Source organism: Metabacillus mesotrionivorans (assembly GCF_052171315.1).
GTDB lineage: Bacteria > Bacillota > Bacilli > Bacillales > Bacillaceae > Bacillus_P.
In genome coordinates, this window is record NZ_JBQMFF010000011.1 from 1 (window position 1) to 55643 (window position 55643).

Consider the following 55643-nt stretch of genomic DNA (forward strand, 5'->3'; position numbering starts at 1 on the left):
TGTATTAGGCACGCCGCCAGCGTTCGTCCTGAGCCAGGATCAAACTCTCCGAAGAAAATTTGTGACTCATAAATGTTGCTGACTTAAAAATTTAAAACGTTTGGTACGCTTTTGGTTTTGTTTAGTTTTCAAAGATCATTTTAAAGATTGGAGCGGGTGATGGGAATCGAACCCACGACATTAGCTTGGAAGGCTAGAGTTTTACCATTAAACTACACCCGCATATAAAGTTATAAAATTACCTGGTCGGGAAGACAGGATTCGAACCTGCGACCCCTTGGTCCCAAACCAAGTGCTCTACCAAGCTGAGCTACTTCCCGTAATATGGCGCGCCCGACAGGAGTCGAACCCATAACCTTTTGATCCGTAGTCAAACGCTCTATCCAATTGAGCTACGGGCGCACATGATAATTTGTGAAGCGACTTAAATATAATACCAAGTTGTGATCTTTATGTCAACAACTTTTTTTAAGTTTTTCAAAGCTCTTTTGGTGCGGCCGAGAAGAGTCGAACTTCCACGGGGTTACCCCCACTAGGCCCTCAACCTAGCGCGTCTGCCATTCCGCCACGACCGCGAAAAGAATAATGTATGGTGCGGGTGAAGGGACTCGAACCCCCACGTCAAAGACACTAGATCCTAAGTCTAGCGCGTCTGCCAATTCCGCCACACCCGCATATTAAGGAAAAATGGTGTGCCATGAAGGACTCGAACCTTCGACCCTCTGATTAAAAGTCAGATGCTCTACCGACTGAGCTAATGGCACATAGATATTCATTTTTCAAAATGAAAATGGCTGGGCTAGCTGGATTCGAACCAGCGCATGACGGAGTCAAAGTCCGTTGCCTTACCGCTTGGCTATAGCCCAATAAAAATGGCGGTCCCGACCGGGATCGAACCGGCGATCTCCTGCGTGACAGGCAGGCATGTTAACCGCTACACCACGGGACCAGATGGTGGAGGATGACGGGCTCGAACCGCCGACCCTCTGCTTGTAAGGCAGATGCTCTCCCAGCTGAGCTAATCCTCCGTATTCATTTGTGAAAATGATGACCCGTACGGGATTCGAACCCGTGTTACCGCCGTGAAAGGGCGGTGTCTTAACCGCTTGACCAACGGGCCAGAGACAATAAAAAATAATGGCGGAGAAGGAGGGATTTGAACCCTCGCGCCGCTTACGCGACCTACACCCTTAGCAGGGGCGCCTCTTCAGCCACTTGAGTACTTCCCCAGAATAAATGGCTCCGCAGGTAGGACTCGAACCTACGACCGATCGGTTAACAGCCGATAGCTCTACCACTGAGCTACTGCGGAATAAAATTGCTGACAGACTTTCTTAATTATATGAAGGTTTGGACAAACTGTCAAGCCTTCTTTTCAGTCTTGTTTTGCGTCTCTTACGACGGCTTTTATAATTTAACACAGCTCGACACAGAGCGTCAACCCTTTTTATGAAATTCTATGAAACAAGTTTGATTTTCCCTCCGCATTTGCCGCACACGTATTTTGATGTATCCATCTTCCTGCGGCGATTGTAGATATACCGGCACTCTGTGCATTGATACTGAACGATTTTCCTTGTTCTTGACGGAGGCTCGATCGGCGTGCAGAACCTTGGTGCCCCCACTTGTGAAAGCAGCGCCCTGAATTCAGGATCACGGTGCTTATATCCTCTTCCTTCTATATGAAGGTGATAATGGCACAGCTCATGCTTGATAATGCCGATCACTTCATCGATTCCCTGAGAAAGATATTTCGGGTTCACTTCGATATTGTGGCTTGAAAGGAGATACCTTCCTCCCGTTGTCCGCAGCCTGCCGTTGAAAACCGCTTTATGTTTGAATGGTTTTCTGAAGTATTCTGCAGAAAGCGATTCTGTCAGTTCCTGAAGTTTGCGTTCATTCATTCCAAAGCACCCCGCATAGTTTGTTTCTCCGAACAGGACATCCTGAGCCCGCATAAAGTAAGTCATACACATACTCCATTATAAACAATAAGGAGGAACGAGCAATGCCATCATGGTTAAAAAACCAAATGCAGCGTGCGTTTTATGAAAAGGACCGTTATCAAATCAAAATGCTGAACCAGTGCTGGTATTTTTATAGAAAAAAACACTGCTCGTAAGCAGTGTTTTTCATCAGCTGTTAACCATTGTAAGTGCAACCCGGCCTTTTTGCCTGTCTACTGAGTCTACCCATACAGTTACAACATCTCCTACTGAGACAACATCAAGCGGATGCTTTACGTAAGAGTTTTTCAGCTTGGAGATGTGGACAAGCCCATCCTGCTTCACGCCAATATCAACGAAGGCTCCGAAGTCCACTACGTTTCGGACCGTCCCCTGAAGCTCCATGCCTGTTTCAAGGTCTTCCAGTTTCAGAACGCCTTTTTTTAGAAGAGGTTTAGCCACTTCATCCCGCGGATCGCGCCCCGGGCGCACGAGAGAATCGCAAATATCTTTTAAGGTCAGTTCTCCCATGCCGATTTTCTCTGCAGCTTCTTTCATGTTCAGACTGCTTATTCCTTCTCTAAGCTTATCTGAGCCAAGGTCTTTCAGGCTCAAGCCAAGCATACGGAGCAGCTCTTCTGTTTCTTTGTAGCTTTCAGGGTGGATTCCGGTAGAATCCAGAGGGTGTTTGCCCCCGGAAATTCTCAAAAACCCTACGCACTGTTCATAGGTTTTAGCTCCAAGGCGAGGGATCTTTTTCAATTGCTTCCGGTCATCAAACTTCCCGATTTCATCACGCTGTTTCACAATGTTCTGAGCCACAGACTTGCTTAGCCCCGCCACATACTGAAGCAAAGAAGATGAAGCTGTATTCACGTTAACTCCAACTTGGTTTACAACGGTTTCAACCACAAACGTAAGAGAGTCATTCAATTTTTTCTGTGCAACGTCATGCTGATATTGTCCGACTCCAACCGACTTAGGATCGATTTTAACCAGTTCGGCGAGCGGATCCTGCAGTCTTCTCGCAATGGAGACAGCACTGCGTTCTTCAACCTGAAAGTCAGGGAACTCTTCGCGGGCCAGGTCAGATGCAGAGTAAACACTTGCACCCGCTTCATTTACAATGATGTACGAGAGATCTGCTTTCAGTTCTTCAATCAGATCTGCCACAAATTGTTCAGTTTCCCTTGATGCTGTCCCGTTTCCAATTGCAATCAGTTCAACCTTAAAACGCTTGATGATATCCGCAAGCTTCTGTTTCGCTTCTCTGGTTTTATTAACAGGCGGATGGGGATAGATAACCCCAATTTCAAGAACCTTCCCTGTTTCATCTACTGCAGCAAGCTTACAGCCTGTCCGGTAGGCAGGGTCGACTCCAAGGACGATTCTCCCCTTAAGAGGCGGCTGAAGCAGAAGATTTCTCAGATTTTCAGAGAAAATGTGGATTGCCCGGTCATCCGCCTTTTCAGACAGTTCTTTCCGGATTTCTCTCTCAATGGAAGGCTCAATCAATCTTTTATAAGCATCTTCTATCGCTTCTATATACGTATCTTTTACAACTGTTCTCGGATTTTTTAGTTCGCGTTTTTGAAGCTGCATAAGGATTTCTTCCGCCGGCGCTTCAACCGTTACTCTCAAAATGCCTTCCTTTTCCCCGCGGTTTAGAGCAAGAACCCGGTGGGGCACAATTTTCAGGATAGGCTCCTCGTACGTGTAATACATTTCATACACGTTCTTTTCGTCTTTCTCTTCATCCTTGGCTGATGCAGCGATTTTTCCTTTTCTAAAAGTAAGATCGCGAATCCACTGGCGGTAGGACGGCTCGTCTGAAATCCACTCAGCAAGAATGTCTTTCGCTCCGTCAATGGCATCCTGGGCTGTCAGCACTTCTTTTTCTTCATTGATAAACGCGGCAGCTTTTTCTTCAAGCGAGCCATTTGATGGCTGTTCTTTCATCCAGGCTGCAAGAGGTTCAAGACCTTTTTCCTTCGCGACTGTCGCTTTTGTTCTGCGTTTTTGCTTGTAAGGTCGGTAGAGATCCTCCACTTTCTGCAGTTTAAGAGCATCATTAATGTCTTTTTTCAGTTCAGGGGTGAGTTTACCCTGTTCCTCAATCAGGCGGATAACCTCTTCTTTTCTGGCCTCAAGATTTTGGATGTACTGCCATTTTTCAGAGATATCGCGGATCTGCACTTCATCAAGGGCACCTGTCTGTTCTTTCCGGTACCTTGCTATGAAAGGAACGGTATTTCCGCCCTCGAGCAATTCAATCACGTTCTGTATTTGCTTATATGTAATAGACAGCTCTTTGCTGATTGTCTGCATGATGCGTTCTGTTTTGTCTGCCATTCTGTTGCCTCCCCTTACATCGACTTAGAAACAGTTTACCAAAAGCCGGGCTATTTCAAAAATGACGAATAGCCCTTATTGATAAAAATTGTTTTGTTTACCCGTTTTTTTAGCCCAATAAAAAAGCCCGCCAGCTAAAACAGCTGACCGACTACGTAGGTTAAATCATCCTGGCGCGATTTCGTATAAGGCTCCAGATGATTTGAAATATCTTCAATTGTCTGATGATCCTTCAAAAGAGATTTTACTGCTGGAATGTTGAGTCCGTCTGAATGCAGAATGAATTTTGCTCCTGCATCATATGAGTACGTATGAACGCTGAACTTCTGAGGCTTGCCTGACATATAGCCAAGAACAGGCAGGGGATAGACATACTTCCCTGACGGAGAATAAAGGACGAACCGGATATTCCCTACCGAACTGAATGTGAACATATTCTGTCCAAAGTACGCCTTGAAAATAGCAACGGTTGCTCCGCGCTTGTTTTTCAGTACCTCATTTGATTTGGCAATCAGCAGCTCAACATCCTCTGCATGATATTCCTCAATGACTTCCTTGATTGCAGATGAGGATTCATACGCACGCTCGCCGCTTCCGAGTCCGTCTGCAACGGCGCAGATGAAATAGTCCTCAGTCGCTTTAATTAAAAAACTGTCCCCGCATAATGTTTTTCCTTCCTTTTGAATCTGGTAGGCGTATGCGTAGACATGGCTGTTTTGTTCCGTTTGATACATTACTGCATCCCCAGTGACATATCAGCAGAAAGTGCTTCTTTGAGCTTCGTAATCGCTCTTCTCTGAAGCCTTGAAACGTGCATTTGAGAAATGCCAAGAATCTCTCCTGCTTCCTTCTGGCTTTTATTCAGAATATATGTGTGGTGGATAATCTCTTTTTCACGGTCAGACAAAACATGAAGAACACTTTCAAGCATGAGCTTCTGGTTAACCTGCTCATATCCTTCTTCTTTTGAACCGACAATATCTAAAATGGTCACTGTGCTGCCGTCGGAGTCAGCTTCAATGGAGTGATCAACAGAAAGAGCCTGATAGCTTTTCCCCATCTCCATCGTTTCAAGCACTTCCTCCTCTGAAACCTCCAGATAATCAGCGATTTCATGGACTTGAGGTGAACGCTGAAGGGAATTCGTCAGTTCATCAACGGCCATCTTGATTTTCGGGCCAAGTTCTTTAATTCTTCGCGGCACATGAACGCTCCATGTCTTGTCGCGGAGAAATCTCTTTATTTCACCAATGATGGTTGGTATGGCAAATGCCTCAAACGTTTTGCCGAATTCAGGGTCATAGCGGCGGATGGCACCGAGCAGGCCAATCATGCCTACCTGTTTAAGGTCTTCATGAAAGCTTTTTCCCCTTGAATATTTCTTGGCGAGCGTTTCAACAAGGCCGCTGTAGTACTCAACAAGAAAAAGCTGGGCATCTTCATTTTGATTGTGCTGAAAATCAAAAATCAGTTCGTTTATTTCCTCTTTAGTTCGCTTCGTAGTTTTGGATGGTTGTGTCATGTTCTACTCGCTCCCCGTTTAAATACTTTGTCATGAAGACGGTAACGCCGGAATCGATTTGCACACGAACTTCATCCATGAGCGTTTCCATCAAGTAGAGCCCCAACCCTCCCTCAGGAAGCTGGTCTACAGGGTTTGCGGCAGAATATGGCCCCAGCTCATTTTTCTTTTGTTCAAAGTTAAAGCTCTGGCCGCTGTCTGAAACCATCACCTCAAGGCGGTCATCATAAAGGCCAAACCCTAAGTTTACCTCTCCGCCTTCTGAGTTCTCATACGCATGCTGCACGGCATTCGTGCATGCTTCGCTGACAGCTATCTTCAAATCTTCAATTTCGTCGTACGAATAGCCCATTCTGCTTGCTATCCCGGAAAGAGTCAAACGGACGATTCCCACATATTCCGGCTTTGCAGGAATCTTCACTTCGATGTAATCCACTAACTGTCTCATCGAACCCCACCTTCTGATTTAGAAGAAATGTCAATAATTTCACTCAGTCCAGTGATATTAAAAAGTCTTTCAAGACGGGAAGATAAATTCACAAGCTTCATATCTCCGCCATTTTTTCTGACAGCTTTAAGCAGACCGACAAATGCACCGAGTCCGGTACTGTCCATGTAGGAAACATCCTTCAGGCTGACCGTCATCGATTTCCCTTCTTCAGCAAGCGGCATAAGCTGCTCTCTCAGTTTAGGTGCAGTATAGGCATCGATTTCTCCAGCCAAATCTATTTGAACAAGTTCATCTGTTTGATTTGCATTTATTGAAAGGTTCATGTGTAGTCCCCCTAATATTATTCCTTTTGTCCTAATGAGTTATTTACCCCGTGTAAAAAAGGATTAAACCTCACGCTTTAGAATGAGGAGAGTAAAATCATCATGCAGTTCAAAATCCTGCATCTGAAGAAAATCTCTGTAGATATGATCCACAATCTCCTGAGCCTTTAAATGACTGTATTTTTTTATAAGATCTGTTATAAAGCAGCGTTCTACAAATTCATCTCCTGATTTTGATTCAGTCACTCCGTCGGAAAGAAGCACAACCATGTCGCCCTTTTCGATCACTTTCCTGTACTCCTTATATTTAACGGATGAATCAATTCCCAGTACAAGCCCTTTAGTCTGCATGTCTGAAAAAGAATCTTCTGATGCACTGTAGTAAAATCCAGGCTCATGACCTGCAGAACCGTAGACAAATTCGTTCGTTTTTGTATCAAACATTCCGTAAAACATCGTGATGAACATGCTTGGGTCCACGTTATGCTCGACAACCCTGTTTAAATTTTCAAGCACTCTGCTTGGAGATTTCCGCGATTCAGGCAGACTGTCCATCGCATATTTGATCATCGACATGCAAAGCGCAGCCGGAATTCCTTTGCCAATAACATCTGCAATAGCGATGCTGACCGTTTCCTCGTCATAGACAAAGTGGTAGTAATCTCCGTTCATATGCTTTGCCGGAACGCTTATTGCGCCTATATCAAGACCCGGAACATTCGGCACAGATGTTTCGAGAAGCATCTGCTGCACGTTTACTGCTACCTGAATTTCCGACTTGATCTCCTGCTGCTTGTCCCTGAGGCTTTGATGCTCCTGATAGGCAAGACCATATCCCATCATGACCTCAAGCAAAAAATCAAGCGAGTTCAGCACCTCCAGGTCAACATCAGGAAAAAGATCCTGAAGAACCTTCCGGTGAAGACTGATGATTTCCTCAGGGGGGATTTGCTCAGCAATTGCTTTTCTGCTGAACTTCTGTCCCTGATACAAAGCCGTTTCAGTCAGTTCATTCAGGTAATGGCTGAGCAGTTCCTGATATTTTGACTCAATGACATCCTTAAAATCCATTCAGCTTCCTCCTAGCGAAGCCATTTAACAGCTTGGATATCCGTTCCCTCTCCTAAGACGGTATCGATACTAAACTCATCCATCAGGCGTTTAACTCCAGGCAAACCGGCTCCAAGTCCTCCGGAAGTTGAAAAGCCGTCTTCCATTACTTTTCGCACATCCGGTATACCAGGCCCGTTATCAATGGCTATTATTTTCAATCCTTTTTTGCTGAATTCGGAAATTTGCTCGATGCAAATCTGGCCTTGTCCAGCATATAAATATATATTACGCGCCAGTTCGGAGATAGCTGTCGTAATCCTCGCTTGGTCGACCGTACCAAACCCGAGCTCTTTAGCAACATTGCGGCCAAGCTGGCGGGCAGCCACAATGTCCCACTCCGTAATGATTTTTACACAGGATTGGTTATCCATGCTTATTCCCCCAGCTCCTGTTGTAGAGTTTCAAGCCCTTTTTCAAGATCCAGCGCGGTCTGTACATCTGCCAGATGGATTCCAAGTTCAATAAGTGTAATGGCAACAGCAGGCTGTATGCCTGTTAAAACCACCTTTGCTCCCATAAGCTTCGACATGCCGATCACATCACCAAGCACCTTGGCAATGAACGAATCGATTACATCCACAGAAGTCAGGTCTATAACAACGCCGCTTGCTCCTGTTTCATGAATCTTGTGAAGAAGATCTTCCTGAAACTGCAGGGCAGTCTGATCATCAAGCTCCCACTGAATGGATACAAGCAGGCAATTATGAAGCTTTAATATAGGTATTCGTGGAGTTCTCATTCCGGATCCCCCATTTCAACAATTTGTTTTTTGGTCATTTCAAGAGCGGCTTCCATACCCTTTTGAAGGCTGTTTTTCGTGATGACCTGGCTTAGATCGATGCCAAGGTTTACGATTGTCTGGGCAATTTCCGGTCTTAAGCCGACCAGAAGGCATTTAGCCCCTACAAGACGCACTGCTTCAGAAGCCTGGATGATGTGATGCGCCACCATTGTGTCGACCACCGGCACACCGGTAATGTCGATCAGCACAACCTGGGCGCGGTGCTTGACAACGCCTGTGAGCAGGTTTTCCATAATCTGTTTTGCACGTTCTGTATCAATTGTACCAACAAGCGGCATAATTGTAATGTTTTCAAAGACGGGAATCAGCGGAGCAGACAGTTCCTGCAGCGCAATCTTCTGCAGGGATACCGTTCTTTCCCATGAAGCGGCATATTGATGAATCAGTTCATTGTTAACTGGGGACAGCAGTCTGTCAAACTCCCATACAACCTGCATTTTTTCCTCTTCAGACAAGTCCTCTGTCACTCTAGTGAAAAGAATGAGAGACAGCTGTTTCAGGCCTTCTGAAATAAATCTCAGGCTCCAGCCGAGCTGTACTGCTTTATGCGCAAAGTCAGACACTCTCTCTGAAAAGTCTGTTCCCGGACTGTGTATATGGCTGATTAAGATCTGAAGGTATTCATTGCACGCATTATCATAAGCCTGGTCTGACAGAAGACTGGAGTACTTTTGGTCTCCTAGCTCTTTCAGACGGTCTTTCCATTCTTTTAGAATCTCATTCTGATGAGCCATTACATATTCAAATAATTGATTGGACTTTTCTGTCATGTGTCCGTGATCCCCCTCTTAGTAAATGGGCAAAAAAAGGTAACAAGTATTCCACCTTACATTATACCGATTTATGTCAATAAAATAAAAAAAAGTTGCTTTCTGGCAGCAACTTCCTTTAAAAGAACCTTTTTATCCGTTAAAAATCAATGAGTCCCAAGCTTATTTGCAAAGCTTCGTCCACTTTATCCATCATTTCATCATCTAAGTGTGTAATCTTATCAGTCAATCTCTGTTTATCAATCGTTCGGATCTGTTCCAGCAGGATAACAGAGTCACGTTCAAATCCATATCGCTTTGAATCAATTTCCACATGGGTTGGAAGCTTTGCTTTCTGAATTTGAGCAGTGATGGCTGCTATGATGACCGTAGGACTGAACCTGTTTCCGATATCATTCTGAATGATCAGTACCGGACGGACCCCGCCTTGCTCAGAGCCGACTACAGGTGATAAATCAGCAAAATAAACGTCGCCGCGTTTGACAATCAAAGGATTAACCCCCGCTTACTAAGCGTTCAACGGTGTGGTCAGCCTCTGATTCAGCCTGAAATGCTTCGGAAGCAATGTTTAAGTTAATCTTGGCCATTTCCATGTAACCGCGTCTCATAGACTCGCGAATCTGACGCTTTTTGCGTTCGCGGATATACATTTTCGTTGCTTGATAAATTAACTCGCTCCGATTCCCGTTTTCCTGTTTCACAAGACCGTCTAACTCCGAGACCAATGCTTGCGGCAGTCGAATTAAGATTTCTGTTGTTGCGCTGGATTCAGACACAAACATACACCTCCACCAAACTTACACACCTATTATTCCATTCCACATACAATAATAACACTATCAATGCAAGAAGCAAAGTTATTTTCTAATTATTCCGTCCTGCTGTCTTTAGCGCTTTGGCTCTTTTATACAATGAGACCCCTTTTAAAAACCGGTCTTACCCTTTTTTCTTCCGTCCAATAGAGAGTTTCTCATTTCAATTATACTCTTATTTCTCAAAAACATACGGGGAACGCGCGAAGTTATTGTACAAGTGACTTCATAGTTGATGGTCCCGAGTTTTTCCGCCACTTCATCCACCGGTATCATCTCATCATTCTGACTGCCGATAAGCGTAATTTTCGTTCCAATTTCTTTTTGCGAAGGCAGCTTGATCATGCATTGATCCATGCAGATCCTTCCAACAATTGGCACTCTTTCTCCGTCCACAAGCACGTCGGAATCCCCCAGGCGGCGGACCCAGCCGTCTGCATATCCGATGGGAATCGTGCCGATCCATTCATCTTCCTCTGCCGTATAGGTTGCTCCGTAGCTGATTTTGTCGCCTTTATTTATCTTTTTCACATGAACTAGCTTTGAATGAAGGGAAAACGCTTCTTTTAGTTGGAATGGAAGCAGAGGTTTCATTTCACTTGAAGGGCTTAGACCGTACATCGAGATCCCAAGTCTGACTGCATGGACAAGCTTATCCGGAAACCTCAGGCCCGTTGCGCTGTTGCCGCAGTGAATCATCACATCCCCATAGGATGCGGCTGCTTTTGCCAGCACCTCAAAAGTCTTGTATTGCTCATCAAAATAGGCAGTATCAAGTTCATCCGCAGTAGCAAAATGCGTAAAAACACCTTCTATGTTCAAGCACGGTTTTCCTTCTGAAAAAGAAAAAACCTTGTGAAGTTCCTCTTCTGTGCGGATCCCAAGGCGTCCCATACCGGTATCGAGCTTTAAATGAACGGCTAATGTCCCGGTTTGAACATTGCGGCCTGCTTCCTCCAGCCACTCGAAAGAAGGTGCTGTAAGGATGATGTTCATGTCGGCTGCAAGCTGCACATCTGAGGGACGGGATGCCCCCATCACAAGTATTTCCGTTTGGAATCCGGCATCGCGAAGCGCAATGGCTTCATCCAGAAATGCTACCGCAAGCATGTCCGCTCCTGCTTCAAGTGCAGCTTTCGCCACTTCTGCATCGCCGTGGCCGTATGCATTCGCTTTTACAACAGCAATCAGCTTCCTGCCCTCTCCTATATGTGCTTTCATGTTTCGGACATTGCTCATGACGGCATCCAGATCAATCTCCGCCCAGGTATCTCTGTAAAAAGCCATTTCCATGTCTACACTTCCTCGTGATTGTCTTTATCTATTGCTGATTATGAGAGGTTTTATGGCTCGTTGTCAAATCAAAAAAGGGATTCGTTTTCTCCATAAAAAAATCGGATGGCTCACACGCCATCCGATTTTTCACTTGATTGCCTGCCCCTGAACTGATTGTGCGACCCGGATCATTTCTTCCTGAGAGAGATCCTTTGAAGCAATCATGTATTCTACTCCGTCGTACGTCCAAGTCAGCGACTGTTCTGTGAGCGCTCCAACCGCAACTCCAAGGTCCACCGGCTCGCCGTTTACTGAGGAAGAAGTAGCGACAGTTGCCGCAACGGCTTTTTCCTGGATAAACGTGTACGATTTTTCTCCGTCATACGTTTGTACGACCCGCTTGCCGTTTTCTGTTGTCATTTCTTTTTCCTCAGTCAGCTTCGCGCCTTCAATTTCTTCAAGCGGATATTTCACCGAGAATGGTTTAGAGTCAACAGCTGCAGACGTTTCAACATCTACACTCGCAAATGACATATTCTTCTCCATGTCGAATGAATTTTTATCGAACTTCGCACCAAAATCAAAATCCGTAAATTCAACGACAACCAGAGGGTTTCTGTCTGTATCCATCACTTTTACAACCGACGGCTTCAGGTCCTTTTTGTTAAAGGTTATTTCCTGGAGAGGAAGCATCTGGCTGTTCTGGTAATTGGTTTTTGTTTCAAACACATACTCATTTTTCGTTGACTTGAAGATTGAATCTGCATCACTCTTGATGTCTTTTACAAGTGATTCAAACAAGTATGCCTGACTGCTGTTCTGCGGCCATTCGCTTTGGAAGCGGAAGCTTTTCTTCAGAGCGGGCGTTAACACAAACACGCCTTCATTGTTTCTTAAAATCATCTGGCTCTGGTCTTTTTCTGCGTTTTTCAGATTCACTCTGTAGAAGGACGGCTGTTTATGCCAGATTTCCACCTCGTAGATCTGAGGCTCGCTTCCTGTCTGCAGGGTCATCTGCGCCTTTGCTTTATACCCCGACAGCTCTTCTACCTTTTTGTCCAGATTCTCCACAACATCCGTTTTGGATTTCTCGCCGCACGCTGCAAGCATCAGGACGGCAATGATCCCCACCACCAGCAATAAAAAGTGCTTTTTCACCTATTCAGCCCCTTTGTCTCATATGACGTAAAAAGGAAGAAACGCTCCTTGAAAGCACCGTGCTCCGGCACGGTTCGATCAAACGACTTGTCTCTCCTACCGCTGTACAAATATATGAGGGTCAGGGCGTGAATATGCAGACTAGCTTGACGAGCTTTCAATTATTACTTGAGCTGCCGCATACTCCCTTGTGTGGGTAATGGACAGGTGCACGAAAAAACCTTTCATATCAGGCTTTACAATCATTGGTCTGCCAAGTTCATCTCTTATAATTTCAATATCCTGAAAGCTTAGTGCCCCGCCGATGCCGGTACCCATCGCTTTTGAAAATGCTTCTTTGGCAGCAAATCTTCCCGCTGCGTACTCTGTTTTTCTTGTGCCGGAGTAAGAATGATAGGCATCTTTTTCCCGGTCTGTCAGGATTCTGTCGATAAACTTCGGCTGCCTGAGAATCATTTTTCCGATCCGGTCTATTTCCGCAATATCAAGGCCGATTCCTTTGATCATTAAACCGCCTTCTTTCTTTCTAATGTGTTTGCCGCCGTGTACTAATATGCCGTCTGAGCTCATAACCGTGGTAATATAGAAGAAGCCTATAGAATAGGAGACATGTTCTATGTTTACAAGATCTGAAGATTTCAGGACGTTCATTCGTCTCTATCCTGTTGTAACAGCCATTGTCTGTATCCAGGTGCTGCTCTGGCTGCTGTTTTTAATACCGCTCCCTGATATTACGTTCTTCTTTGCCTCTATTGTAGGGTACAACGGAGGCGTTGCCAATGGCGAATGGTGGCGGCTGATTACGCCGATCTTCCTGCACGCTAACTTTGCCCACATTCTGTTTAACAGTGTGTCCATCATTCTCTTCGCGCCTGCTCTTGAGCGCATGCTTGGAAAAGCCAGGTTTCTTTCCGCGTATCTTGCAACTGGAATGATTGCAAACCTTGCAACCTATTTTGTCATTGAAGACTTAAGCTATACCCATATTGGTGCATCGGGCGCCATTTTCGGCCTTTTCGGCATCTATCTGTACATCGTTGTCTTCCGCAAAGACCTGATTGATTCGTCAAACTCACAGCTGATTATCACGATTTTAGCGATTGGCATTGTGATGACCTTCATCAATACGAACATTAACATTATTGCCCATATTTTCGGTGCAGTAGGCGGCGCCCTGATTGCCCCTCTTTTTTTGAAGAGGCCGGGGCGTTAGCTGCATCCTAAAGCAAGACGCCGTCCCATTATAGGACGGCGTCTTTTCTTGCGCTTTTTTCATAAGAATACCATTCAAACATTTCCCCGGCATCCTTCAGGTCCACGCCTTTCACGTGAAAATGAGTGCCGCCGAATCCAGACGTAGCGGACGCCTGAAGGGAAGCAAGCTCAAGCCGTTTTTGAAAATACGACTGTTTGCATTCCAGGACCTGGATTCTCTTTCTTTTGGCCAAATAAGTGGTTTTGACCACTGCCCGGGAGACAAGCGTGAGCTGATCTCCTCTTGTATTCCAGCCGCCGGCTCGAAACGCAGCAAGGCCTGCTGCCAATGCGGCAGGAATGGTTAAAAAGGCGAGATAGCCCCAGGGCTCGAAGAAATAGCCGATGATGCAGGAGAGAATGACGAAGGGGATGGTATAGATAAGAAGATAGCCCCTCTTCGCTCTTTTAGACAGAGGAGTCAGCTGTTCCTCCATTGTATAGTCAGGCGCAAACTCCTTTAACATCTCTGCAATTTTTGCTTTTTTGATCAGCGGGAATAAGACAGCTGACATGTTTTGATTGCTCAGGCTGCCCCCTGCACTCAAAAGATGGACAGTAGCGTAGCCAAGCGGCTCCCTGATTGGATTTTCGCTGATTTTCACAGCCTGTATCCGCTCAAGCGGGATTGTAAGCTGGTGCTTTTCAAATAAACCTCTGGATATGATCAGATCCTCATCTTTTTTAATGACTGTAAAGTTCGCAAACTTCAGGCACACCCCGATAATACTCAGGACCCAGGCGATAAAAAAAGCGAGAAATACGATAATGGCGTAAACCGTGATGCTGGCATCTGTTAAAAATGACACGCGGTTTATCAGCTTATCAAACGGAATCAGCTCGTCGAACTGGGAGATGAATGCAAAAGCGGCTGAGAGCACAACACCAATGCCGCTTGAGGTTGAAGCTGCCACAAGGAGCTCTTTCATCCCGATTTTATAGACAGAACCCGGCTCTTCAACCGGTTTTTCAGCCTCTTCTTCAGCTGGAACTTCTTTTTTCCGCTCTGCCAGAGCCTCATTTATGCGGCGTGCTTCTTTACGTGTCACGGCAGTCAGCACAGCCTCAGCCTCAATCCCTCCCCCTGCTGTCTCGAGCTGGAGTTTAACAAGGCCGAACAGCTGCTGGACAATGCCGGCACTTTCGTTGATGGACTGAATCCGTTCAACCGGTATGTATTTTTTCTTTTTCACAAAAAGACCGTATTCGATCCTAAGCTCATTCTCTTCAAATCTGTAGGTATATTTCGTCCAGCTGATGATGCTGAATATGACCATGACTGACAGAACGACGGCAAGGCCGATAAAGAAATAAAGCTTATAGTCATTCACAAAGAACAGAACAACAAACGGAAACAAACCGTCTTTCAGCTGTTTAAAGAATGTCAGAATGGCTGCTGCGGGATGCAGTCTTTTCGGTTCAGACATCATCTTCTGTCACCCTCGCAAGCTTTGAGATGAAGTCGCGGAGCTGGTCCGCCTCCGCCACATCAAGTGCAGGTATTTCATGAACGGTTGCCGCCGTGCTCACCGTCACAGTTGCAAGGTCATGCTTTCTGAGCAGAGGTCCCTGCTTTGTGTTCACGTGCTGCACTCTTACCATCGGTACAATCACGCGTGTAATTATAAACAGCCCGGACTGAATATCAATTTCATTCTCATGCACTTCATACCGCCATGTACGGTGCTGAATTTTCGGAGTGATAAAAATAAAAACAATCGAAAACACCAGCCAAAGTCCGAATGCAGCCATGGTGATCCAGATTGGAAAATCGAATGCGTAAACCGCATATGCAAGTCCCCCGGCCGCTGCCAGAAATATGATTGACTGAATAAGGGCAGAAAGCTTCCATACTTTTAAAGCCCGTTCGCTGATCCTGTGCTTAGGTGCGTCTCTCATCTGTGTTCCCCCTAAATAAATCTCTCTTTTTATACGTTTTTGAAATAGATATGTTTCACTTATTTCTAAATGATTCCATATTTATTATAGCGGGATGCGGGGAACTTGAACAGGACCAGCCCTAGCGGAGATAAAAAGAAGCTCCGTCTATTTTTTCCACATTCGGATATGCGCACATCTTTTCCATCAATGCAAAAAGGGCGTCATCCTTCTTCTTCGCTTCAATCATACAATCAATCTGCGGTACGCTCCCTTTGATTTCTGACAAGAACGCCATGAACAGTTCAGGGTCCACGTACTCTGCATGGGCATTGAACTCACTATCGCTGCGGGGGCTTGAAATATGCATTTTAACCGGGAGAGGCGAATGCTCCCAGCTCGCTGTCACCCTGTCCCAGTGACTCCTCCAGTCTGAATCCTTCTCATGATTTGCGAGGTGGTGGTGATAGTCGAACACCAGAGGAATGGCAAGCTTCTCGCATAAATACAATGCATCCTGCAGAGTAAAAACGGTATCATCGTTTTCAAGCATCAGCATTTCCTGGAGCTTTACAGGCACATACCCCCAGTTATGAATGAACTGCTCAAGCGCTTTTTCCTTGTTGCTGTATGCCCCTCCCACGTGGATGACACATCTGTGTTCATGCGGGACACCCATCCCTCTCAGAAGAACTTCATGCATACTCAGGGTTCTGAGTGAAGTATTCATAATTTCAGGTTTAGGAGAATTAAGAAGAACAAAATGATCAGGGTGAAAATCGACCCTCATCCCTGTTTTTCGAATCCAGTCACCAAGCTCCTGAAGCGGCTCTTTCAAGTCCCGCAAATAGTGAAAGTCCTTCACCTCAGGGTGATTGGCAAGCGGAATCAGCTTTGAGCTGAATCTGAAAAACCGAATGTCATTACCCGTATTATGCTTGAGGATTCTTAGGCAATTAGCAAGATTTGAGGCAGAAATTCTGGCCAGCTTTTCGATAGCCGCTTCTCTGTCCTGCAGTCGCTGAAATTGAGCGAACGTCATTGTTTGCGACGGGGAACAATTGGTTAAATTCACACTCATGGCTACATAGCCAAGCCGGACAATGGTCAAAAAGAACACCTTCTTTCCCTGTTTCACTTTAGGGTTCCCATTTCCGGATGCGATTACTTTTTTGAATGCAAAAAACGCACTGTGCAGGAAGCACAGTGCGTTTTAACTTGTATTAGTTAGAAGATGAAGAGTTTGAATAACGGCGTTTGCCGCTGTTATTGTTCGGCTTTCCGCCCTGCTGTCCGTAAGAACGTTTGTTGTTCTTGTTGTAAGGACGCTGGCCGTCTCTTCTGCCGCCGCCGCTGCGGTTGCTTGAAGAAGATGAGCGTTTGCCGCCTCCGCGCTTCATGTAAAGCGGAGATTCTTCAGTCAGGTTAACCGGAGTCTGGTTCGGCTCTTTCGTCATAAGCTTGATCGCTGCTGCAAGAACAGAAACTTGATCAAATTCTTCAAGCAAAGCTTCAGCTGTGCGCTTGTAGAATGATAAGTTGTTGTCAGCGATTGCCTGACGGATTTTATCAACAGATACAGATTGCTGGCCTTCAAGAGCCTCATCTAGAGTAGGAGCCTTCATGCGGTCCATTTTGCGCTTCGTTGTGCGCTCGATGATTTTCAGCATATCCTGTTCTCTTGGCGTTACGAATGTCATCGCAGCTCCTGTTTTACCTGCACGTCCAGTACGGCCGATACGGTGTACATAGCTTTCAGGATCTTGAGGAACGTCGAAGTTGTAAACGTGAGTGACACCAGAGATGTCAAGTCCGCGAGCAGCAACGTCTGTTGCTACAAGAACTTCAATCGCACCTTCTTTGAATTTGCGCAATGCAGACATACGCTTAGCTTGAGTAAGGTCGCCGTGAATTCCTTCAGCTGCATAGCCTCTTAGCATTAATGCTTCAGAAAGCTCATCTACTCTGCGTTTTGTGCGTCCGAAAACAATCGCAAGTTCAGGTGACTGGATGTCAAGAAGACGTGTAAGCACATCAAACTTTTTCTTCTCCTGTACTTCGATGAAGAATTGCTGAATGTTTGTAACAGTCATTTCTTTCGCTTTTACTTTTACGATCTCAGGATTCGTCATGAACTTTTCAGCAATGCGTCTGATCGGATCAGGCATTGTAGCTGAGAAAAGCAAAGTCTGGTGCTCTGATGGCACATTTGAAAGAATGTTCTCAATGTCTTCGATGAATCCCATGTTCAGCATTTCGTCCGCTTCGTCCATAACAACACTCTGAACATCAGATAATTTCAATGTTTTACGGTTAATATGGTCAATAAGACGGCCTGGAGTTCCAACGATGATGTGAGGGAATTTCTTCAATGAGCGGATCTGGCGGTTAATGTCCTGTCCACCGTAGATCGGAAGTACACGTACGCGTTTTGATGAACCGATTTTGTAAAGCTCTTCTGATACCTGGATAGCAAGTTCGCGGGTCGGTGCAATGATGATTCCCTGAATCTTATCTTGTTTAACGTCGATCTTTTCAATAAGAGGAATACCGAATGCAGCTGTTTTCCCTGTACCTGTTTGCGCCTGGCCGATTACATCTTTATTTTGAAGCCCAAGCGGAATCGTTTGTGCCTGAATTGGTGTAGCTTCTTCAAACCCCATGCGGTTAATGGCGTCCATTAATAATGGGCTGATACCTAGTTCTTGAAACGTAATTGTCAATTTGTTCTACTCCTTTTAATCCTTATAGCTTCACAGACTTTCATGTATGGTGAAACAAAAAACGCCCCATCGGGCAAAACGTTAGCTTATAAAAGCCCGTAAACACTTAAATTCAATCATATCACTTTTTATATACTTTTACAACAAGGCGTATTATTTCACACTTGTCTTAGTCTGTGCCGTTAAGAAATTTTCTATCACTTCTGCAAGCTCGGGAAACTCTTCCCCGTGGCAGATCAGATGCTTTGAACACGGCATAAAGCAAAGCTCCTTCTGCCTTGAACGGACTTTTTCATAAATATAAACAGCGCTTTTGACAGGCACAATTCCGTCACATTCTCCCTGAACAATCAGTACAGGTATAGTTATTTTCTCCAATAATGGTCTAATATACCTGACGAGCTTTCTGAATTGCAGAGCTGCAGCAATCGGCGTTTCCATCACTTTTTTTCTGTATCTGATAAAAAGGTCATTCTTTGCGCCTTCTCCCCGGATGGCATCTGCAATCAGCCCTTTTACATCAAGCAGCATCTGGCGCGGATTTAAGTAATGCGCAGCTGCGCTGAGAAGCACAAGCTTTTCAACCGGATACCTCGAGGCCAAATACGCTGCGATCAAGCCGCCCATTGAAAAGCCTATGATATAGACCTCGGAACATTCTTCAAGCAAATCCCTGAGCTCATTTTCAGCATGCGCAATCCATTCGCTGAATTCAATCCCCTTCAGGCTCGGCGTTTCACCGTGGCCCGGAAGCGTCGGCGACTTCAGCACCCAGTCCGTCCGTTGCTGCAGGTAGCTGACGAGAGGCTCCACTTCATAAGGAGCTCCAGTAAATCCATGTATACAAAGGCATCCTTTCATATCACTCTCTCCCGAATGAACATATTTTTATACCGGGTTTTAAAAATAAGAGGATTGAAAAAAAAGAACCCGGGTATATAAAAAGTACCCTGGGTTACTATATTTCAAAACAAAAAGGAGCGTTCATCATGACCGCATTAAAAAACAGTGCATATGAAGTTGTAAGTGAGCTTACGCCGTATTCCATCGGGGTCGGACTTGTCGTACTCGTTATCTCTCCATTTATTTTCTGAACGTAATGGACCAAGGTCCTTCCCTCTTTCTTTTCGTGTTTCTCTGACAGATCAAAAGAAGGACCGGCTGCTTTATTTCATTACTAGAGAAGAGCCTGAACAACCTCTTCAAGCTTCATTCCGCGCGAAGCTTTTACAAGAACAAGGTCTCCCGCTTTGGCCGTTTGCTTAAGGTCTTTAATAAGCTCCTGCTTATCCTGATAAACGTGAATCATTCCGCCATCGAGGTTCTTCCTTGCACCTTCGGCTATTTCTGCCCCGAGCTTTCCGTATGTGAAAAGATGATGCGTTTCGGCTGCATCGATTGTTTCGCCAACCTCACGGTGAAATTGAACCTGCATGTCATCCCCCAGCTCAAGAATATCTCCAAGAACAAGAATTTTCCGGCTGTATCCGTCCATATCGCCTGCAAGCCTAATGGCAGCTTTCATGGATGTCGGGCTTGCATTATAGGCATCATTGATGACAGCAAGACCGCCTTCTGTTTTCGTCAATTCCAGGCGCATGCCCGTCATTTGAATATCCTTCAGCCCTTTGCTGATCTTTTCTTCTGTCACACCCAGGAATTCAGCTGCTGCTATGGCAGCGAGCGCATTGCCGACATTATGCTTTCCAAGCACAGGCAGGAACAGTTCTTCCCCGCGGCCGCGAATGGTAAAAAACGTGCCTTTTTCTGTGTGTCTGATTCCCTCGGGAGAATACGTGTTTTCAGCAGATGCTCCGAATGAAATCTTCTTATATGAAGCGTCCCCAATACGCTCTTTAAGCAGAGGCTCTTCCCCGTCGTAAATCAGAACACCTTCAGGTTTAAGGCCGCTGACAATTTCAAGCTTGGCTTTTGCAATTCCCTCTCTTGACCCGAGATTCATCATGTGTGATTCACCGATGTTGGTAATGATCGCAGCATCCGGCTTGGCAAGATTCGAAAGAAGTTCAATTTCCCCGAAATTGCTCATGCCCATTTCAAGCACGGCTACCTCTGTATCTTCCGTCATGCTGAGAATTGTAAGCGGCATGCCGATATGATTGTTGAAATTCCCCTGCGTTTTGTGGACACGGAACGTTGTTGAAAGTAAAGCTGCCACCATATCTTTCGTGGTTGTCTTTCCATTGCTTCCTGTCACGCCTACAACTTTCAGGTTCAGCTGGTCAAGGTAGCTGCCTGCGAGGGTTTGAAGAGCTTCCAATGTGTCTTCAACCAGAATGACAGCACCTGAAGGAGGGTTCGGTTTTGAACGGTTCCAAAGAGTGGCCGCCGCTCCGTCAGCAAGAGCCTTTTCGGCGAAATGATGGCCGTCGAAGTTTTCGCCTGCTATCGGTACAAACAGTGTACCTGCCTCAATCTTTCTGGAATCCGTTGTAATGCCATGAATCATGGTGTTTTCATGCTGTGGCGCAAGGCCTGATCCGCCCGCCATTGTCTGAATGTCGCGCAATGAACGTTTAATCATGATCTATAATCTCCCTTCTTGTATGTAAGCTGCCTTCTGCATAATGAATAAGAAACACTATTCTTTAACGAATAGTGTTTCCAGGCTTTCCTTAAAACGTGTGCTTAATTTGCTGCTTGCCTTCGTGACGCTCAAGAGCAAGCTCGACAAGACGTCCGATAAGCTCAGGGTACTCAACGCCTGTATGCTTCCAAAGAAGCGGGAACATGCTGTATGGCGTGAAGCCCGGCATTGTGTTTACTTCGTTGATCAGCGCTCTTCCGTCTTCTGTCAGGAAAAAGTCTGCGCGTACAAGTCCTGATCCGTCGATTGCCTTAAAGGACTTAATAGCAAGCTCTTTAATCAGGTCATATTCCTCTTCCGTAACCTGTGCAGGAATCATCATGTCCGTGTCGCCGTCTTCGTATTTCGCTTTATAATCATAGAATTCTTTTTTAGGAGCAACTTCACCGACAACCGAACAGATCGGCTCATCATTTCCGATGACGCCGATTTCAATCTCGCGTCCGATAATGCCTTCTTCAATAATGATTTTGCGGTCATAATCAAATGCTTCCGCGAATGCTTTTTCAAGTGACGCGCGGTCTTTGCACTTGCTGATGCCGACACTTGAGCCAAGGTTGGCAGGCTTGACGAAACATGGATACCCAAGCTCCTGCTCCACTTTATCATAAGCTTCTTCAGGCGCCTTTTTCCACTCGCTCTTAATGTAGGAAACATAGTTTGCCTGCTCAAGTCCTGCCTGGGCAAACAAATTTTTCATAATGACTTTATCCATGCCTGCTGCAGACGCAAGCACACCGTTTCCGACATACGGAAGGTTCAGAAGCTCAAGCATGCCCTGAACAGTGCCGTCTTCGCCGTTCGGTCCGTGAAGAAGCGGGAACACCACATCAATTTGTTCGTTCGTTTCATCCGCTTTTGCAGGGAAAAGATCCCCATTCAGCGCAACCGGAGAAACCGCTGTGCCGTTTTGGCTGAACTGAAGGGCAGCAGGTGAAGCAGCCGGCTCTGTAAGCTGCGGGCCGCGGAACCATTCGCCCTTTTCGGAAATGTAGATTGGATGTATATCAAATTTATTCGTATCAAGTGCTTTTATAACAGCAAGTGCCGTCTGCAGGGAAACCTGATGCTCTGCGGACTTGCCTCCATATAATAATCCAACTTTAATTTTCATGCGGATATCCCCCTAAGAAAAGTTCATCTCTACTATATTATCACTTTCGGCCCAAATTGTTATAGCCCATCATGGATTTCTTTATAACATTCGGGCAAAGGCACGATTTGCGTCCTTTAAAGGCGTTTCCAATTTCAGTAAGGCAGGCGGATGTAAGAATGTTTGCCTTTATCCTGTTTTTCACCGGCAATTACTCCGCCCTTTTTTCAGGCATCAGGCATTTCCTGCATGCAAACCACCCGTTTTGTATTAAAATAAGGGCAAGGAGGTCTGATTCATGAAACCAATTACATCAGAAGAGCAGTTCCAAACATTAATTACCCAAGATCAAGAGGTGCTAATCAAATTTTTCGCAGACTGGTGCCCTGACTGTACAAGAATGAACATGTTTATCGGCGAAATTATGGAATCTTATTCCTCATATGAGTGGTATGAAATCAATAAAGATGAATTCCCTGAAATCGCAGAAAAATATCAGGTTATGGGGATTCCGAGTATCCTGATTTTTAAAAACGGGGAGAAGCTCGGGCATCTTCACAGCGCGAATGCAAAGACTCCTGACCAGGTGACGGAGTTCCTTCAGGAGAAGCTGGGCTGATTTTTTAGAATTGACATACTAATCAAATTATTTTATGATACAACTAATTTCATACGTTTCTTATCAAGAGAGGTGGAGGGATATGGCCCTTTGAAGCCTCGGCAACGGATCTGACAGCAGAAACCGTGCCAATTCCAGCAAACAGTTTGTTTGAGAGATGAGAGCTAGAACTTGCACAGCAGAACCAGCCTCTCTTGTCTAACAAGAGGGGCTTTTTTATGCAGAGAGAGGGGATTCCGCAATGAAATACGGTTTTTGGCTGCCGATCTTCGGAGGATGGCTCAGAAATGTTGAAGATGAAAACATGCCTCCTACTTACGCCTACGCACAGGAGGTAATCCAAAAAGCAGAGGAGTGGGGCTATGACACCACCCTTATCGCCGAGCTTTACTTAAATGACATAAAGGGACCTGAGCACGATTCGCTTGAAGCATGGACAACGGCTGCCGCTCTTGCCGCCGTCACGGAGAAAATTGAAATTATGACAGCTGTCAGACCCGGCTTCCACAATCCTGCCGTCACGGCAAAGATGGCAGCAAACATTGACCACATCAGCAATGGACGGTTTACGCTTAACGTTGTTTCCGCCTGGTGGGAGGAAGAGGCACGGCAGTACGGCGGCATTTTTACTGAGCACGACGCACGCTACGACCGGACGGAAGAATTTATTGAAGTCCTGAAGGGGCTTTGGGAAAAAGAAACGTTTACGTATCAGGGAAAATTTTATGACCTGATGAATGCCCGCCTTTCACCTAAGCCGGTGCAAACGCCTAATCCGATTCTCTATGCAGGAGGAGAAAGCCCGCGCGGAAAAGAAACGATTGCCGAGCATTGCGATGCCTATGTGATGCACGGGGGAACGGCTGGTGAAATCAAAACGAAGATTGACGGCATGAAACAGCTGCGGGCAGCACGCGAAAAAGAGCCATTCCAATCGTTCGGAATGGCTGCCTATATCATCTGCCGGGATACCGAAGAAGAAGTGCAGCAGGAGCTGAAGCGGATAACCAATGTAAAAGAATCATCCGCCTATGCAGGATACAAAGACTTCACAACAAAATCCCAGCTTGAACAAAAGCTTGAGCTCTATGACTACTCGGTTTCAAACCGCGGGCTGCGTCCAAATCTGATTGGCACTCCTGAGCAGATCGCTGACAAGATCCTTGAGTATGAAGAAGCTGGGCTTGATCTCCTGCTTCTTCAGTTCTCCCCTCAGCTCGAAGAAATGGAGCGTTTTTCAGCACAGGTCATGCCGCTTGTAGAAAAGAAACGGAAACAAGGTACGTTCTCGCTTTGAAAAGTCAGTAGATAAATAGGCGCACAAAAACGCTTGGATCTTATTTGCCAAGCGTTTTTTGCGTTATTTCTAATTTAGCACTTAAAGTACCTGTTCCCTTTCGCTCCAGTCACTTGCTTTCCGCGGGGAGTGCGGAGCCTCCTCGCTGCGCTTGCGGGGTCTCCAGTGCCCTCTTCATCACGCAGGAGTCAAGTGCCTTCCGCTTCAGTCCACTTAATTTTCTGGAGGTATTGGCTAAAAACTTTAATCAATCACCTGTCAGCAAAAACCACCAAATCACCAATTATCCGGAACTTTAACAAGTACATACTTTTTCGTCCACATTTGAGTGGAAGCGATTAATCTTTCACCATCTTTTTCGAAGAACAAACCGCTGCCGTCTTTTCGTTTGAATTTCCATCCATTGGCCGCAAGCATTTGTTTAACATATTTATCTGCAATGGAAACACCTTTATTTTCAGTGCGTGTGATGTACCAGACATGACCGTTTTCCGGAGCAATATCAACTATTTTACGATCCGTGTTTTTCAGTCTTTCAATAGCTTCTTTTGCCGTTATTCCGCTTATCGGAACAGGAGGGTAATACCATTTATTCACATACGCAGCAAGCGCAAGCAAAGCTAAAAAGACACCAGCAATGAGAACGGCTTTTTTCAATAGACCACATCCTTTAACAGATCGTTTAACGCCTGCATTTCTTCTTCAACAAGATAAATGGTCAATTCTTTTTCAGCACACACAAAGAAAGGGCCAAACCATCTCTGTTCAGCCCTCTTCCTTTTTCATTATTCCGGTTTTACAGCTTCAAAAGTTATCGTCTGCCGGTCATGCTCCGGTGCTTTTCCATATGTATAATCCGCCGAAATGACAATGTCCGTAAAGCCGAGGCGTTCGAGAATCAGCTTAAATTCCTTCACTCCGTACCATCTCATGGCAAACCTCTGCAGCTCGGTTTCTGAAAGCTTTCCGTCTTTCCACTTTTCATACTTCAGATAGGTGACGGAATACTGCTCAAGCACGCTGTACTCAACCTGCTTTGCCTCCATTGTGATGATGTGCTGATCGGGCGTTTCCCACGTACTTGTAAACACTTGATTCAGCTGTTTTTCCGGCTGCAGGTCAAGATCCAGAATAAGTCGGCCGCCCTCTGTTAAATGGTCATAAAAATTCTTCAGCGCATGGATAGATTCTCTTCTGTCCTCAATTAAAAGAAAAGTGCCCGCAGGCAAAATAATGGCCTCGAATTTGCCGGGAAGCTTAAATTCACTCATGCTTGCTTCTGTGAGCACTGGACGAAGTCCTCTTTCCTCACAGCGTTTTCTGCATGAGTCCAGCATATGTGCCGAGGTATCCAAGCCCTCAATTGCGAATCCGTCCTCAAGCAAAGGAATATACACCCTTCCAGAACCCGCACCCGGCTCAAGGATTCTTCCCTTCACTTCACGCAGACGTTCTCTGTAAAACTCCAGATCTCCAAAGGAATGGCCCACCGGCTTGTCTAAATCGTATACTTCCGTTGCTAGCTTGCTGTACTGGCTGAACATTCACATCCCCCTTGCCGCGCATTCTACTATTATTAATAGCCCTAAACGCATTGAACATACATTTAATCAAACGTTTGTTTAATTCGCTTAAATTCTTTTTTCTCCTGCTTCATTTTTTTTCATTAAATAATAGCCAATACCAACAAGTGTCATAATGAGAATCATCGGCAGCACAAACGGCTCTGCGGCTTCTTTAATTTGCGTCCAGTTCGTGCCAAGCTGAATGCCCATATATAAAAAGAAAATGGTCCAGGGAACCATGGCTGCAGCCGTGTACACGGTGAATCTCCAGAGCGGCATTCTCCCAATCCCCGCAGGGATGGAGATGGCGTGCCTGACAACAGGGATAAATCTTGCTGTGAAAATAACACCCGCTCCGTATTTTTCAAACCATTTTTCCGAAAGATCCAGATGATGGCTGCTGATGAAAAGATATTTTCCAAACCTCTCAAGAAAAGGCCTTCCTCCGTAATACCCCATCCAATAAAGAAACAGCTGGGCTAGTGTTCCGCCAACAACGCCGGCGACGACAGCACCTGTAAAGTCCACCCGCCCGAGCGAGATCAAATATCCTCCGTAGCCAAGCACAATTTCACTCGGAATGATTTCAATCATCAAACCGAGCGCAATCCCGTAATATCCAAGATCTGCAAGCATCTCAAGCAATGTGTAAAGTAGCTCCTTCATAATGGCTCCTTTTCTTTTCATATTTCAGCAGCCTGTGCGGCCAAGCCTTTCACACATATATATGCTTGTTCCTCTTCCTCTAATCTCTTAAAAACAGAAAAAAGCAAACCGGCAACGGTCTGCTTTCTGTTTATCTTGTCATCACCGACTTGGCGCCTGCTTTTATGAGAACGAACCACCCTAAGACTAAAAGAAGAGCGCCAATTCCCATTAGACCGCCGTAATACGCAAGTGCCTGTTCTCCCAATAACTTGAACACCGCTGCTATGAATTCATCACGAACCGATGGAATGAACAGCAGGACGGCAGCAAGACCGATGGCAGCATATCCTCCAAGGAGACCAAAGCGGTAAAAAATACTGCCGAGTATGAAAAACATAGCCTGCAGGAAAAAACAAACGGCTGTATCCACATAAAAATTCGTCAAGTACGGAAGATCGCTTTCAAGAACCATTGAAAGATAATACAATTTAAACTCACCTGGCCCAAAGCCTTCCAGAGCTTCAAGAACGATAATCATTACTGTATGGGAAGCAGCCATAAACAATGCGAGCATCAGCAGAAACAGACTTGTCGTCACATAATAATTCCGTCTTGTTGCACCCATTTTTATGCTGGTCGGGTACGTTTCTTTTACTGTCAGGAAACCTGCAATCGAGCTGAAAATGTAAACGGCCATTCCGCTTGAGACCGTTAAATTCCCTCCGGTTGAGAACTGAATTCCGAAGGATAAAGCCATACTCGCAACGAGGATACTCCAGAAAATAACCAGGGAATTCCGAATATCCAATACTTCAAACAGCAGTATGCCGCGGCACTGTCTGATCATGCTGAAACCCCGCCTTTCGTTTTTTCTGTCAAGTAAATCATCAATTCCTGCACAGGCACATGCTCTACTTTGAGTCCTGCTTTTTGGGCCTCAGATTTGCTTTCCCCATACAGCACCGCCTGTTCCATGCTGCCGAATGCTTTCCGGTGAATGACATTCTTTCCTGCTGTAAATGCGGATACATCTGATCTTGGGCCGTTTACGATAAACGATTCCTCACGCAGCTCATCGGCATTTTTCTGCATCAAAAGCTTTCCGTCCGAAACAATCAGCACTTCTTCAAGCAGCCTGCTGACTTCATCGATCAGGTGTGTGGAAAGGATGAACGTTCTTTCCTGGACCTCATATTCTTCCAGAAGAAGATCGTAAAATCTGCTTCTGGCTGCAGCATCAAGGCCAATATACGGTTCATCAAAGATGGTGATAGGCGAGCGGCTTGCGAGTCCTACTGTGATTCCGAGCGCAGATTCCATTCCTTTTGACAGTGATTTAACTTTCATTTTCTTATCCAGTGAAAATTCCTCAAGGAGTTTTTCAGCTGTTTCAGGGCTCCAGTTCGGGTAGAAAAAACCTGCAAACTTGAAAATGTCACCGATTTTCATTCCTTTTTTAAAATTTTCGCTTTCATTGATGAGGCAGATCGATTCTGTAATCGTCTGATTTTCAAATGGCTTCTGTCCGCCTATCAGGACCTCGCCGCCATCAGGCATGACCTGCCCCGCAAGGATCTGCATCAGCGTGGTTTTGCCTGCTCCATTTCTGCCGAGAAGGCCGTAGATTTTATTCCCTTCAAGTTGCATTGTAATAGCGTCCAATGCTTTCTTTTTCCCATATTCTTTTGTTAATCCCGTGATGCTAACGTTCATTTGCCCCGCCCCCTTTTTCAAGCATCTCTTTCAAATCGCTCACGCTGATGTTCAGCTTTTGCGCCTCGGATTTCAGCGGCAGAATATAGGCTTCAAAAAACTGCTCCTTGCGCTGATGAATCAGCTTGCTCTTTGCCCCGTCTGCTACAAACATCCCAATTCCCCTTTTCTTAAATAGAATGCCTTTTTCAACAAGCTGGTTAATTCCCTTGGCCGCTGTCGCAGGATTAATCTGATAGTGCGCTGCAAATTCATTCGTTGACGGTACCCTTTCTCCTTCCTGCACTAAGCCATTGATGATATCGTCTTCAACCTGTTCTGCAATCTGCTGAAATATCGGCCTGTCAGTGTCTAAAAATGGATTCATATGACTGACCCCTTTTCCTGTATGTTCATTGGTTAGTTACTTATGTAATTAACTATATATCCTTATGGCAATCAATGTCAATTCTATTTGTAAACTTTTTTAAAAAAAGGCAAAAAAAGAAACGGAGGCATTTGCCATCCGTTTCTTTTATGCATCTTTGAATGTAACCTTCGTTACCTTTTTCGTCTTTTCACTGTATTCCACAAACACAAAGATCTCAAACGTTTTGCCCCGCTCCTTTAACACAAGCTTGAACGTTTCTGTTGAGATGGCGCCTTTTGTCTTTTTTCCGACATGAAGATAATCGGTGATCTGTGCACCAGGGTATTTTTCCATCGTTTTCTTCATAGCTACTCTTCCGTACTCTTCGTAAGACTGAACGCGATCTTCAGCCGCGGCTTGAGTCTGTCCCTGAACAAGAACAGCCGAAAAACACATAAGCAGAAGAATCAGGATCCGGTTCATGTGCAGCACCCGCTTTCTTTTTCTCATAGGGTCTGCAGAGGACTGAACTTTATGCAGTCATCTCTTTTACCATAAAGACCTGCTCTGCTTTTACGATGAATCCCTCGTCTTCAAGAATGCCGCAGACAGAATGAGATCTCCTGAAATTCACAGCTGTCCTGCTGACGTCAGCTTTATTTGAAAACGCAAACGCTTCGTGCAGCAAGGATTTAAGGACGCCTTCTTTGTTTTCATGCTCAGGATGAGCTTCGCACTGAAACAGGAGAATCCCGGAAAGCTTTCCTTCTTCGTCGTATTTGCGTTTTGAAAGGGCATAGCCAATCGTTTTTCCGTTTTCAACCGCAAGCAGCGCTTCACCGTCACGAATGTTCTGCCACTGCACCTGCCATGGAATCAGTTTGCTGCAAAAAGAGTGCTCCGCTAAATCATGCGGCTTTTTCCAGTGAATATCATGCGGTCCATGGGGCAAATCGAGTGTCAGTGGAGCCGAATAACCAAGGTGAATAAGCTGATCTGCTGTCTGATATCCCATTTTCTCATACAGACTGATCGCCCGTTCATTATGCGAAAGTGCTTCAAGTGTGGCTGTGTGGACTCCTTCTTTTTCATAGATGGACAGGACTTCTTCCATCATCCTTTTCCCGACGCCTTTGCTTCGGTATGCAGGGGCAACTCCGGTGCCGCCGTTCCAGGAGACGGTTTTCCCGTCAATGGACCTGATGCCGTTTAAGATCAGCCCCACGGGTTCTGTGCCGTCAAAAGCCACAATTGACAGCGCAGGAGAAAGATTCTCAAATACAAGTCTGTTCAGAAATGCTTCAAGTGTGAGAGTCATATCAAAATCATAGCCTTCAAACCCCTTGTTCCACGCAATCAGTGCATCATGGAGTGTACATTCGGACAGCCGCTTACATGTGATCATTCTCTCTCCCCTTTTCTTACGTACATAAACACCATTTCTTCAAGTGTCTTCATCTGTTCCCGGAACGGATAATCGTTTCCGATGACAGAATAATGAAGGCAGGTGCCGTCAATTGTTCCCCATACCAATGACGAGATAATAGCGGGGTCCGCATTCGGCCGGAATTCCAACTGATCAATTCCTTCCTGCAAAATCTCTATCAGCAGCGTCCGGTAAACCTCTTCATACCGTGCGGTCATCACCCGTTTCAGCTCTTCATCCCGTCCTGAATGAATCCAAAATTCAAGGTGAACGCCAATCATCCGCTGCCAGTCCGGTGAAAGCTTGATCTCCAGATAGTTTTCGAAGAACTGTCTGAGCTTTTCTTCGGCCGTTTCCTTTTTACGGAAACGTTCTTTTAACCCTGCTATATTCTCTTCTGTCTTCCTTTGCATCAGCTGCAGATAAATGTCTTCCTTGCTTTTGAAATAGTTATAGATGGCTCCTTTGCTCAATCCGGATTCTGCTACAATGTCATCGATGGTGGCCAGCTGAAATCCTTTTTCTCCGAAAGCTTTCAGAGAGCTGTCCAGAATATGCCGCTTCTTTTTCTCCTTATATTCCTCTGATACAATTGGAGCCACATGTAGCCCGCCCTTCCTTTTTATAAAACCGACTATATAGTCCATATTATTCCATACACAGTGAAAAATTCAAACAATTTTGATTATAAATCGAGTAAAAACTGCCATTGGTCTCCATTGGTTGTGCATCACATAAATTCACTGGAAAGAAGAGGAAATAATGATATGATAAATTTATACGCCCTGCCGGAAGGAATGCATCAACAAACTGTTACTCCTTGAGGGAATAAATAGTAACTTTTTGAGGTGGAAAATGATCATAGAGACTTTGGAGTCTTTGAAAGCGAATCTAGATGGAGATGGTAGAATTCGAATTCATTTGAGAGATGGTACGGTAGCAGAAAAGAAATGTTTGTTCTTTAACCCCGCATCATTACAAGAAATGAATGAGTTTAACTTTGTTTTACCGGATGACTATAAGACGTTTTTAACCTTACATAATGGGGTAAGAATTTTCACTGATGATTGGGGGAGCGGCGTTTTTGTCCACAGTTTAAAGGAAACAATACAAGAAACTCTCTCTATTTCTCATCTAATTCCTCAAAAATATTATTGTGTAATGAGATACGCAGATGTTGGATATTTTTTAATAGACGAAGAAAAAGTTGAAATAGGGGAAAAAGATTATTTATTTTTTGAGGACATTGATAATAGCAATCCTCCACAAAACCTTAAAATGACCTTTGAAGAGTTTATAGAAAAACTAATTGAATTTGAAGGTGAATTATTCTGGTTAGTTAAATAAATAGATAAAGGGCCGATACGAAATTGTATTGGCCCTTTTTCTAATTCTGCTTCTGCTTTTAAACACTATATTTACTTTGGGAAATTAACAAAAAACTAAAATAATTTAGAATATAATTCGAGTAAAAACTGCCATTTGACTTTTGCACCGCAACCCCTTAATGTAGTAAAGGTATTTTTTAAAACACACATATTATCTTCTTATTAAGAGAGGCAGAGGGACTGGCCCTGTGATGCCTCGGCAGCGGACTCGCATCCATGAGTGCTGTGCCAATTCCAGCAAGCCATGCGCTTGAAAAATGAGAAGAGCTTATTTCCATTCCGGATATAGGATCTCTTCTTGTTATCAAGAAGAGATCTTTTTTTATGCAGTTTTTATCTGCAGAGAGCGGAACACTATGAATATGAAGAATTGAAAGGTGGTTATTATGGACACAAAAGCTAACGGCTGGGCACTTTTTCCCCTCGTTATTTTCATCGGACTGTTTGTGGGATCGGGCATCATCACAGGAGATTTCTATAAAATGCCGATCCTTGTGGCAATCCTTGTTGCCGCAGCGGCAGCCCTGATCATGAACCGAAAAGAAAGCTTTACATCAAAAGTGGAGAGTTTCTCAAAAGGAGCGGGACACCCTGACTTAATGATCATGGTCTTTATCTTTATTCTTGCGGGTGCTTTTTCGGAAGTGGCAAAAGGAATGGGAGCTGTTGAGTCGACAGTTAACCTGGCACTGTCCTTCCTGCCTCAGAGCCTGCTGATTGCAGGACTGTTCATCATCGGCGCGTTTATCTCGCTTGCGATGGGTACCTCTACAGGAACGATTGCGGCTCTTGCTCCGATTGGAGTCGGAATAAGTACAGAGGCAGACATTTCAGTTGCTCTTGCAATGGGTGCCATTATTGGCGGTGCCATGTTTGGGGATAACTTATCGTTTATCTCGGATACAACCATTGCAGCTGTAAGAACACAGCAAACAGAAATGCGGGACAAATTCAAAGCAAATTTCTTTATCGTGCTTCCCGCAGCCATTATTACGTGCATTGTGCTCGTCGTCATCACACTTGGCGGACAGGCACCCGTTACACCTGAAGCGTACAGCTGGGTAAAAATGCTTCCATACATCGGGGTTCTTGCAGCAGCCCTGCTTGGAGTAAATGTCATTGCTGTGTTAGCAGGAGGCATTATCCTCGGCGGAGTTATTGGAATGGCCGACGGAAGCTACACATTAACAGCATTCCTTCAGAAAATAACAGACGGCATCATGGGAATGGCTGAGCTTGTCATTCTTTCGCTCCTGATTGGCGGTATGGTGGAGCTGATCAAGCGCAATGGCGGCATTCACTTCATTCTTGAAACCATGACAAAGCGCATTTCTTCTAAAAGAGGGGCAGAATTTGCCATCGCCGGCCTTGTCAGCTCAACGAACCTTGCAACGGCAAACAACACAATCTCAATTATTGCAACTGGCCCTCTTGCCAAAGATATGGCAGACAAGTATGAAATTGATAAACGAAAATCAGCAAGTCTTCTCGATATCTTTTCATGCAGCATCCAGGGACTGATCCCATACGGTGCGCAGATGCTTTCAGCGGCTGAATTTGCTTCCATCTCGCCGACAAGCATTCTGCCTTACTCTTTTTATCCGGTACTGATTGCCCTATGCGGTATTATGGCGATTTTAATACAGTTTCCGCGATTTAAAAGAAAAGAAGCGCAAGAAAAAACAGCGTCCTAAATAACACGGTAAATCATATATCAATCAGCATACTAATTTGTATAGAAATTGGTATGCTTTTTTTTGATATTCGCAGGAAAATCCACCTTCCCTTTATTGGTCATCCGACACGTTTCCTGCCACTTTTTCTTTTTTAATCTCCCAAGAAAAAGTAGTTGACACTTAAAACACATTTATGATATTATTAAAAATTTGATAAAAAATAGTCTATATGTTAAGCTTAAGAAGGTTACCATATATGGAGGTGGATTTTTTGTTTCAAATTGGCGATAACATTGTTTATCCAATGCACGGAGTCGGCATCATTAAAGCTATAGAAGATAAGGAAATATCAGGGGAAAAACAGCAATATTATGTCATAAATATGTTAATAGGCAATATGCAAGTCTTGATTCCTACGAATAGAATACTGAGTTCACGTATACGCCCAGTTACTGACATACTTGCATTAAAGCACATCATACACATTTTTCAGCATGGAGAATCAGATAGATTACTGACGTGGAAACAAAGGTATAAAGTAAACACGGACAAAATTAAAACCGGCAACATACAAGAAGGTGCTGAAGTTATACGTGATTTAATGCGTATGAAGAAAGAAAAAGCACTTAATACAAGTGAAAAAAAAATGCTGGATAACGCACATGAATTTTTGATTAGTGAACTGGGAGTCATTAAAGGGATCACTGATCATCAAATAAATAGTTTCTGTTAAGGCTGATTATAGATAATGTCTTACAACTTCCTGAATCTTACGGGAATATGATTATTATTAAAAGCAAATCTTTTCAAAAACAGCCCACTTCTTCAGCTCACTATTAGAGCATCACCTCTTTTGTTATTTCTGCAATCTAATCCATTTCTATTTTTTTAATTTCTTTTACGAACGTTTGAAGTTTCATCAAAAAACTCGATAAAATAGTCGCTTGATTTTTGCAATCCTGACTCACACTGGCGCGGACAAGGAGCCGTAAGGATGAAAGAGAGGTAGGGCTTTCATTGTTTTAGGTATACAAAATACTATCCAGTCCGATTATTTCCAGAAAAAAACAATCGATATTGAATAGTAATTGTTTCTTCTTTACGTAAAAAAGATAATCGAATTGGTAACACCAAATGGTCAAATATAAAAGAGGCTTGGACATAACTAGCTTCGAATAATGAAAAAGGTGAATGTGAGCAAGCTCACATTCACCTTTTTCTGTTTTATTCAGGAATTCACCCTGCTGCCTTATTGGTTGGCAGTGAATTTTCTTATTTAAATTTAAAAAGTATAAAGGCCGGTAACATTTTACTCCTCGTAAAATGTCACCGGCTTTTTCAGTTCAGAGGAGGGTTTTATCCCAGCCTCTTATTATTTTTTCATTAATCCATGCAGCAGAAACTGAATGGTATATTCTTTTTCTGCCTCATCATCCCAATCCAAATCCGGAAGAAGGATAAACCTTGCAAACAAAAAGCCCATGATGCTTGTCACAATCATCCTCAGCACCGTTTCAGGCGGCATTTCAACCATTTCCCCTTTTTCCTGAAAGAAAACGATAAGCTCCTTCAGCTTTTCCATGGCGTGTGTTTCAATAACTTTTCTGATTTCCCCTCTGAATTCTTCGTGAAAGAATACTTCCTGAAGAAGAATTTTTACGACAGGCTGATTTTTTTTCACAAATTCATACCGGTTCTCCAGGATAAATCGCATGAGCTGCTCGGGATCTTCATGCTTTTGCTTAGAAATCTCTCCAATAAAGTTCTTCACGAGAAACGGAGCTGCAAATTTGGTAATCGTTGGCTTTACGATTGCAAACAGCAGATCTTTTTTCGTCTGATAATGCCTGAAGATTGTGCCCTCTGCGACACCGGCTTTCTTCGCAATTTCACTTGTTGATGCAGCTGCAAATCCTTTATCAGCAAATATTTCAATGGCCGCTTCCACGACCTTTTTCTGTTTTTCGCTCATTTTCACATCTTCATCGGTCAGCCTCAATAGCTCTTCAATGGAAAAGTGTTCACTCATTTAAAAAACTCCTCATTCATCAATACTTTTATTATATCTGAAAATGAGCAGTCACTACAGTCTTCTCACTTTTTTCAAAGCAAAGATGTTCAGAACAAAAAATAAAACGGCAAATCCAAGCAGCACATATACATCATTCGCAATTTGCTCCCAGCCATTCCCCCTGATCATGATATCCTGCAGAGCATCAGCGCCATACTTCAGAGGCATAGCATAACTGATAGCCTGAAGCCACTCCGCCATCGTTTCCAGCTTAAACAGACCTGAAAAGAACACCTGCGGGACGATGATCAGCGGAATGAACTGAAACATCTGCAGCTCATTGCCGGCAAACGCAGAAAGGAGAGTGCCGAGCGTCAGAGATGTCATCGCAAGCAAGAAGGTTATGAGAAGCACGTAATAGTAGGAGCCTTCCATCATCATATCCAGAACACTGATCGAGAAAGCGGAAATCAGGATCGCCTGAAATGTTGTAAAGATACCAAACCCTATTACATAACCAAGGACAAGCTCATAGCGTTTAAGCGGCGTTGCCATAATCCGGTCGAGTGTCCCGCTTGTTCGTTCGCGCAGAAACGAAACACCTGAAATTAAAAAGACAAAGAAGAAAATAAAGACACCAATTAGAACCGGGCCAATGTAATCAAAAGAAGACATTTCCTCTGATCCATGCACGTATGAAATGTCTGCCTTCCCTTGCGGAACAGGCTGCGCACTTTTTTGAATCAGCCCGAGAACCGCTCGGGTGACACTTGGATCTGATCCCTCAACCATTATCTCCTGCTTCCCTTGATCAACAGCAAGAAATGCATCAAGATCTTTCTCTTCGATGTGGTCTTTGCCTGCATTTTTGCTGAACTTCTCCACCACTGCGCCGTTTTTCTCCAAAGCAGCGACAAGCTGTTCAGGCGCTCCATATACCCCGATTTTCGGCATATAGGCTTCACTGTCAAAAATAAAGTGCATCAGCGTCAAGATAAACAGGGGCGCCACAAGCATAAGCGCAAGTGTCCGCTTATCGCGGAAAAACTGCTGAATGATTCTGATCACAATGGCCATCACTCTCATCTGTGCTCACCTCCGTATGCTAAAAACGCCCCTTCTATCGTCTCTGTTTTTGCTTCGTTTTTCAGTTCGTCAGGCGTACCCGCCGCAATAAGCTTTCCATCTCTTACAAAACCGATTCTGCCGCATTTTTCTGCTTCGTCCATCACATGCGTGGTCACGACAATAGCCGTGCCGGACTGCCTGATCCGCTCGAGCTCCTCCCATATGGACTGCCTTAGAATCGGATCAATTCCAACGGTCGGTTCATCAAGCACTAAAACCTGCGGTTCATTCAGCATGGCAATAGCAAGAGATAACCGGCGCTTCATTCCTCCCGAGTAGTCTCCGGTCCGCTTTCCGGCATGCTCCGTAAGATTGACAAGATCAAGAACATATTGAATTCTTTCCTTTTTCTGCTTTCCTCTCAGTCCGCTTAACGAAGCAAAAAAGGAGACATTCTCTTTTCCGGTAAGCTCAGAGTACAAAGCATCTGACTGCGCCATAAATCCTATATTCTTAAGCATATTCAAATCAGGCATCCTGACTCCAAGTACGTATGCCTTTCCCCTGGTTGCCTCTTCAATCCCCACAATCATTTTGATAATTGTTGTTTTTCCTGAACCGGATGGTCCGAGCAGTCCAAAGATCTCCCCTTTATCGACTTTAAATGTTACATCTTGAATGACTTCTTTCTTTCCGAATGACTTTGAAACAGACTGAAGTACGATAGCTGGTTCACTCATCGTTTCCCCTCCGATAGATAAAAGTGAGTAATCACTCATTTATACTATATTCCAACCGCACGTGATTGTAAAGTGAGTAATCACTTATTTTTTCCGAAATAAAAAACAAACCTCAAAAAAAGGTTTGCCTCTATTTCAATAACCGTTTTACAATCTTCAACCCGTTTTTCGCATTCGGATAACGGAAGCTAAAATCAAATCTGGTTGTCTGATTCAGAACGCTTTTATAGTGAGAAAAAGCATCGAAGCTGAATTTGCCGTGATAATTTCCCATTCCGCTTTCTCCTACTCCTCCAAAAGGCAGGTGCGGAGTTGCGATGTGCATAAGCGTATCATTGATGCAGCCTCCTCCAAAAGAAACCCTGCCGACCAGCTGCTCTTCTATCTCCTTGCTTGATGTAAATAAATATAGCGCAAGCGGTTTAGGGCGTGCCTGGATAAAAGAGATGGCTTCTTCGAGCTCCCTGTACTGGAGCACAGGGAAAATCGGTCCGAAGATCTCCTCCTGCATGACAGGAGAATCTGCTGCCACATCCCCAAGGATGGTCGGAGCAATTGTGAGCGTGGATTTATCTGACTCGCCTCCATGAAGAATGGTCCCATCCTTGAAAAACTCTGTCAGACGGTCAAAATGTTTTTCGCTGATCATTCGGCTGTACTTTTCATTCTGGAGAGGGTCCTTGCCGAACATTTGCTCAATTTCCGACTTGAGCAGGGTCATAAATTCCTCTTTTATGTCTTCATGAACCATTAAATAGTCAGGTGCAATACAGGTTTGACCTGCATTTGTAAACTTTCCGAAAGCAATTCTGCGGGCTGAAAGCTTAAGGTCAGCGTCCTTGTGAACAATACATGGACTTTTCCCGCCAAGCTCAAGCGTAACAGGTGTCAGATGCTTAGATGCTGCCTCCATGACAATTTTGCCGACCGGCACGCTTCCGGTGAAGAAAATCGTATCGAACTTCTCTGCCAGGAGGTGCTGATTGGTTTCTATTCCGCCTTCAATGACGGCGATATACTCCTTTGGAAACGTTTCTTCAATTATCTTCTTCAGCAGAGCGGATACAGCCGGAGCGAATTCAGAAGGCTTTAAGACCGCTGTATTCCCTGCGGATATGGCACCGACAAGCGGCGATAAAGCAAGCTGGAAGGGATAGTTCCACGGGGCGATAATCAGTGCCGTTCCGTAAGGTTCAGGGATAATCCGCCCGGTTGTGCCTATATGGGTAACCGCCGTTTTCACTTTTTCGGGGGCTGCCCACTTTTTTAAATGTTTGTCCGCAAAAGAGATCTCTTCAAGCAGGATCCCAATTTCTGTTGTATAGGCCTCAAACTCGGATTTGTTCAAGTCCTTATTCAGTGCATCTATAATGGCCTGCTCGTTTCTTTTTATCGACTTGCGGAGACGCTCCAGGTTTTTTTTGCGGTCCTCGAGTTTTCTTGTATGTCCCTTTAAAAAATACTCTCTTTGGGCCGCAAGGATGGATGGTATATGTTCCATGTTTTTATTACCGCCTTTTTAAGTGTTTATATGTTTAATCTTATAAACGTATAGTACATGATTTGAGGTGATTGTGTCAAACCTTAAACACCTGCGGCATTTAGACACGCGAGTTGTAGAGGTACTCTGGCCAGAGACGCCACTTTCCTTATGATGCTACTAGGCTTGCGGCGTCATTCTGGGGAGTTGTGCCACTTTCTCTTATGTTGCAATCAGGGTTGTGGCGTCACTCCGGTGAGTGGCGCCATTTTCTTTTATGATGCTGTGGGATTTGTGGCGTCATTCTCCAACTTTCCAATACTCAAACAGCGGTCCATTCTTCCCGAAAAAAGGATCATTTGAAGGCAGAGGAACTTGCTTAATCCGGCTGATGGCTTCCCCGTATTCCTCCGGTTTCCCGGTGCACATATCCATTTCCTGATTGTCCGGATAGGCCCCCATGACTTGGAAGTCCGCATCTTTTTGCAGGCATTTATGGCCGACTCCGGCAGGAATTACGGCCACATCTCCCTTTTCCAATAAAAGCTTGCGGCCTTCTTCTCCTCCAAAAAGAACCTCAGCCCTTCCGCTGAGTACGCCAAGTACTTCATGCGCGGAGCTGTGAAAATGATGATAGCCGTAGACTCCGTTGACCCAGGATCCGTTCCAGCTGTTCTTTTTTAGAGCACTTTCAAATTCCTCTTTTCAGAAAAAGCGGCTTTATATACGAGCAGCGGGAGCTCTGTGTTGTTCGGAATGCTTCCATCTCCTTCAAACAGCTCATGCTGGACGTTCATTCATCTTCCTCCTTTTTTAATGCCTGTCACGCAGACAGTCAATTCAGGACGCACTTTTTTAAAGGATACTCTTACATCTTCATATCCGCAGGCGAGCATGTCATCGCGGATCTGTCTGCCGAACATTTTTGTTTTTTCCGCTGATGCATCTTCTTCCCTGGGCTGCATCGTAATCGCCGCCATTCCTCCGGGCTTCAGCGATTTCGTGAGATTTTCAAGCCCTGCTCTCGGGTCATTCCAAATCGTGTAATTGTTGACCGAAAGCAGCTTGTCGTACGTGTTCGCAGGCAGCTCGACTGTTTCGGCATCGGCCTTCATTAATTTCACGCGTCCGTTTTTCACATAGCTGCTGAACTGCTTTTCTGCCTGTTCCTTCATCGTTTCAGAGACATCTACCCCGTCTATAATGACTCTGCGGTGATGTTTCAGCATATAGCCGATGCTGTACCCAGGTCCAAATCCTATTTCCAGAATACGGTCCCCCGGCCTTATCTTCAGTTTGCCGATCGTCCATTTGTTAATCGTTGTGTTCTCAAGAGCCATGATTTTGCCTGCTACAATCCCTAAAAAACCTTTTGGCCTGCTGAAATTTTTTGTGAACGCTGTAAACATGCCCCGCACCTCTTTTTCCGTCTTTTTCTTATCTTTATCACCGATGCGGTCAACTTAAACAATTTGCCTGTGAAAAAAAGACTGATTGACAGATTGAATGAATCTGCATACACTTAACTTAAACGTTTAAGTTAAGTGTGTTATCTCGAACGGTCTACAGCATACTACTCCCACTTAAACGATTAAGCAAAGGGGCTGAATACGATGGCTGAACCTCAGTCTGCTCACGTCTTGCTGAAACAGCAAAGCTTATGGACAAACAAAACCTTTTTGTCGCTCTTCACCGCTTATACTCTCTCTATTTTTGGAGGAACGTTCCACACGATTGCCCTGAATATCTGGGTGCTGAAAACCTATGACAGCGCAGCCCTCATGTCTGCCGTCCTAATTACTCATATGCTTGTGACCACGTGTTTTGCCTCCATAGCAGGCACGGCTGCAGACAGGATGAACCGGAAAAAAATGATGTGGATATCAGACTTGATCAGGTGTCTGCTTGTGGTTTGTCTCGCCGCAGCAATCGCGGTGGAAACCCCGTTCTGGGTCATTATCCTGCTTACTGCAGGTACAGCCCTTTCCGGATTGTTTAAGGGTCCTGCTTTTAACGCTTCGCTCACTGATGTAGTCGGCAAAGAGAAGATCCAGTCAGCAACAGGTGCTATGAGTCTTGCGGACAACATTGCAAGAACACTTGGGTTTGCTGCCGGCGGAATCGTCGTGGCTGCTTTTGGCGGTGTTGCGGCTATTTTAATTGATGCGCTTATGTTCTTTGTATCTGTGATTCTCGTTCTCGCGGTGAAAAATTTTCCCGAGCACAGGGAGACCCCTGCAGAAAAAACAACGTTTAAGCAGGATTTGCTCACTGGATTCTCATATATATGGCAAGAACCGTTCGCACGGGCGATCACGATTCTATCACCTGTTCTCATTCTGTTTTTCACCACATCCCTAATGATCATTCAGGTCATTGCCATTAAAGAGTGGAAAGCATCCCCTGCTGAATTCGGCCTGATTGAAGCAAGCATTCCGCTTGGGTATATGGCCGGTGCGGGGCTGATCATGGTGTTTGAAAAGAAACTGGTTCACAGAGGCATGATTATCCTTGGCAGTACAATCGCTCTCGGGCCCCTCTATGTCATTCTTGGAAAGATTGATTCGGCTGTGATTGGAATTCCTGTGATTTTGCTGGTCGGATTTTTATTTTCGTTCAGTACCCTGCTCATAAATGTCATACTCAGACTCGAGGTGACGAGCAGCATGCAGGGAAGAGTGTTCGGAACGATCGGTGCTCTTACGAGTGTTCTCCCTCCTGCCGGCCTCGCTGCAGCTTCGTTTTTCACCGATATCTTTGGCGGAGGGCATGTGCTTCTCATTTGCGGTTTGCTTCTCACCGTTATAGGGATGATCGGGTGGTTCTCTCTGAAGGATTTGAGGGAGTACAGATAGTTCACACAAACAAAAAGCTGCCAAGTAAATCAGGCAGCTTCTTTTTACTTATGATGAAAAGGGCATTTCCCCTGGATGGGCTCAATGTCATCTCCGATAAAATACTGCTTCCACTCTCTGTGATCCGGGTCACCGTAGTGGCTGATGTTCGGGTGCTTTGGAAGCTGATCCCACTTTTCAACCCGCTCCCTCACTTTTTCACGGGACATGCTGCCGCCCTCTGATGTGCCTTCGAGTCCTTCAAAAATTCTGCGCGGCTGAAAACCGAGCACTAAGCTTGCCCCGAGGTCTCTTGTTTTCCGCTGTTTGTAGGCGGGGGCATTTCCAAAGACGAAGTACGGTTCATCGGCAAATGAAAAAGCCCAAAGGTGATGATCCGGATCCTGCGGGTAATCTTTCGGCCAAGGCTCTTGATCGATATCATGAAGGTACTGAAGCACATTCCAGAAATACTCCCGGTAATAAGGAATCGATTTCTCGCCTTCTTCAGGCTCTACAAAAACAAACAGCCCGTGGCGGATGAGCTTCTCCGCATCGTCAAACAGCTTCTTAAACGCAATCAAAGCCTCAGGCAGATTGGACCAGTCTTCTTTTGATATGTACGCATATCTCAGCTCTCCCTTTTTTTCGGCGGCCATTCCGAAGTAGCATGGGAACGTTTTATTTGTGACGACACTTCTGAAATTCTGGTATTCCCTTATGACCCATTCGGGAACGATTTCAGGATTGGTCATATCTTCTTTTTCAAGCAAATATTTAGGCACCGTGATCATCGTTTCACTCCTTAAATGATTGTGAAAAGCATCTTCTCCCTCTCTTTCCATACCCTGCAATCAACTGCTTTAATCCATTAAATAAATATTAAACAAACGTTTAATTAAGACCTTGTCTATTAAGTTTTTATTGTTCAGAGCGTGAATCTGCCGCTATACTTGTTGTAGAAAATGGAAAGAAAAGAGAGGTCCCCCTATGCTCAAGCGCTTTTTCGCTTACTACATCCCATACAAGGGTCTGTTTATCATTGATTTTACCTGTGCCGTCATTGCAGGACTGCTTGAACTCGGATTTCCGCTTGTCGTAAATGCTTTTATTGACCGTCTGCTTCCGGGCGGAGACTGGAAGCTGATTATCTGGGCATGCGCAGGACTGCTTTTCCTTTACTTGCTGAACACTGTTCTTCAATATGTTGTGACCTACTGGGGACATATGCTTGGCATTAACATTGAGACTGATATGCGGAAAAAACTGTTTGAACACATTCAAAAGCTTTCCTTCCGCTTTTTTGACAACACAAAAACCGGGCACTTAATATCCCGTCTGACAAATGATCTGATGGAGATCGGCGAGCTTGCCCATCATGGACCTGAGGATTTGTTTATCGCGGTTATGACATTAATCGGCGCTTTCTCTGTCATGCTTGCCATCAATGTAAAACTTGCGCTGCTGACATTCCTTGTTATTCCGTTCCTGCTTTTCCTCGCCATTTATTTCAACAACAAAATGACGTCAGCCATTCATCAGCTGTACACAGATGTGGCGGATTTCAGCGCGAGAGTTGAAAACAACGTAAGCGGCATTCGCGTTGTACAGGCTTTCGGAAATGAAAGATTTGAAAAAAAGCAGTTTCAGGAAAACAATCTGCGCTTCAGGCTGTCAAAGCTTACGGCGTATAAGATTATGGCGATGAACCTTTCCATCAGCTACCTTCTGATGCGTCTCGTCACTTTGTTCGTCCTTGTATGCGGCACGTGGTTTGTTATTCAAAACGAGCTTACATACGGAGAATTTATTGGTTTTGTCCTGCTTACAAATGTGCTGTTCCGTCCGATTGAAAAAATCAATGCGATTATTGAGAGCTATCCGAAAGGAATTGCCGGTTTTAAACGCTATATTGAATTAATAGACACAGAACCTGATATAGAAGACCGGCCCGGAGCTGTTGAGGCTGGCCCTCTTAAAGGCAACATCCGTTATGAAAACGTCTCATTCGGTTATGGAAATCATGACAAAGTATTAGACGGCATCGATTTAACCATCAATGCAGGCGAAACTGTTGCATTCGTCGGTCCTTCCGGTGCGGGAAAAACGACACTCTGCAGCCTTCTTCCGCGCTTTTACGAAGTGACCGGCGGGAGCATCACAATCGACGGAACAGACATCCGCGACCTCACGCTTCAGTCGCTCCGGACACAAATTGGCATTGTCCAGCAGGATGTTTTTCTTTTTTCAGGGACGATGAGAGAAAACATCGCATACGGCAAGCTGGGTGCGTCAGACCTTGAAATATGGGAGGCTGCAAGACATGCCCAGCTCGAAGAACTGATTTACTCCCTTCCGGACGGACTCGACACGGTCATCGGCGAACGCGGCGTAAAGCTCTCAGGCGGACAAAAACAGCGCTTATCCATTGCAAGGATGTTTCTTAAAAATCCGCCGATTCTTATACTGGATGAAGCTACTTCCGCTCTCGATACTGAAACGGAAAAAGCCATCCAGGAATCCCTTGCCAAGCTGTCTGAGGGCAGAACGACTCTCGTCATTGCCCACAGACTGGCTACGATTAAAAACGCAGACCGGATCATCGTCGTCAACAAAGACGGAATTGCGGAACAGGGGTCCCATGATGAACTAATGGCGGAAGGCAAGGGATATAAGCGTCTTTATGAAGCTCAGTTTCAAGTGTAGAACCTCAAGCAGGTTCTTTTATTCAAGCAGAAAACCCCGGTCCTTAAATCAGGCCGGGGTTTTACTGTTTCAGCTGAGTGATGTATCCAGGGGCTTCAGCTTTGCTTCAATTTCAGCGCGGCGCGGCTCAAGGAACGGAGGAAGAGCGAGTGCTTCGCCGAGATGCTCAAGCTCCTCATCAGTATCAAATCCCGGACCGTCTGTTGCAAGCTCGAAAAGGATGCCGTTAGGCTCCCGGAAGTACAGGGAACGGAAGTAAAAACGGTCTACAAATCCTGAACTCGGGATGCGTTCAGCTTTCAGCTTCTCAATCCACTTGTGCATCTCTTCTTCATTTTCAACACGGAATGCCACGTGGTGAACTCCTCCGCGTCCAAGACGCTCCTGCGGCAGATCGAGGCGCTCTTCGATATGCACCTCTGCTCCCGTTCCGCCTTCTCCCGTTTCAAACACCTGAATGTCCGGCTGGCCGGGTACATCAGACGGATAGCTGCCTTTCGCCCGGAAACCAAGAATATCTGTCAGAATTTCAATTGTCCTTTCAGGAACAGCCACTGTCAGCTTGACTGGACCAAGTCCGGTAATCGCATATTCAGCCGGAACCGGGCTCTTCTCCCAAGGTGTTCCTGCGGCAACTCCCGAATTGTTCTCATCAGATACCAGAATCAGTCGCTGCCCTTCAAAATCTCTGAAAGAAAGAGTCAGGCGGCCAAATGCCTCAGTAATCTCCCCGTGCTCCACATCGTGCTTCTCAAAGCGCTCTTTCCAGTAGGAGAGTGCCGCATCGCTTTTCACGCGGAGCGATGTGGCGGAAATGCTGTTGACTCCTTCGTGGACCCTGCCTGCATTGGCGATTTCAAAAAACGTCAGCTCTGTGCCCGGATTTCCTTTTTCATCCCCGTAAAACAAATGATACACAGACACATCATCCTGATTGACTGTTTTCTTGATTAAACGGAGTCCGAGTGTTTTCGTATAAAACTCATAGTTTTGAGGCGCTTTTGCTGTAATGGCTGATACATGGTGAATCCCTTTTAACGGCAGCATGTAAATCCCTCCATAAAATTATCTTGAATTCGAGATATTATAGGTTTACTATACACCCGCTGAAAGCAGATGTCAATGATTTGGGATTTGATAAGAAGTTGGCTGTATATCCTCGATAGTTGGTAGTAAATCATGTATTCCCGGTTGTATTTTCTTACAAGTTGGCAGTAAATGAAACATTCTCGGTTGTAATGGCTCCGCCGCTGTCAACACCATGCATTCTCAGTTGTTGTGACTTGCCAGAAGGCAGTCAAACTTGCATGATTGGTCATTATAACTCATTAGCCGGAAGCAAATCTGCATTCTCGGTCGTTTTAACTCCCTCCTGAACCAGGTATTCTTCATCTTGGAAATACTTTCATATTTTGCTAGTATCAAAGAAGAATGATTGTTCAGTACAGGAGGTATGGTTGTGAGCTCAGGCGATGATAAGAAGCGCAGGAATTTGAAAGTGATTCAATTTGATAAGGATAAAAACAGCCTGGTCGAGACGGTCCAGCCGCAGGAGACATTTGATGATGTGGGCGGACTTGAGGATGTGAAAAAACGGATCCGCATGGATTTTATTATGCCCATCCAGTCGCCTGAGTTTTTTCAGGCCTTTGGTAAAAAGAGCGGCGGTAGCCTTTTGCTGTACGGGCCTCCGGGATGCGGGAAAACATTTTTAGCAAAAGCGATTGCAGGTGAGATCAATGCAAGCTTTATCCACCTTGAGCTGCAGGCGATTCTTTCCATGTATGTCGGCCAGAGCGAGCACAATCTGCATGATGTTTTTGAGAAAGCACGCGAGCAGAAGCCTTGTGTGCTGTTCATTGATGAGCTTGACGCCCTTGGGGGAAACCGGCATCGCATGAGCCAGCACCACGACCGGATGATCGTCAATCAGCTACTTTTGGAGCTTGATGGACTGCAGTCGTTCAACGATCAGGTGTACATCATCGGGGCTACGAATACGCCCTGGTACCTTGACCCGGCGCTGCGGAGACCGGGAAGGTTCAACTCTCTCATTTTCATCCCGCCTCCCTCACAGGAGGAGCGCGAGCTGATTTTGACGCTCAAAACAAAAGATAAGCCTCAGGAGAAACTTGATTTATCGAAAGTGGCTAAGGCAACCTCTCACTTTTCAGGAGCTGATTTGACTCAGGTTGTGGATGATGCCGTATCAAAAGCCATTGAACGCTCACTCGAACAGGGTTCCCTGCAGCCAATGTCACATGCAGATCTCCTAAAAGCCGCAAAGAACCGGAATCCTACAACGCTTGAATGGTTCTCAACAGCTAAGAACTATGCGACGTTCAGCGATACAAATATGGATTATCAGCACGTTCTGGACTATATGAAAGCACATGGCATCCGGTGATGTTCAGCTTCTATGAGGAGAGGATCCGCAAACTGACAGACTGGAAAAATTACAGCCAGGCTATTGAAGAAGCACATGCACTGATTGCGTCTGATCCTGAGGATGCCCGTTCGTATTCGCTTCTTGCCAGGATCTATGCAGATAAGGAGGATTTTCCTGCAGCTGTCCATTTTTCAAAAGAAGCCCTCCGTAAAGATCCGGAAGACTTCACCGGTCATCTCATGCTTGCCATGGCCCTCTTCAATATTGGTGAATGGAAAGCATTTGATGCGGCTGCAGAAGGTGCTCTCCATCTCTATCCGGACACAGCGCACCTCTATTATCTTAAAGCCCTTAGAGCCCTGCAGAAGAATAAATTGAAGAATGCTTTGGGACTCATGGAGCTTGCGCTTGTTCATGAAACCGAAGAGGCCACATACCTTGCAGCCTACAGCAATCTCCTCCTGCTTGCAGGGAAAAAGAAAAAATCGAAAGAATACGAGCAGATGGCTTTGAAAAGCAACGAGGACAATCCCTATGTGTATTATACTCTGGCCAATACCGCCTTCAACCGCGGCGATTTCAAGCAGGCAAGAGCGCTGAGCCGCAGCGCTGCTGAAATTGACCCGGAAGATCAGGATTACAGGGAACAATACCTCGACATGCTGAAAACGGAATATGCTGTTCACAGGTATTTGCTTCGTATCCTGCAGACTCATTCTTCCATCAGAAGAAAAGCCGGAATCTTTTTCTGGCCGGTGTTCCTTTTTTTCTTTATTGTGTTCAATCCGCTTTTCTGGCTGTATTTGATCGTCATTCTTGTTCCCTATTACATCAGCCATTTCTCAGCCGGGAAACTTGTCAGCCGGAAGCTTGGCTATAGGAAATCAAAATCTGAAATCAGCAGAGGGAAGGCTGTCGCGGCTGCCATGTTTGCCGCACTTGTTTTGACCGGTTTGTTTGCTGCCATTTTCAGATAACATTCTTTGTTTTGGGGTAAAGAGTACAGAGGTGATGGACATGGCATTCAATTATGACGAGGACTTCGAACATACGGATTTCCGAAAGAATCCTGAGAAGTACCGGGTTGGCAGAGGCGAGCAGGGCGTTTTGCTTGTTGAACCTTATAAAGGTGAAATCCTTCCCCACTGGCGGTTTAAAACACCTGAGATTGCGAAGAAATCTTCGGAAACAATTTACGCGATGTATGAGGAATACAAAGAAAATGGTGATTTTGTCGGAATGGACATGGCGCGGAAGTTCATCCAGATGGGCTACACCCGTGCCAGACGCTACGCCAATTATAAGGGCGGGCAAAAGTATAAGAAGGACGGCGACCTTCACGAACGTGACATTGACGAAGAAAAAGCGGAATCTGCTTCTATCTTCAAGGAAAAATGGAACATAATCAGGGAAGATGAAGACTATTTAAAATTGAAAAAAGAGCATCAGAAAAAGTATGGCTGAATGAAATCGTTCAGGCACTGCAATCTTACTTAAAACCATTTTTGGAGGTACCTATGAATATCCGGATTCTAAACGGACACGATGCCGCCGCATACCGCGGCATCCGCCTTGAAGGCCTGAAAACCAGCCCGGAAGCGTTTGGCTCAAGCTACGAAGAAGAGCTGCTCTATTCAATAGACTTCTTTAAAACAAGGCTTGATGCTGAGCACGCATTCACGTTTGGCGCTTTTGACCGGGATGTTCTTGCGGGAGTTGTCACTCTCGTTCCTGAAACGAAAGTGAAACTCAAACATAAAGCCTCCATCTTCGCTATGTATGTCTCTCCAACTTACCGGGGAAAGGGCATTGGCAGAAAGCTTATGACGGCTGCTATTGATCATGCTGGGCAGCTGGAAGACACAGAACAGCTGCAGCTTTCAGTTGTCAGCAGCAATCAGTCTGCACGGCACCTTTACGTCTCTTTAGGCTTTTCAGTATATGGCTGTGAAAAAAGAGCCCTGAAAGCGAACGGCACCTATTTTGATGAAGAGCATATGGTGCTGTTCCTTTAAAAATATGTAAAACCCGGACTCATGCGGAGTCCGGGTTTTTCTGGTTCTTACACTTCTCTTATTTTAAACGGTGCAAGCACCTTCTCAATCTTATCCCTCTGCGTCTCATACCGCTCCGGCAGCATAAGTCTTTCGCCGAGCACCTCTTCATCATGCGCAAATCCAGGAGGATCTGTTGCGATTTCAAAAAGGATCTCACCGTGCTCCCTGAAGTAGATCGCATTAAAATACTGGCGGTCCTGCACAGGCGTCACCTGGTAGCCGCTCCTTGCGACATGCTGCTGCCATTGAAGCTGATTGCTGTCGTCATCTGCCCGGAAAGCAATGTGATGAACGGTGCCTACCCCCATTCTTCCCCGTCCAATCGGAGTCATCTTCAAATCAATGATGTTTCCGATATCAGCCGTTGAACGAAAACGGATGAAGTCCCGCTCTTCGGCGATCTTTTCATATCCCATCACCTTTTCAAGGAGTTCTGCCGTTTTTTCAGGACGTGCGGACAGGAGAGTTGCACCTGCGAAACCTTTTATCGCAACATTGGTCGTAACACCGCCAAACTCCCATGAGTTCAGTTTTCCTTCTTCCCTCTCAACAAGCTCAAGATGCAGTCCGTGAGGGTCGTCAAATACAAGGAATGACTCGCCAAACCGTTCCATCTTTTCAAACGGCACGCCGTATTTTTGAAGTCTTTCTTCCCAAAACGGCAGAGCGCCTTTTGGAACAGCATACGAGGTTACCCCAACCTGGCCGTCCCCAATCGTACCCTGATACGCATCCGGCCAAGGGAAAAAAGTAATAATTGTTCCAGGATGTCCCCCTTCGTCTCCGAAGTAAAGATGATACGTCCCCGGATCATCAAAGTTAACCGTTTGTTTCACTAATCTAAGCCCAAGAATTCCTGCATAAAAATCAGCGTTTTCCTGCGGATGGCCGACAATTGCCGTAATGTGGTGAATACCGGCTGTTTTCATAAAACATCTCTCCTTTAAAAGTAGTTTCTCTTTCTTTAATCTATATAAACACGAATAAATATCTCGAATTCAAGATAATTTTAAGATATTCTCTGCCGGATGTCAACATTGTCCTGAAATTGATTGACCAGCGAAGATAATGGTACACCTGTTTCAACAAAAAATGGTGCCTACTCATTGAGTAAGCACCATTTTTATAAAAATTTAAGCCTGCGCTTCAAGCGTCACATCAATATTTCCTCTTGTCGCCTTTGAATACGGGCAGAATTCATGAGCTTTATGCACAAGGTCTTCAAGCTTGTCCTTTTCAATGCCGGTTCCCTTTACGTCGAGTTTTACCGCGAGCTTGAAGCCTCCGTCTGACTCGTCTTTCAGGAAGCTGACATTGGCCGTAACTTCAGAGTCAAACTTCACTTTTTCTTTTCTTGCCATATGCTGAAGGGCGCCGTCGAAGCAGGCCGCATATCCCGCTGCAAACAGCTGCTCAGGATTTGTTGCATTCGGCACTCTGTCTGCTCTCGGTGAGCCAGGCATGGCAATATCCATGTTGATGACATCATTGGACGAATGTACTTTTCCTTCCCGTCCGCCTACTGCTGTAACTGATGTAGTAAATAACGCTTCTGACATGTTCCATACTCCCTTTCGTATTAAAACTATCTTGCTCTTTTTTATATACCCTCTCATACGAAAACTATTCGTTCGAGTGTGCATAAAAAAAGCATTCCTTCAAAAGAAGAAATGCATTAATCAATCCTTTTCTGCTCATACATGTTGCTGCGGATCTTCATCCATTCAAAAAAGTGAGTCACTATGACTTTAAGCACGGCATATCCAGGTACAGCAAGGATAATTCCGATCACGCCGAAAAGATTTCCAGCCGTCAAAATGACGAAAATAATGGTAATCGGGTGGATATGAAGGTTCCGCCCCATAATCTGCGGAGAAATAAATTTCCCTTCAATCAGCTGAACGACGGTCCATACGATGATCAGCTTCAGGACCATAAACGGTGAAGTGACAAGCGCAATAATAAAAGCGGGTGTAATCGCAATCGCCGGTCCAAGATACGGGACAACGCTTGTAAATGCCGCAATCAAGGCAAGCAGGGAAGCGTATTCCAGACCGATAATCAGAAAACCGACATACATAAGCGCTCCAATGCAGAAGCTGACAATGATCTGGCCGCGGATGTAGGAACTGATCTGCTGGTTCATTTCATGCATGACCTTAAATGAAGAGCTTCTCAAGTTGACGGGCAAAAATTTCAGAACGTACGGTCCCAGTTTTTTGCCGTCCTTTAAAAGATAGAACAAAATGAACGGCAGCGTGACAATCGCCAGAATAAAATCCTTTACAATGCCGACAATATTCCCGATTCCTGCAAACATGTTGTTGATGATAGTAGATGCCTGTTCAGACACCTGCCTGGATAAATCCGCTACATTAATGTTCAGCGTTTTTTGCGCCTGAAACACAAATTCGCTACCGACCACCTGCATGACAAGAAGTTCCACATCCCTTGTGTACTGAGGGAAACTGTCAATCAGGCTCAGAACCTGCGTCTTTAAAAACGGGATGACAGACACAATCAGAATCGTGAGGAGGCCTGCAATCACAACAAACAAAAGTAAGATGGAATAAACTCTCCGGACTCCCTTCCGCTCAAAAAAATCCACAACCGGATTCAGCAGATAATACACAATCGATGCCAGAACAATCGGCAGAAGGATGGTTTTAATCAGCACTTCAATTGGCGTAAAAATAAACGATACCTGCATAAAAACAAGAATGTTTAATCCAATCAAAAGCAGAATCAGAAGAAACAGAACAAATCTATTATTAAGGATAAACCTCTTAAACGTACCTACTCTCGGGCTTCCCTGCTTCATGAGTGTCCTCCATTTCTCTCTATGCACTCGATTTTTCATCTAAGCTTATTATAGTGGGTTTTTTTGAAAAATGAAAATAGAACTCCTGATAATGAAAAGAATCTTTTCCTGCATCAAAAAGGACAACCCGTAAACGGATTGCCCTGTCTCCTCCTTGTTCATTATTTGCTGATAAACATCTGCGTCCAATAGTGGCCGTAAGATCCGCCTTTGGCGTACCCAACACCGATTTCCTTGAAATTAGAAGACAGAATGTTTTTGCGGTGTCCTTCGCTGTTCATCCAGGCAGTTACAACACTTTGAGCTGTAGTCTGTCCGGCAGCAATGTTCTCACCTGCATAACTGTACTGAATGCCGAAGCTCTTCATCATATCAAATGGAGAGCCGTATGTAGGCGATGTATGACTGAAGTAGTTTTTGTCACGCATATCTTCTGATTTGTACCGTGCAACACGGGCAACCTCCCAGTTGGCAGCAAGCGGTTTTAAACCGTATTTGGCACGCTCTTTATTCACGAGCGTAACCACTTCGCTTTCCATGCTTTGATAAGCGCTTCCAGAAGGGATGTTAAGAGACTGTCCTGGATAGATCATATTAGCATTCTTAACATTTGGATTGGCTTTAATCAATTCAGAAACGCCAACCTGATACTTCGATGCGATTTTCCACATCGTATCCCCGCTTTTAACTGTGTATGTACCTGCAGCACTTGCTTGACTGCTGAATCCAAAGGCCAGAGCGACAACCAACAACATAAGAGAAAAAGATTTAAGTGTTTTCATAGCTTTATTTTATACGAATACTAGTTTGCAAGAATAGCGGTAGTTTTTACCGAAAAAAAGGGGTTGACTGGCGGTACTTGATTAGTCAGGAGGAGGAACGATGTACACATGAGAGTGCGATGCAGCAGCATAACCTGCCGAGGTCCTGATTGCTAAACGTTAGCGCACTTTCAGCTGCACCGGATACCCGCTTTGTGCTGCTAACTCAGCTTTACCGCAGTTTCTCCTTTTCCAGATACCCACTTTGTGCTGCTAACTCGGCTTTACCGCAGTTTCTCCTTTTCCGGATACCCGCTTTGTGCTGCTAACTCGGCTTTACCGCAGTTTCTCCTGTTACGGATACCCGCTTTGTGCTTCATCCCCCATTTCACAGCGATTCCCGTATGCTGACACCTCCTTTTTCCATTGAAAAGGTTTACTTAACCTTGATGTTCCCCCTACTAATCTTCGTTTTTTTCTCTAAAAATCTTTGACATTCAAATACAAATGATGTAAAGTACCAAATGGACGAACAATTAAAAGTTATCATTACAATAACATTCGTATTTAGGGGTGTATTTTAGATGGAAAATGTATTTGATTATGAAGATATTCAATTAATACCTGCAAAATGTGTTGTGAACAGCCGTTCTGAGTGTGACACAACCATCGCTCTTGGAAACCATACATTCAAACTTCCTGTCGTACCTGCCAATATGCAGACGATTATTGATGAAACAATTGCTGTAAGCCTTGCAGAAAACGGCTACTTCTACATCATGCACCGTTTTCAGCCTGAGAAAAGAAGCGCGTTCATCCAGGATATGAAATCCCGCGGCCTGATTGCTTCAATCAGCGTCGGTGTTAAAGAAGAAGAGTACGGCTTTATTGAAGAACTTGCGGCTGAGAGTCTGGTGCCTGATTATATTACGATTGATATTGCCCACGGCCACTCAAATGCTGTGATTGAAATGATTAAGCATATTAAAAAGCACCTTCCTGAAAGTTTTGTCATCGCCGGCAACGTTGGAACTCCGGAAGCAGTAAGAGAGCTTGAGCACGCAGGCGCTGACGCGACAAAAGTCGGAATCGGCCCGGGCAAAGTGTGCATCACAAAAATCAAAACAGGCTTTGGAACAGGCGGCTGGCAGCTTGCTGCACTTCGCTGGTGTGCAAAGGCGGCAACGAAGCCAATCATCGCAGACGGCGGCATCCGCACACATGGAGACATTGCGAAGTCTGTTCGATTTGGAGCATCTATGGTCATGATCGGTTCCCTGTTCGCAGGACACGAGGAGTCTCCTGGTGAAACCATCGAAATGGACGGAAAGCTTTTCAAAGAATACTTCGGATCAGCTTCTGAATTCCAAAAAGGTGAAAAGAAAAACGTAGAAGGCAAGAAAATGTACGTCGAGCATAAAGGCTCACTGAAGGACACTCTCACCGAAATGGAGCAGGACCTTCAGTCATCGATCTCATATGCAGGCGGAACAAAACTCGATGCCATCCGCACGGTGGATTACGTCGTTGTGAAAAATTCGATCTTTAATGGGGATAAGGTTTATTAATAGCAAAAGGAGCAGGGCTTAAGTTTAAGCCCCGCTCCTTTTTGTATATTTAAAGAAAGATTTCAGTGAACTGAATATTCATCTCCCGTCACAATTTCAATCAGCACAGCGGAATCTTTCTCATTTAATAGAGCATACTTGTTCACAGCATCTATAACGAGTTCGACTCTGTCTTTATTCGGACTCATCCAAAGCTCATATAGAACAGCTTTCGCTATGATCCTGCGATCCTTAGATTGAAAGGTAAACCTATAATCAGCAGGACGCGCCATACTCGCTTTCGCTGTTATCCATTCCGCATCGTCCAATACGTTCCTGACCTCATCAACATTTTTAACACTGGTAATCTCCTTATACACCTTATAAGTATCTTCATCGGCTACCCGTTTTTCAACTTCAATATATTGTGATCCATAGTCAGGATCCTCTGCACATCCCGTTAGAAAAAATAAAACCCCTATTGTCAATATAAAGATACACTTATGTAATCTCATAACAACTCCCCCTTACTCACTTAGACGAAACTACGTGACAGAAGTTCCAGAAACGAAAAAAAAACGGAGAAGATCTTAATGACCTTCTCCGTTTTCATTTATTTATCTGTATGATTTTACTCAACCGTCACACTCTTAGCAAGGTTACGCGGTTTATCCACGTCACAGCCTCTGTGAAGAGCTGCGTAGTAAGAGATCAATTGCAGCGGAATGACAGAAGCAAGCGGCGTCAGTTCTTCGTGTACAGCAGGAAGAACGAAACGGTCGTCTTCTTCTTCTAAGCCTTTAAGGGCGATAATGCATGGGTTGGCTCCGCGGGCTGCTACTTCTTTCACGTTTCCGCGGATGCTCAAGTTAACATGCTCCTGTGTTGCAAGCGCGATAACCGGCGTACCGTTTTCAATCAGTGCGATTGTTCCGTGCTTAAGCTCTCCTCCGGCAAAGCCTTCTGCCTGGATGTAAGAGATTTCTTTAAGCTTCAGGGCGCCTTCAAGTCCTACATAGTAGTCGACTGAACGGCCGATGAAGAAGCAGTTGCGTGTTGTAGAAAGGTATTCGCGTGCAATGTATTCCATTTCTTCTTTTTGATCGCAAAGGACTTCCATTGCGTTTGCGACAATACCCATTTCTTTTACGATATCAAAGCTTAGGTTAATGCCTCTTGCTTCAGCTGTAACTGCTGCAAGGATGGCAAGTACGCCTAATTGCGCAGTATATGCTTTTGTAGAAGCAACAGCAATTTCAGGCCCTGCATGAAGCAGAAGCGTGTGGTTTGCTTCACGTGAAAGCGTAGAACCAGGTACGTTAGTGATTGTTAATGCCTGGTAGCCAAGCTCTTTAATTTGAACAAGTACGGCACGGCTGTCTGCTGTTTCACCGCTTTGTGAAATAAAGATAAACAGCGGCTTTTCAGAAAGAATCGGCATGTTGTAAGAGAATTCACTCGCAACATGAACCTCAACAGGTTTCTTCGCCCATTTTTCAATGAACTGTTTTCCGACAAGACCGGCATGGTAGCTTGTTCCGCATGCTACGATGTAAAGGCGGTCAGCAGCATCCACTGCATCAACAATCGCCGGATCCATCGAAAGCTTGCCTTGGTCGTCCTGATATTTTTGAATGATCTTCCGCATAACAAGCGGCTGCTCATCGATTTCTTTAAGCATGTAGTGAGGGTATGTTCCTTTTTCGATATCGCTTGCGTCAAGCTCAGCTGTATATGGAGCACGCTCAATAACTTCACCCTGAAGGTTCTTGATCGTAACAGCTTCGCGTTTCACAAGGACGATTTCTTTATCCATTAGCTCTACAAATTGGTCTGTAACCTGCAGCATTGCCATTGCATCTGATGCAACAACATTGAAGCCGTCACCAAGACCGACTAGAAGCGGGCTTTTGTTTTTTGCAACAAAAATGGTTTCTGGATTTTGCTCATCTAAAAGGGCAATGGCGTAAGAGCCTTTTAAGATCGACAGTGTTTTGCTGAACGCTTCTTCAACATCTGCACCCTGGTTTACAAACTTCTCAATAACCTGTACCACAACTTCTGTGTCTGTGTCACTTGCAAGAGCTACGTCCTGAAGGTATTCACGTTTAAGGCTTGAATAGTTTTCAATTACACCATTGTGTACAAGCGTAAAACGGCTTGAAGCACTTTGATGGGGATGTGAGTTGCGTTTGCTAGGGGCGCCATGAGTCGCCCAGCGGGTGTGACCGATTCCAGCTGTAGAAAGAACATTCGCATCCACTTCTTCGCGAAGAATGGCGATGCGGCCTTTTTCTTTAAACACATGAACTCCGTCTTCATTTATTACAGCAATACCAGCTGAATCATAACCGCGGTACTCAAGCTTTTCAAGACCGCGAAGCAAAATTTCCTTTGTATCCTTTTGTCCAATATAACCAACGATTCCGCACATACTAAAGTATCCTCCCATTAGGCGGGGGACAGGC

At 45.0% G+C, this 55643-nt stretch carries 59 protein-coding genes, 12 tRNA genes and 2 riboswitches; of the genes, 14 read left to right on the forward strand and 57 right to left on the reverse strand.

Annotated elements, in window-relative coordinates; genetic code table 11:
• Positions 1-148: 148 nt before the first annotated feature.
• The 13 genes from ACTSEZ_RS19145 to ACTSEZ_RS19205 form a co-directional block, all read right to left on the reverse strand.
• Positions 149-222 (reverse strand) — tRNA-Gly (locus tag ACTSEZ_RS19145).
• Positions 223-243: 21 nt separating this feature from the next.
• Positions 244-320: transfer RNA gene (locus tag ACTSEZ_RS19150), tRNA-Pro, on the reverse strand.
• A 5-nt stretch (positions 321-325) separates the two neighbouring features.
• Positions 326-402 (reverse strand) — tRNA-Arg (locus tag ACTSEZ_RS19155).
• Positions 403-489: 87 nt separating this feature from the next.
• Positions 490-575: transfer RNA gene (locus ACTSEZ_RS19160), tRNA-Leu, on the reverse strand.
• 15 nt (positions 576-590) lie between these two features.
• Positions 591-674: transfer RNA gene (locus ACTSEZ_RS19165), tRNA-Leu, on the reverse strand.
• 14 nt (positions 675-688) lie between these two features.
• Positions 689-764: transfer RNA gene (locus tag ACTSEZ_RS19170), tRNA-Lys, on the reverse strand.
• 27 nt (positions 765-791) lie between these two features.
• Positions 792-866 (reverse strand) — tRNA-Gln (locus tag ACTSEZ_RS19175).
• A 7-nt stretch (positions 867-873) separates the two neighbouring features.
• Positions 874-949, reverse strand: a tRNA-Asp gene (locus ACTSEZ_RS19180).
• A gap of 3 nt (positions 950-952) precedes the next feature.
• Positions 953-1028 (reverse strand) — tRNA-Val (locus ACTSEZ_RS19185).
• 20 nt (positions 1029-1048) lie between these two features.
• Positions 1049-1120: transfer RNA gene (locus ACTSEZ_RS19190), tRNA-Glu, on the reverse strand.
• 18 nt (positions 1121-1138) lie between these two features.
• Positions 1139-1229 (reverse strand) — tRNA-Ser (locus tag ACTSEZ_RS19195).
• An 8-nt stretch (positions 1230-1237) separates the two neighbouring features.
• Positions 1238-1312: transfer RNA gene (locus tag ACTSEZ_RS19200), tRNA-Asn, on the reverse strand.
• Positions 1313-1457: 145 nt separating this feature from the next.
• Positions 1458-1904: a SprT family protein gene (locus ACTSEZ_RS19205; RefSeq protein ID WP_369735968.1), complete on the reverse strand. Its 447-nt coding sequence runs from the start codon at positions 1902-1904 to the stop codon at positions 1458-1460.
• A gap of 104 nt (positions 1905-2008) precedes the next feature.
• Between ACTSEZ_RS19205 and cmpA the strand changes: the two genes are divergently transcribed.
• Complete coding sequence (gene cmpA, locus ACTSEZ_RS19210; protein WP_087946367.1) at positions 2009-2122, forward strand: cortex morphogenetic protein CmpA; 114 nt, start codon at positions 2009-2011, stop codon at positions 2120-2122.
• A 13-nt stretch (positions 2123-2135) separates the two neighbouring features.
• Here cmpA and ACTSEZ_RS19215 read toward each other — a convergent pair whose 3' ends face one another.
• From ACTSEZ_RS19215 to acpS, 14 genes are all read right to left on the reverse strand, one after another.
• Positions 2136-4298, reverse strand: coding sequence for a Tex family protein (locus ACTSEZ_RS19215; RefSeq protein ID WP_369735921.1), 2163 nt, complete (start codon positions 4296-4298; stop codon positions 2136-2138).
• 134 nt (positions 4299-4432) lie between these two features.
• Entirely contained in the window at positions 4433-5032 is a 600-nt protein-coding gene (locus ACTSEZ_RS19220) for a PP2C family serine/threonine-protein phosphatase (RefSeq protein WP_369735922.1), read from the reverse strand.
• Positions 5032-5820, reverse strand: coding sequence for an RNA polymerase sigma factor SigB (gene sigB, locus ACTSEZ_RS19225; RefSeq protein WP_029286362.1), 789 nt, complete (start codon positions 5818-5820; stop codon positions 5032-5034). The genes ACTSEZ_RS19220 and sigB overlap by 1 nt, the downstream gene beginning before the upstream one ends.
• On the reverse strand, positions 5786-6268 hold the full coding sequence (gene rsbW, locus ACTSEZ_RS19230; RefSeq protein ID WP_369735923.1) for an anti-sigma B factor RsbW: 483 nt from the start codon (positions 6266-6268) through the stop codon (positions 5786-5788). The genes sigB and rsbW overlap by 35 nt, the downstream gene beginning before the upstream one ends.
• Positions 6265-6594, reverse strand: coding sequence for an anti-sigma factor antagonist (locus ACTSEZ_RS19235; RefSeq protein ID WP_029286366.1), 330 nt, complete (start codon positions 6592-6594; stop codon positions 6265-6267). The genes rsbW and ACTSEZ_RS19235 overlap by 4 nt, the downstream gene beginning before the upstream one ends.
• A gap of 63 nt (positions 6595-6657) precedes the next feature.
• Entirely contained in the window at positions 6658-7665 is a 1008-nt protein-coding gene (locus ACTSEZ_RS19240; protein ID WP_369735924.1) for a PP2C family protein-serine/threonine phosphatase, read from the reverse strand.
• An 11-nt stretch (positions 7666-7676) separates the two neighbouring features.
• Positions 7677-8078, reverse strand: coding sequence for an anti-sigma regulatory factor (locus tag ACTSEZ_RS19245; RefSeq protein ID WP_029286370.1), 402 nt, complete (start codon positions 8076-8078; stop codon positions 7677-7679).
• Between the two features lie 2 nt (positions 8079-8080).
• A complete protein-coding gene (locus ACTSEZ_RS19250) occupies positions 8081-8446 on the reverse strand; it encodes an STAS domain-containing protein (RefSeq protein ID WP_029286372.1) in 366 nt (121 codons plus the stop codon).
• Positions 8443-9279 carry an RsbT co-antagonist protein RsbRA gene (gene rsbRA, locus ACTSEZ_RS19255; RefSeq protein ID WP_369735925.1) on the reverse strand — a complete coding sequence of 279 codons (837 nt, stop codon included), beginning with the start codon at positions 9277-9279 and terminating at the stop codon, positions 8443-8445. Before rsbRA ends, ACTSEZ_RS19250 begins: the two co-directional genes overlap by 4 nt.
• A 139-nt stretch (positions 9280-9418) precedes the next feature.
• On the reverse strand, positions 9419-9769 hold the full coding sequence (ndoA, locus tag ACTSEZ_RS19260) for a type II toxin-antitoxin system endoribonuclease NdoA (protein ID WP_029286376.1): 351 nt from the start codon (positions 9767-9769) through the stop codon (positions 9419-9421).
• Between the two features lie 4 nt (positions 9770-9773).
• Positions 9774-10055, reverse strand: coding sequence for a CopG family ribbon-helix-helix protein (locus ACTSEZ_RS19265; protein WP_029286378.1), 282 nt, complete (start codon positions 10053-10055; stop codon positions 9774-9776).
• 147 nt (positions 10056-10202) lie between these two features.
• Positions 10203-11384, reverse strand: a complete 1182-nt coding sequence (gene alr, locus ACTSEZ_RS19270; RefSeq protein ID WP_369735926.1) for an alanine racemase — start codon at positions 11382-11384, stop codon at positions 10203-10205.
• Positions 11385-11513: 129 nt separating this feature from the next.
• Positions 11514-12524, reverse strand: coding sequence for a LolA family protein (locus ACTSEZ_RS19275; RefSeq protein ID WP_369735927.1), 1011 nt, complete (start codon positions 12522-12524; stop codon positions 11514-11516).
• A gap of 141 nt (positions 12525-12665) precedes the next feature.
• Positions 12666-13031 carry a holo-ACP synthase gene (gene acpS / locus ACTSEZ_RS19280; protein WP_369735969.1) on the reverse strand — a complete coding sequence of 122 codons (366 nt, stop codon included), beginning with the start codon at positions 13029-13031 and terminating at the stop codon, positions 12666-12668.
• A gap of 109 nt (positions 13032-13140) precedes the next feature.
• Between acpS and ACTSEZ_RS19285 the strand changes: the two genes are divergently transcribed.
• The gene (locus tag ACTSEZ_RS19285) at positions 13141-13737 is read left to right on the forward strand and encodes a rhomboid family intramembrane serine protease (protein ID WP_369735928.1); all 597 of its coding nucleotides are present in this window, start codon (positions 13141-13143) and stop codon (positions 13735-13737) included.
• A gap of 28 nt (positions 13738-13765) precedes the next feature.
• Here ACTSEZ_RS19285 and ACTSEZ_RS19290 read toward each other — a convergent pair whose 3' ends face one another.
• From ACTSEZ_RS19290 to ACTSEZ_RS19320, 7 genes are all read right to left on the reverse strand, one after another.
• On the reverse strand, positions 13766-15208 hold the full coding sequence (locus tag ACTSEZ_RS19290) for a PH domain-containing protein (protein WP_369735929.1): 1443 nt from the start codon (positions 15206-15208) through the stop codon (positions 13766-13768).
• Positions 15198-15677: a PH domain-containing protein gene (locus ACTSEZ_RS19295; RefSeq protein ID WP_369735930.1), complete on the reverse strand. Its 480-nt coding sequence runs from the start codon at positions 15675-15677 to the stop codon at positions 15198-15200. Before ACTSEZ_RS19295 ends, ACTSEZ_RS19290 begins: the two co-directional genes overlap by 11 nt.
• Positions 15678-15798: 121 nt before the next feature.
• Complete coding sequence (gene uvsE, locus ACTSEZ_RS19300) at positions 15799-16767, reverse strand: UV DNA damage repair endonuclease UvsE (protein WP_369735970.1); 969 nt, start codon at positions 16765-16767, stop codon at positions 15799-15801.
• A 112-nt stretch (positions 16768-16879) separates the two neighbouring features.
• Positions 16880-18379 (reverse strand): degradosome RNA helicase CshA, encoded by a 1500-nt coding sequence (gene cshA, locus ACTSEZ_RS19305; protein ID WP_369735931.1) that lies wholly within the window; start codon positions 18377-18379, stop codon positions 16880-16882.
• 153 nt (positions 18380-18532) lie between these two features.
• Positions 18533-19240, reverse strand: a complete 708-nt coding sequence (locus ACTSEZ_RS19310) for an alpha/beta hydrolase (protein ID WP_369735932.1) — start codon at positions 19238-19240, stop codon at positions 18533-18535.
• Between the two features lie 316 nt (positions 19241-19556).
• The gene (locus ACTSEZ_RS19315) at positions 19557-20924 is read right to left on the reverse strand and encodes a UDP-N-acetylmuramoyl-tripeptide--D-alanyl-D-alanine ligase (protein WP_369735933.1); all 1368 of its coding nucleotides are present in this window, start codon (positions 20922-20924) and stop codon (positions 19557-19559) included.
• A gap of 91 nt (positions 20925-21015) precedes the next feature.
• Positions 21016-22101 carry a D-alanine--D-alanine ligase gene (locus ACTSEZ_RS19320; RefSeq protein ID WP_369735934.1) on the reverse strand — a complete coding sequence of 362 codons (1086 nt, stop codon included), beginning with the start codon at positions 22099-22101 and terminating at the stop codon, positions 21016-21018.
• Between the two features lie 277 nt (positions 22102-22378).
• Here ACTSEZ_RS19320 and ACTSEZ_RS19325 point away from each other — a divergent pair, with 277 nt between their 5' ends.
• Both ACTSEZ_RS19325 and ACTSEZ_RS19330 read left to right on the forward strand, forming a co-directional pair.
• Positions 22379-22699, forward strand: a complete 321-nt coding sequence (locus ACTSEZ_RS19325; RefSeq protein ID WP_029286402.1) for a thioredoxin family protein — start codon at positions 22379-22381, stop codon at positions 22697-22699.
• A 57-nt stretch (positions 22700-22756) separates the two neighbouring features.
• Positions 22757-22863: riboswitch (SAM riboswitch) on the forward strand.
• A 77-nt stretch (positions 22864-22940) separates the two neighbouring features.
• The gene (locus tag ACTSEZ_RS19330) at positions 22941-23996 is read left to right on the forward strand and encodes an LLM class flavin-dependent oxidoreductase (RefSeq protein ID WP_369735935.1); all 1056 of its coding nucleotides are present in this window, start codon (positions 22941-22943) and stop codon (positions 23994-23996) included.
• A gap of 276 nt (positions 23997-24272) precedes the next feature.
• On the opposite strand, the gene ACTSEZ_RS19335 is transcribed toward ACTSEZ_RS19330, so the two are convergent.
• From ACTSEZ_RS19335 to ACTSEZ_RS19375, 9 genes are all read right to left on the reverse strand, one after another.
• Positions 24273-24653 (reverse strand): hypothetical protein, encoded by a 381-nt coding sequence (locus tag ACTSEZ_RS19335; RefSeq protein ID WP_369735936.1) that lies wholly within the window; start codon positions 24651-24653, stop codon positions 24273-24275.
• 128 nt (positions 24654-24781) lie between these two features.
• Positions 24782-25540, reverse strand: coding sequence for a class I SAM-dependent methyltransferase (locus ACTSEZ_RS19340; RefSeq protein ID WP_369735937.1), 759 nt, complete (start codon positions 25538-25540; stop codon positions 24782-24784).
• An 87-nt stretch (positions 25541-25627) separates the two neighbouring features.
• Complete coding sequence (gene uptA / locus ACTSEZ_RS19345; RefSeq protein ID WP_369735971.1) at positions 25628-26227, reverse strand: undecaprenyl phosphate transporter UptA; 600 nt, start codon at positions 26225-26227, stop codon at positions 25628-25630.
• A gap of 130 nt (positions 26228-26357) precedes the next feature.
• Entirely contained in the window at positions 26358-27056 is a 699-nt protein-coding gene (locus tag ACTSEZ_RS19350) for a hypothetical protein (protein ID WP_369735938.1), read from the reverse strand.
• On the reverse strand, positions 27053-27922 hold the full coding sequence (locus tag ACTSEZ_RS19355; RefSeq protein ID WP_369735939.1) for an ABC transporter ATP-binding protein: 870 nt from the start codon (positions 27920-27922) through the stop codon (positions 27053-27055). The genes ACTSEZ_RS19350 and ACTSEZ_RS19355 overlap by 4 nt, the downstream gene beginning before the upstream one ends.
• Positions 27912-28289: a GntR family transcriptional regulator gene (locus ACTSEZ_RS19360; protein ID WP_369735940.1), complete on the reverse strand. Its 378-nt coding sequence runs from the start codon at positions 28287-28289 to the stop codon at positions 27912-27914. Before ACTSEZ_RS19360 ends, ACTSEZ_RS19355 begins: the two co-directional genes overlap by 11 nt.
• A 147-nt stretch (positions 28290-28436) precedes the next feature.
• Positions 28437-28754 carry a DUF3889 domain-containing protein gene (locus tag ACTSEZ_RS19365; protein ID WP_369735941.1) on the reverse strand — a complete coding sequence of 106 codons (318 nt, stop codon included), beginning with the start codon at positions 28752-28754 and terminating at the stop codon, positions 28437-28439.
• Between the two features lie 49 nt (positions 28755-28803).
• On the reverse strand, positions 28804-29676 hold the full coding sequence (locus tag ACTSEZ_RS19370; RefSeq protein WP_369735942.1) for a GNAT family N-acetyltransferase: 873 nt from the start codon (positions 29674-29676) through the stop codon (positions 28804-28806).
• The gene (locus ACTSEZ_RS19375; protein WP_282035101.1) at positions 29673-30299 is read right to left on the reverse strand and encodes a TetR/AcrR family transcriptional regulator; all 627 of its coding nucleotides are present in this window, start codon (positions 30297-30299) and stop codon (positions 29673-29675) included. Before ACTSEZ_RS19375 ends, ACTSEZ_RS19370 begins: the two co-directional genes overlap by 4 nt.
• 253 nt (positions 30300-30552) lie before the next feature.
• Here ACTSEZ_RS19375 and ACTSEZ_RS19380 point away from each other — a divergent pair, with 253 nt between their 5' ends.
• The 3 genes from ACTSEZ_RS19380 to ACTSEZ_RS19390 all read left to right on the forward strand — a co-directional run bounded on the left by ACTSEZ_RS19380 (position 30553) and on the right by ACTSEZ_RS19390 (position 33494).
• Positions 30553-31044: an SMI1/KNR4 family protein gene (locus ACTSEZ_RS19380; protein ID WP_369735943.1), complete on the forward strand. Its 492-nt coding sequence runs from the start codon at positions 30553-30555 to the stop codon at positions 31042-31044.
• Between the two features lie 197 nt (positions 31045-31241).
• A riboswitch (SAM riboswitch) is annotated at positions 31242-31349 on the forward strand.
• A 119-nt stretch (positions 31350-31468) separates the two neighbouring features.
• Positions 31469-32779 carry a Na+/H+ antiporter NhaC family protein gene (locus ACTSEZ_RS19385; RefSeq protein ID WP_369735972.1) on the forward strand — a complete coding sequence of 437 codons (1311 nt, stop codon included), beginning with the start codon at positions 31469-31471 and terminating at the stop codon, positions 32777-32779.
• A 238-nt stretch (positions 32780-33017) separates the two neighbouring features.
• Positions 33018-33494, forward strand: a complete 477-nt coding sequence (locus tag ACTSEZ_RS19390; protein WP_369735944.1) for a CarD family transcriptional regulator — start codon at positions 33018-33020, stop codon at positions 33492-33494.
• 639 nt (positions 33495-34133) lie between these two features.
• On the opposite strand, the gene ACTSEZ_RS19395 is transcribed toward ACTSEZ_RS19390, so the two are convergent.
• The 6 genes from ACTSEZ_RS19395 to ACTSEZ_RS19420 form a co-directional block, all read right to left on the reverse strand.
• Positions 34134-34790 (reverse strand): TetR/AcrR family transcriptional regulator, encoded by a 657-nt coding sequence (locus ACTSEZ_RS19395; protein ID WP_369735945.1) that lies wholly within the window; start codon positions 34788-34790, stop codon positions 34134-34136.
• Positions 34791-34844: 54 nt separating this feature from the next.
• A complete protein-coding gene (locus tag ACTSEZ_RS19400) occupies positions 34845-35858 on the reverse strand; it encodes an ABC transporter permease (RefSeq protein ID WP_369735946.1) in 1014 nt (337 codons plus the stop codon).
• The gene (locus tag ACTSEZ_RS19405; RefSeq protein WP_369735947.1) at positions 35855-36580 is read right to left on the reverse strand and encodes an ABC transporter ATP-binding protein; all 726 of its coding nucleotides are present in this window, start codon (positions 36578-36580) and stop codon (positions 35855-35857) included. The genes ACTSEZ_RS19400 and ACTSEZ_RS19405 overlap by 4 nt, the downstream gene beginning before the upstream one ends.
• Positions 36581-36710: 130 nt before the next feature.
• Positions 36711-38081: an aldehyde dehydrogenase gene (locus tag ACTSEZ_RS19410; protein ID WP_369735948.1), complete on the reverse strand. Its 1371-nt coding sequence runs from the start codon at positions 38079-38081 to the stop codon at positions 36711-36713.
• 279 nt (positions 38082-38360) lie between these two features.
• A complete protein-coding gene (locus tag ACTSEZ_RS19415; RefSeq protein WP_369735949.1) occupies positions 38361-38585 on the reverse strand; it encodes a hypothetical protein in 225 nt (74 codons plus the stop codon).
• Positions 38586-38857: 272 nt separating this feature from the next.
• Positions 38858-39469, reverse strand: a complete 612-nt coding sequence (locus ACTSEZ_RS19420) for a class I SAM-dependent methyltransferase (RefSeq protein WP_369735950.1) — start codon at positions 39467-39469, stop codon at positions 38858-38860.
• Positions 39470-39673: 204 nt separating this feature from the next.
• On the opposite strand from ACTSEZ_RS19420, the gene ACTSEZ_RS19425 reads away from it, so the two are divergent.
• Positions 39674-40915 (forward strand): MFS transporter, encoded by a 1242-nt coding sequence (locus ACTSEZ_RS19425; RefSeq protein ID WP_369735951.1) that lies wholly within the window; start codon positions 39674-39676, stop codon positions 40913-40915.
• 44 nt (positions 40916-40959) lie between these two features.
• Here the strand turns inward: ACTSEZ_RS19425 and ACTSEZ_RS19430 are convergent, their stop codons facing one another.
• Positions 40960-41688 carry a YqcI/YcgG family protein gene (locus ACTSEZ_RS19430; RefSeq protein ID WP_369735952.1) on the reverse strand — a complete coding sequence of 243 codons (729 nt, stop codon included), beginning with the start codon at positions 41686-41688 and terminating at the stop codon, positions 40960-40962.
• A gap of 196 nt (positions 41689-41884) precedes the next feature.
• On the opposite strand from ACTSEZ_RS19430, the gene ACTSEZ_RS19435 reads away from it, so the two are divergent.
• A complete protein-coding gene (locus tag ACTSEZ_RS19435) occupies positions 41885-43600 on the forward strand; it encodes an ABC transporter ATP-binding protein (protein ID WP_369735953.1) in 1716 nt (571 codons plus the stop codon).
• A gap of 69 nt (positions 43601-43669) precedes the next feature.
• On the opposite strand, the gene ACTSEZ_RS19440 is transcribed toward ACTSEZ_RS19435, so the two are convergent.
• Positions 43670-44644, reverse strand: a complete 975-nt coding sequence (locus ACTSEZ_RS19440; protein WP_369735973.1) for a ring-cleaving dioxygenase — start codon at positions 44642-44644, stop codon at positions 43670-43672.
• A 415-nt stretch (positions 44645-45059) separates the two neighbouring features.
• On the opposite strand from ACTSEZ_RS19440, the gene ACTSEZ_RS19445 reads away from it, so the two are divergent.
• The 4 genes from ACTSEZ_RS19445 to ACTSEZ_RS19460 are packed head-to-tail and all read left to right on the forward strand — an operon-like array spanning position 45060 to position 48004.
• Positions 45060-46007, forward strand: a complete 948-nt coding sequence (locus tag ACTSEZ_RS19445; RefSeq protein WP_369735954.1) for an ATP-binding protein — start codon at positions 45060-45062, stop codon at positions 46005-46007.
• Positions 46007-46966, forward strand: a complete 960-nt coding sequence (locus ACTSEZ_RS19450) for a tetratricopeptide repeat protein (protein ID WP_369735955.1) — start codon at positions 46007-46009, stop codon at positions 46964-46966. Before ACTSEZ_RS19445 ends, ACTSEZ_RS19450 begins: the two co-directional genes overlap by 1 nt.
• 40 nt (positions 46967-47006) lie before the next feature.
• A complete protein-coding gene (locus tag ACTSEZ_RS19455) occupies positions 47007-47453 on the forward strand; it encodes a DUF4385 domain-containing protein (RefSeq protein ID WP_369735956.1) in 447 nt (148 codons plus the stop codon).
• A 53-nt stretch (positions 47454-47506) separates the two neighbouring features.
• Positions 47507-48004 carry a GNAT family N-acetyltransferase gene (locus tag ACTSEZ_RS19460; protein WP_369735957.1) on the forward strand — a complete coding sequence of 166 codons (498 nt, stop codon included), beginning with the start codon at positions 47507-47509 and terminating at the stop codon, positions 48002-48004.
• 47 nt (positions 48005-48051) lie between these two features.
• Here ACTSEZ_RS19460 and ACTSEZ_RS19465 read toward each other — a convergent pair whose 3' ends face one another.
• From ACTSEZ_RS19465 to safA, 4 genes are all read right to left on the reverse strand, one after another.
• Positions 48052-48975, reverse strand: a complete 924-nt coding sequence (locus ACTSEZ_RS19465; protein WP_369735958.1) for a ring-cleaving dioxygenase — start codon at positions 48973-48975, stop codon at positions 48052-48054.
• Between the two features lie 204 nt (positions 48976-49179).
• Positions 49180-49605 (reverse strand): organic hydroperoxide resistance protein, encoded by a 426-nt coding sequence (locus tag ACTSEZ_RS19470; RefSeq protein WP_029286248.1) that lies wholly within the window; start codon positions 49603-49605, stop codon positions 49180-49182.
• Between the two features lie 116 nt (positions 49606-49721).
• A complete protein-coding gene (locus ACTSEZ_RS19475; protein WP_369735959.1) occupies positions 49722-50867 on the reverse strand; it encodes an AI-2E family transporter in 1146 nt (381 codons plus the stop codon).
• A gap of 161 nt (positions 50868-51028) precedes the next feature.
• On the reverse strand, positions 51029-51649 hold the full coding sequence (gene safA, locus ACTSEZ_RS19480) for a SafA/ExsA family spore coat assembly protein (RefSeq protein ID WP_369735960.1): 621 nt from the start codon (positions 51647-51649) through the stop codon (positions 51029-51031).
• A gap of 563 nt (positions 51650-52212) precedes the next feature.
• On the opposite strand from safA, the gene guaC reads away from it, so the two are divergent.
• Entirely contained in the window at positions 52213-53196 is a 984-nt protein-coding gene (guaC, locus tag ACTSEZ_RS19485) for a GMP reductase (RefSeq protein ID WP_369735961.1), read from the forward strand.
• Positions 53197-53258: 62 nt separating this feature from the next.
• Here the strand turns inward: guaC and ACTSEZ_RS19490 are convergent, their stop codons facing one another.
• Positions 53259-53690 carry a hypothetical protein gene (locus tag ACTSEZ_RS19490; protein ID WP_369735962.1) on the reverse strand — a complete coding sequence of 144 codons (432 nt, stop codon included), beginning with the start codon at positions 53688-53690 and terminating at the stop codon, positions 53259-53261.
• A gap of 116 nt (positions 53691-53806) precedes the next feature.
• The gene (gene glmS / locus ACTSEZ_RS19495; RefSeq protein ID WP_369735963.1) at positions 53807-55609 is read right to left on the reverse strand and encodes a glutamine--fructose-6-phosphate transaminase (isomerizing); all 1803 of its coding nucleotides are present in this window, start codon (positions 55607-55609) and stop codon (positions 53807-53809) included.
• Positions 55610-55643 lie beyond the last annotated feature (34 nt).

Coding starts and splice junctions, on each gene's coding strand:
- ACTSEZ_RS19240 (WP_369735924.1), bottom strand. CDS start 7,665: ATGGATTTTAAGGATGTCATTGAGTCAAAATATCAGGAACTGCTCAGC.
- ACTSEZ_RS19290 (WP_369735929.1), bottom strand. CDS start 15,208: ATGATGTCTGAACCGAAAAGACTGCATCCCGCAGCAGCCATTCTGACA.
- ACTSEZ_RS19390 (WP_369735944.1), top strand. CDS start 33,018: ATGGAGGTGGATTTTTTGTTTCAAATTGGCGATAACATTGTTTATCCA.
- ACTSEZ_RS19245 (WP_029286370.1), bottom strand. CDS start 8,078: ATGGATAACCAATCCTGTGTAAAAATCATTACGGAGTGGGACATTGTG.
- uptA (WP_369735971.1), bottom strand. CDS start 26,227: ATGAAGGAGCTACTTTACACATTGCTTGAGATGCTTGCAGATCTTGGA.
- ACTSEZ_RS19455 (WP_369735956.1), top strand. CDS start 47,007: ATGGCATTCAATTATGACGAGGACTTCGAACATACGGATTTCCGAAAG.
- safA (WP_369735960.1), bottom strand. CDS start 51,649: ATGAAAACACTTAAATCTTTTTCTCTTATGTTGTTGGTTGTCGCTCTG.
- ACTSEZ_RS19355 (WP_369735939.1), bottom strand. CDS start 27,922: ATGAACGTTAGCATCACGGGATTAACAAAAGAATATGGGAAAAAGAAA.
- ACTSEZ_RS19400 (WP_369735946.1), bottom strand. CDS start 35,858: ATGAGAGTGATGGCCATTGTGATCAGAATCATTCAGCAGTTTTTCCGC.
- ACTSEZ_RS19340 (WP_369735937.1), bottom strand. CDS start 25,540: ATGTTCAGCCAGTACAGCAAGCTAGCAACGGAAGTATACGATTTAGAC.
- ACTSEZ_RS19350 (WP_369735938.1), bottom strand. CDS start 27,056: ATGATCAGACAGTGCCGCGGCATACTGCTGTTTGAAGTATTGGATATT.
- ACTSEZ_RS19490 (WP_369735962.1), bottom strand. CDS start 53,690: ATGAGATTACATAAGTGTATCTTTATATTGACAATAGGGGTTTTATTT.
- ACTSEZ_RS19315 (WP_369735933.1), bottom strand. CDS start 20,924: ATGATTAAACGTTCATTGCGCGACATTCAGACAATGGCGGGCGGATCA.
- ACTSEZ_RS19325 (WP_029286402.1), top strand. CDS start 22,379: ATGAAACCAATTACATCAGAAGAGCAGTTCCAAACATTAATTACCCAA.
- ACTSEZ_RS19395 (WP_369735945.1), bottom strand. CDS start 34,790: ATGAGTGAACACTTTTCCATTGAAGAGCTATTGAGGCTGACCGATGAA.
- rsbW (WP_369735923.1), bottom strand. CDS start 6,268: ATGAGACAGTTAGTGGATTACATCGAAGTGAAGATTCCTGCAAAGCCG.
- ACTSEZ_RS19380 (WP_369735943.1), top strand. CDS start 30,553: ATGATCATAGAGACTTTGGAGTCTTTGAAAGCGAATCTAGATGGAGAT.
- ACTSEZ_RS19465 (WP_369735958.1), bottom strand. CDS start 48,975: ATGAAAACAGCCGGTATTCACCACATTACGGCAATTGTCGGCCATCCG.
- ACTSEZ_RS19430 (WP_369735952.1), bottom strand. CDS start 41,688: ATGATCACGGTGCCTAAATATTTGCTTGAAAAAGAAGATATGACCAAT.
- acpS (WP_369735969.1), bottom strand. CDS start 13,031: ATGATCAAAGGAATCGGCCTTGATATTGCGGAAATAGACCGGATCGGA.
- ACTSEZ_RS19310 (WP_369735932.1), bottom strand. CDS start 19,240: ATGAAAGGATGCCTTTGTATACATGGATTTACTGGAGCTCCTTATGAA.
- ACTSEZ_RS19330 (WP_369735935.1), top strand. CDS start 22,941: ATGAAATACGGTTTTTGGCTGCCGATCTTCGGAGGATGGCTCAGAAAT.
- ACTSEZ_RS19475 (WP_369735959.1), bottom strand. CDS start 50,867: ATGAAGCAGGGAAGCCCGAGAGTAGGTACGTTTAAGAGGTTTATCCTT.
- ACTSEZ_RS19205 (WP_369735968.1), bottom strand. CDS start 1,904: ATGAATGAACGCAAACTTCAGGAACTGACAGAATCGCTTTCTGCAGAA.
- ACTSEZ_RS19285 (WP_369735928.1), top strand. CDS start 13,141: ATGTTTACAAGATCTGAAGATTTCAGGACGTTCATTCGTCTCTATCCT.
- ACTSEZ_RS19425 (WP_369735951.1), top strand. CDS start 39,674: ATGGCTGAACCTCAGTCTGCTCACGTCTTGCTGAAACAGCAAAGCTTA.
- ACTSEZ_RS19295 (WP_369735930.1), bottom strand. CDS start 15,677: ATGAGAGACGCACCTAAGCACAGGATCAGCGAACGGGCTTTAAAAGTA.
- cmpA (WP_087946367.1), top strand. CDS start 2,009: ATGCCATCATGGTTAAAAAACCAAATGCAGCGTGCGTTTTATGAAAAG.
- ACTSEZ_RS19215 (WP_369735921.1), bottom strand. CDS start 4,298: ATGGCAGACAAAACAGAACGCATCATGCAGACAATCAGCAAAGAGCTG.
- ACTSEZ_RS19420 (WP_369735950.1), bottom strand. CDS start 39,469: ATGTTTACAGCGTTCACAAAAAATTTCAGCAGGCCAAAAGGTTTTTTA.
- alr (WP_369735926.1), bottom strand. CDS start 11,384: ATGGAAATGGCTTTTTACAGAGATACCTGGGCGGAGATTGATCTGGAT.
- ACTSEZ_RS19410 (WP_369735948.1), bottom strand. CDS start 38,081: ATGGAACATATACCATCCATCCTTGCGGCCCAAAGAGAGTATTTTTTA.
- ACTSEZ_RS19435 (WP_369735953.1), top strand. CDS start 41,885: ATGCTCAAGCGCTTTTTCGCTTACTACATCCCATACAAGGGTCTGTTT.
- ACTSEZ_RS19220 (WP_369735922.1), bottom strand. CDS start 5,032: ATGTATCAAACGGAACAAAACAGCCATGTCTACGCATACGCCTACCAG.
- ACTSEZ_RS19450 (WP_369735955.1), top strand. CDS start 46,007: ATGTTCAGCTTCTATGAGGAGAGGATCCGCAAACTGACAGACTGGAAA.
- ACTSEZ_RS19360 (WP_369735940.1), bottom strand. CDS start 28,289: ATGAATCCATTTTTAGACACTGACAGGCCGATATTTCAGCAGATTGCA.
- ACTSEZ_RS19320 (WP_369735934.1), bottom strand. CDS start 22,101: ATGAAAATTAAAGTTGGATTATTATATGGAGGCAAGTCCGCAGAGCAT.
- ACTSEZ_RS19460 (WP_369735957.1), top strand. CDS start 47,507: ATGAATATCCGGATTCTAAACGGACACGATGCCGCCGCATACCGCGGC.
- glmS (WP_369735963.1), bottom strand. CDS start 55,609: ATGTGCGGAATCGTTGGTTATATTGGACAAAAGGATACAAAGGAAATT.
- ACTSEZ_RS19250 (WP_029286372.1), bottom strand. CDS start 8,446: ATGAGAACTCCACGAATACCTATATTAAAGCTTCATAATTGCCTGCTT.
- sigB (WP_029286362.1), bottom strand. CDS start 5,820: ATGACACAACCATCCAAAACTACGAAGCGAACTAAAGAGGAAATAAAC.
- ACTSEZ_RS19405 (WP_369735947.1), bottom strand. CDS start 36,580: ATGAGTGAACCAGCTATCGTACTTCAGTCTGTTTCAAAGTCATTCGGA.
- ACTSEZ_RS19470 (WP_029286248.1), bottom strand. CDS start 49,605: ATGTCAGAAGCGTTATTTACTACATCAGTTACAGCAGTAGGCGGACGG.
- rsbRA (WP_369735925.1), bottom strand. CDS start 9,279: ATGACAGAAAAGTCCAATCAATTATTTGAATATGTAATGGCTCATCAG.
- ACTSEZ_RS19235 (WP_029286366.1), bottom strand. CDS start 6,594: ATGAACCTTTCAATAAATGCAAATCAAACAGATGAACTTGTTCAAATA.
- guaC (WP_369735961.1), top strand. CDS start 52,213: ATGGAAAATGTATTTGATTATGAAGATATTCAATTAATACCTGCAAAA.
- ACTSEZ_RS19370 (WP_369735942.1), bottom strand. CDS start 29,676: ATGATCACATGTAAGCGGCTGTCCGAATGTACACTCCATGATGCACTG.
- ACTSEZ_RS19365 (WP_369735941.1), bottom strand. CDS start 28,754: ATGAACCGGATCCTGATTCTTCTGCTTATGTGTTTTTCGGCTGTTCTT.